The organism is Paenalcaligenes suwonensis (assembly GCF_011290505.1).
In the GTDB taxonomy this organism is placed as follows: Bacteria; Pseudomonadota; Gammaproteobacteria; order Burkholderiales; family Burkholderiaceae_B; genus Paenalcaligenes; species Paenalcaligenes suwonensis.
Window position 1 is genome coordinate 1 of sequence record NZ_JAANPV010000008.1, and the last position, 57,671, is coordinate 57,671.

Annotated in this window: 49 protein-coding genes and 1 pseudogene (1 of these 50 running past the window's edge); 18 read left to right on the top strand and 32 right to left on the bottom strand. The window is 50.5% G+C overall.

Going from position 1 to position 57,671, the window contains the following annotated elements:
* The 5 genes and pseudogenes from GY634_RS12535 to GY634_RS12555 all read right to left on the bottom strand — a co-directional run.
* Window positions 1–2,280: pseudogene (locus GY634_RS12535) on the bottom strand (hypothetical protein); the annotation flags it as partial.
* A 311-nt stretch (window positions 2,281–2,591) separates the two neighbouring features.
* Window positions 2,592–4,688, bottom strand: coding sequence for a TonB-dependent receptor (locus GY634_RS12540; RefSeq protein ID WP_166409011.1), 2,097 nt, complete (start codon window positions 4,686–4,688; stop codon window positions 2,592–2,594).
* A gap of 29 nt (window positions 4,689–4,717) precedes the next feature.
* Window positions 4,718–6,511 carry an ABC transporter ATP-binding protein gene (locus tag GY634_RS12545; protein ID WP_166409013.1) on the bottom strand — a complete coding sequence of 598 codons (1,794 nt, stop codon included), beginning with the start codon at window positions 6,509–6,511 and terminating at the stop codon, window positions 4,718–4,720.
* The gene (locus GY634_RS12550; protein WP_166409015.1) at window positions 6,508–8,277 is read right to left on the bottom strand and encodes an ABC transporter ATP-binding protein; all 1,770 of its coding nucleotides are present in this window, start codon (window positions 8,275–8,277) and stop codon (window positions 6,508–6,510) included. Before GY634_RS12550 ends, GY634_RS12545 begins: the two co-directional genes overlap by 4 nt.
* 9 nt (window positions 8,278–8,286) lie before the next feature.
* Window positions 8,287–9,558, bottom strand: coding sequence for an MFS transporter (locus GY634_RS12555; protein ID WP_166409017.1), 1,272 nt, complete (start codon window positions 9,556–9,558; stop codon window positions 8,287–8,289).
* A 196-nt stretch (window positions 9,559–9,754) separates the two neighbouring features.
* Between GY634_RS12555 and GY634_RS12560 the strand changes: the two genes are divergently transcribed.
* Window positions 9,755–10,750 (top strand): helix-turn-helix transcriptional regulator, encoded by a 996-nt coding sequence (locus tag GY634_RS12560; protein ID WP_166409019.1) that lies wholly within the window; start codon window positions 9,755–9,757, stop codon window positions 10,748–10,750.
* A gap of 40 nt (window positions 10,751–10,790) precedes the next feature.
* Here GY634_RS12560 and GY634_RS12565 read toward each other — a convergent pair whose 3' ends face one another.
* Complete coding sequence (locus tag GY634_RS12565) at window positions 10,791–11,711, bottom strand: bestrophin family protein (RefSeq protein ID WP_166409021.1); 921 nt, start codon at window positions 11,709–11,711, stop codon at window positions 10,791–10,793.
* A gap of 178 nt (window positions 11,712–11,889) precedes the next feature.
* On the opposite strand from GY634_RS12565, the gene GY634_RS12570 reads away from it, so the two are divergent.
* Entirely contained in the window at window positions 11,890–12,924 is a 1,035-nt protein-coding gene (locus tag GY634_RS12570) for a GlxA family transcriptional regulator (RefSeq protein WP_166409023.1), read from the top strand.
* 47 nt (window positions 12,925–12,971) lie between these two features.
* Here the strand turns inward: GY634_RS12570 and GY634_RS12575 are convergent, their stop codons facing one another.
* The 9 genes from GY634_RS12575 to GY634_RS12615 all read right to left on the bottom strand — a co-directional run bounded on the left by GY634_RS12575 (window position 12,972) and on the right by GY634_RS12615 (window position 22,579).
* Entirely contained in the window at window positions 12,972–13,322 is a 351-nt protein-coding gene (locus tag GY634_RS12575; protein WP_166409024.1) for a cupin domain-containing protein, read from the bottom strand.
* Between the two features lie 39 nt (window positions 13,323–13,361).
* Window positions 13,362–14,702, bottom strand: coding sequence for an MFS transporter (locus tag GY634_RS12580; RefSeq protein WP_166409025.1), 1,341 nt, complete (start codon window positions 14,700–14,702; stop codon window positions 13,362–13,364).
* A gap of 143 nt (window positions 14,703–14,845) precedes the next feature.
* Entirely contained in the window at window positions 14,846–16,177 is a 1,332-nt protein-coding gene (locus GY634_RS12585) for an NAD(P)/FAD-dependent oxidoreductase (protein WP_166409027.1), read from the bottom strand.
* Between the two features lie 125 nt (window positions 16,178–16,302).
* A complete protein-coding gene (locus GY634_RS12590) occupies window positions 16,303–17,694 on the bottom strand; it encodes an FAD-binding oxidoreductase (RefSeq protein ID WP_166409029.1) in 1,392 nt (463 codons plus the stop codon).
* A 1-nt stretch (window position 17,695) separates the two neighbouring features.
* On the bottom strand, window positions 17,696–18,658 hold the full coding sequence (locus GY634_RS12595) for an NAD(P)-dependent oxidoreductase (protein WP_166409031.1): 963 nt from the start codon (window positions 18,656–18,658) through the stop codon (window positions 17,696–17,698).
* Window positions 18,659–18,668: 10 nt separating this feature from the next.
* Window positions 18,669–20,069, bottom strand: a complete 1,401-nt coding sequence (locus tag GY634_RS12600; RefSeq protein ID WP_166409033.1) for an NAD(P)/FAD-dependent oxidoreductase — start codon at window positions 20,067–20,069, stop codon at window positions 18,669–18,671.
* A 182-nt stretch (window positions 20,070–20,251) separates the two neighbouring features.
* Window positions 20,252–20,575 (bottom strand): TfoX/Sxy family protein, encoded by a 324-nt coding sequence (locus tag GY634_RS12605; protein ID WP_166409035.1) that lies wholly within the window; start codon window positions 20,573–20,575, stop codon window positions 20,252–20,254.
* 44 nt (window positions 20,576–20,619) lie between these two features.
* Complete coding sequence (locus GY634_RS12610) at window positions 20,620–21,135, bottom strand: class IV adenylate cyclase (RefSeq protein ID WP_166409037.1); 516 nt, start codon at window positions 21,133–21,135, stop codon at window positions 20,620–20,622.
* 160 nt (window positions 21,136–21,295) lie between these two features.
* Window positions 21,296–22,579, bottom strand: coding sequence for a C4-dicarboxylate transporter DctA (locus GY634_RS12615; RefSeq protein ID WP_207625607.1), 1,284 nt, complete (start codon window positions 22,577–22,579; stop codon window positions 21,296–21,298).
* A 198-nt stretch (window positions 22,580–22,777) separates the two neighbouring features.
* Between GY634_RS12615 and GY634_RS12620 the strand changes: the two genes are divergently transcribed.
* Entirely contained in the window at window positions 22,778–23,458 is a 681-nt protein-coding gene (locus tag GY634_RS12620; RefSeq protein ID WP_166409039.1) for a GntR family transcriptional regulator, read from the top strand.
* A gap of 83 nt (window positions 23,459–23,541) precedes the next feature.
* Here GY634_RS12620 and GY634_RS12625 read toward each other — a convergent pair whose 3' ends face one another.
* The 3 genes from GY634_RS12625 to GY634_RS12635 form a co-directional block, all read right to left on the bottom strand.
* Window positions 23,542–23,823, bottom strand: coding sequence for a peptidylprolyl isomerase (locus GY634_RS12625; RefSeq protein WP_166409041.1), 282 nt, complete (start codon window positions 23,821–23,823; stop codon window positions 23,542–23,544).
* Window positions 23,824–23,914: 91 nt separating this feature from the next.
* On the bottom strand, window positions 23,915–24,379 hold the full coding sequence (locus GY634_RS12630) for a YaiI/YqxD family protein (RefSeq protein ID WP_166409043.1): 465 nt from the start codon (window positions 24,377–24,379) through the stop codon (window positions 23,915–23,917).
* A 76-nt stretch (window positions 24,380–24,455) separates the two neighbouring features.
* The gene (locus GY634_RS12635) at window positions 24,456–25,148 is read right to left on the bottom strand and encodes a DJ-1/PfpI family protein (RefSeq protein WP_341352829.1); all 693 of its coding nucleotides are present in this window, start codon (window positions 25,146–25,148) and stop codon (window positions 24,456–24,458) included.
* Between the two features lie 50 nt (window positions 25,149–25,198).
* On the opposite strand from GY634_RS12635, the gene GY634_RS12640 reads away from it, so the two are divergent.
* Window positions 25,199–25,756, top strand: coding sequence for a TetR/AcrR family transcriptional regulator (locus tag GY634_RS12640; protein WP_166409045.1), 558 nt, complete (start codon window positions 25,199–25,201; stop codon window positions 25,754–25,756).
* Here GY634_RS12640 and GY634_RS12645 read toward each other — a convergent pair.
* Together GY634_RS12645 and GY634_RS12650 are read right to left on the bottom strand one after the other, a co-directional pair.
* Window positions 25,743–26,399, bottom strand: coding sequence for a LysE family translocator (locus tag GY634_RS12645; RefSeq protein ID WP_166409047.1), 657 nt, complete (start codon window positions 26,397–26,399; stop codon window positions 25,743–25,745). The genes GY634_RS12640 and GY634_RS12645 overlap by 14 nt on opposite strands.
* Window positions 26,400–26,477: 78 nt before the next feature.
* Entirely contained in the window at window positions 26,478–27,329 is an 852-nt protein-coding gene (locus GY634_RS12650) for an AraC family transcriptional regulator (protein WP_166409049.1), read from the bottom strand.
* A gap of 105 nt (window positions 27,330–27,434) precedes the next feature.
* On the opposite strand from GY634_RS12650, the gene GY634_RS12655 reads away from it, so the two are divergent.
* On the top strand, window positions 27,435–28,088 hold the full coding sequence (locus tag GY634_RS12655) for a response regulator transcription factor (RefSeq protein ID WP_166409051.1): 654 nt from the start codon (window positions 27,435–27,437) through the stop codon (window positions 28,086–28,088).
* A gap of 20 nt (window positions 28,089–28,108) precedes the next feature.
* On the opposite strand, the gene GY634_RS12660 is transcribed toward GY634_RS12655, so the two are convergent.
* A complete protein-coding gene (locus tag GY634_RS12660) occupies window positions 28,109–28,843 on the bottom strand; it encodes a fimbrial biogenesis chaperone (RefSeq protein ID WP_166409053.1) in 735 nt (244 codons plus the stop codon).
* 334 nt (window positions 28,844–29,177) lie between these two features.
* On the opposite strand from GY634_RS12660, the gene GY634_RS12665 reads away from it, so the two are divergent.
* The 4 genes from GY634_RS12665 to GY634_RS12680 all read left to right on the top strand — a co-directional run bounded on the left by GY634_RS12665 (window position 29,178) and on the right by GY634_RS12680 (window position 34,214).
* Window positions 29,178–29,789 (top strand): fimbrial protein, encoded by a 612-nt coding sequence (locus GY634_RS12665; RefSeq protein ID WP_166409055.1) that lies wholly within the window; start codon window positions 29,178–29,180, stop codon window positions 29,787–29,789.
* Between the two features lie 69 nt (window positions 29,790–29,858).
* The gene (locus GY634_RS12670) at window positions 29,859–30,584 is read left to right on the top strand and encodes a fimbrial biogenesis chaperone (protein WP_166409057.1); all 726 of its coding nucleotides are present in this window, start codon (window positions 29,859–29,861) and stop codon (window positions 30,582–30,584) included.
* 36 nt (window positions 30,585–30,620) lie between these two features.
* Complete coding sequence (locus GY634_RS12675) at window positions 30,621–33,140, top strand: fimbria/pilus outer membrane usher protein (RefSeq protein WP_166409059.1); 2,520 nt, start codon at window positions 30,621–30,623, stop codon at window positions 33,138–33,140.
* A gap of 30 nt (window positions 33,141–33,170) precedes the next feature.
* Window positions 33,171–34,214, top strand: coding sequence for a fimbrial protein (locus tag GY634_RS12680; protein ID WP_166409061.1), 1,044 nt, complete (start codon window positions 33,171–33,173; stop codon window positions 34,212–34,214).
* Here the strand turns inward: GY634_RS12680 and GY634_RS12685 are convergent.
* Window positions 34,189–36,336, bottom strand: coding sequence for a PAS domain-containing sensor histidine kinase (locus GY634_RS12685; RefSeq protein WP_166409062.1), 2,148 nt, complete (start codon window positions 36,334–36,336; stop codon window positions 34,189–34,191). The genes GY634_RS12680 and GY634_RS12685 overlap by 26 nt on opposite strands.
* 434 nt (window positions 36,337–36,770) lie before the next feature.
* Here GY634_RS12685 and GY634_RS12690 point away from each other — a divergent pair, with 434 nt between their 5' ends.
* On the top strand, window positions 36,771–37,229 hold the full coding sequence (locus tag GY634_RS12690) for a hypothetical protein (protein ID WP_166409064.1): 459 nt from the start codon (window positions 36,771–36,773) through the stop codon (window positions 37,227–37,229).
* A gap of 64 nt (window positions 37,230–37,293) precedes the next feature.
* Here GY634_RS12690 and purF read toward each other — a convergent pair whose 3' ends face one another.
* The 7 genes from purF to aceE form a co-directional block, all read right to left on the bottom strand.
* Entirely contained in the window at window positions 37,294–38,787 is a 1,494-nt protein-coding gene (gene purF / locus GY634_RS12695) for an amidophosphoribosyltransferase (protein ID WP_166409066.1), read from the bottom strand.
* Between the two features lie 21 nt (window positions 38,788–38,808).
* Window positions 38,809–39,297 (bottom strand): CvpA family protein, encoded by a 489-nt coding sequence (locus GY634_RS12700; protein WP_166409068.1) that lies wholly within the window; start codon window positions 39,295–39,297, stop codon window positions 38,809–38,811.
* Complete coding sequence (locus tag GY634_RS12705; protein WP_166409070.1) at window positions 39,294–40,094, bottom strand: SPOR domain-containing protein; 801 nt, start codon at window positions 40,092–40,094, stop codon at window positions 39,294–39,296. Before GY634_RS12705 ends, GY634_RS12700 begins: the two co-directional genes overlap by 4 nt.
* Before the next feature lie 42 nt (window positions 40,095–40,136).
* Window positions 40,137–41,525: a bifunctional tetrahydrofolate synthase/dihydrofolate synthase gene (gene folC, locus GY634_RS12710; RefSeq protein WP_166409071.1), complete on the bottom strand. Its 1,389-nt coding sequence runs from the start codon at window positions 41,523–41,525 to the stop codon at window positions 40,137–40,139.
* A gap of 77 nt (window positions 41,526–41,602) precedes the next feature.
* Window positions 41,603–43,354 carry a dihydrolipoyl dehydrogenase gene (lpdA, locus tag GY634_RS12715; protein WP_166409073.1) on the bottom strand — a complete coding sequence of 584 codons (1,752 nt, stop codon included), beginning with the start codon at window positions 43,352–43,354 and terminating at the stop codon, window positions 41,603–41,605.
* Between the two features lie 10 nt (window positions 43,355–43,364).
* Entirely contained in the window at window positions 43,365–45,059 is a 1,695-nt protein-coding gene (gene aceF / locus GY634_RS12720) for a dihydrolipoyllysine-residue acetyltransferase (protein ID WP_166409075.1), read from the bottom strand.
* 11 nt (window positions 45,060–45,070) lie between these two features.
* Window positions 45,071–47,779 carry a pyruvate dehydrogenase (acetyl-transferring), homodimeric type gene (gene aceE / locus GY634_RS12725; protein ID WP_166409077.1) on the bottom strand — a complete coding sequence of 903 codons (2,709 nt, stop codon included), beginning with the start codon at window positions 47,777–47,779 and terminating at the stop codon, window positions 45,071–45,073.
* A gap of 258 nt (window positions 47,780–48,037) precedes the next feature.
* On the opposite strand from aceE, the gene GY634_RS12730 reads away from it, so the two are divergent.
* Genes GY634_RS12730 through GY634_RS12750 form a run of 5 tightly spaced genes read left to right on the top strand, consistent with a single transcriptional unit; the run spans window position 48,038 to window position 54,005 of the window.
* Window positions 48,038–49,795 (top strand): PAS domain-containing sensor histidine kinase, encoded by a 1,758-nt coding sequence (locus tag GY634_RS12730; RefSeq protein ID WP_166409079.1) that lies wholly within the window; start codon window positions 48,038–48,040, stop codon window positions 49,793–49,795.
* Entirely contained in the window at window positions 49,792–50,415 is a 624-nt protein-coding gene (locus tag GY634_RS12735; RefSeq protein ID WP_166409080.1) for a response regulator transcription factor, read from the top strand. Before GY634_RS12730 ends, GY634_RS12735 begins: the two co-directional genes overlap by 4 nt.
* Window position 50,416: 1 nt before the next feature.
* A complete protein-coding gene (folD, locus tag GY634_RS12740) occupies window positions 50,417–51,286 on the top strand; it encodes a bifunctional methylenetetrahydrofolate dehydrogenase/methenyltetrahydrofolate cyclohydrolase FolD (protein WP_166409081.1) in 870 nt (289 codons plus the stop codon).
* The gene (locus tag GY634_RS12745; RefSeq protein WP_166409082.1) at window positions 51,287–53,350 is read left to right on the top strand and encodes a M3 family metallopeptidase; all 2,064 of its coding nucleotides are present in this window, start codon (window positions 51,287–51,289) and stop codon (window positions 53,348–53,350) included.
* Between the two features lie 46 nt (window positions 53,351–53,396).
* On the top strand, window positions 53,397–54,005 hold the full coding sequence (locus GY634_RS12750; protein ID WP_166409083.1) for an SCO family protein: 609 nt from the start codon (window positions 53,397–53,399) through the stop codon (window positions 54,003–54,005).
* Between the two features lies 1 nt (window position 54,006).
* Here the strand turns inward: GY634_RS12750 and GY634_RS12755 are convergent, their stop codons facing one another.
* A complete protein-coding gene (locus tag GY634_RS12755) occupies window positions 54,007–55,392 on the bottom strand; it encodes a dihydrolipoyl dehydrogenase (protein ID WP_166409084.1) in 1,386 nt (461 codons plus the stop codon).
* A 59-nt stretch (window positions 55,393–55,451) separates the two neighbouring features.
* Window positions 55,452–55,652: a heavy-metal-associated domain-containing protein gene (locus GY634_RS12760; RefSeq protein ID WP_166409085.1), complete on the bottom strand. Its 201-nt coding sequence runs from the start codon at window positions 55,650–55,652 to the stop codon at window positions 55,452–55,454.
* Window positions 55,653–55,848: 196 nt separating this feature from the next.
* On the opposite strand from GY634_RS12760, the gene cueR reads away from it, so the two are divergent.
* The 3 genes from cueR to GY634_RS12775 all read left to right on the top strand — a co-directional run bounded on the left by cueR (window position 55,849) and on the right by GY634_RS12775 (window position 57,024).
* Window positions 55,849–56,259, top strand: a complete 411-nt coding sequence (gene cueR, locus GY634_RS12765) for a Cu(I)-responsive transcriptional regulator (RefSeq protein WP_166409086.1) — start codon at window positions 55,849–55,851, stop codon at window positions 56,257–56,259.
* A gap of 87 nt (window positions 56,260–56,346) precedes the next feature.
* The gene (locus GY634_RS12770; RefSeq protein ID WP_166409087.1) at window positions 56,347–56,649 is read left to right on the top strand and encodes a type II toxin-antitoxin system HigB family toxin; all 303 of its coding nucleotides are present in this window, start codon (window positions 56,347–56,349) and stop codon (window positions 56,647–56,649) included.
* A 3-nt stretch (window positions 56,650–56,652) separates the two neighbouring features.
* The gene (locus GY634_RS12775; protein ID WP_166409089.1) at window positions 56,653–57,024 is read left to right on the top strand and encodes a helix-turn-helix domain-containing protein; all 372 of its coding nucleotides are present in this window, start codon (window positions 56,653–56,655) and stop codon (window positions 57,022–57,024) included.
* A gap of 79 nt (window positions 57,025–57,103) precedes the next feature.
* Here the strand turns inward: GY634_RS12775 and GY634_RS12780 are convergent, their stop codons facing one another.
* Window positions 57,104–57,671 carry the 3' portion of a nitroreductase family protein gene (locus GY634_RS12780; protein ID WP_278249039.1) on the bottom strand. It continues 2 nt past the right edge of the window, so the window shows 568 of its 570 coding nt (coding positions 3–570); only part of the start codon is in view: it crosses the right edge, with 1 base visible at window position 57,671; the stop codon is at window positions 57,104–57,106.

Consider the following 57,671-nt stretch of genomic DNA (forward strand, 5'->3'; position numbering starts at 1 on the left):
CGTCCCCCCCACACCTATGGCTGCCAAGGTAATCCCAGCACTCAGGCTATTACCGCCCGATCCACCGCCTCCACCGATAGACTGCGCCAGCACCCCTACAGCGCCTTTGCCCGTTGTACGAATTTTCCCGGCAGTCTCTACGTTAACCGTACCACCATTACCCGCCGCACCGCCCGAACCGCCTAAGCTTTTGGTCAACACGTCCAGACCTACCGAGGATGCTGAACCACCTTCACCACCACCGCCACCAATACTTTGTACAACAATAGCGTTAGCATCTGCCCCAGATGTTTGCACTACACTGCTATTACCCAACTTCACATTGACGTTGCCGCCATTGCCAGCAGTAGCCCCTTTGCCACCTATGGCCACATTGGCCACAATACCTATGGCTAAAGTCTTAGATGCACTCCCGCCGCCTCCGCCAATACTCTGTACGTGAATGCCATAGCCTTGCTCACCTTGTGTGGTAATACTTCCGTGGTTTTCCACCTTCACCGTGCCGCCATTACCACTGGAGTGGCCATCCCCTCCCACCGAGACCAAGCCCGCTGAAGCGCCACCATTACCGCCGCCACCACCAACGGACTGTGCCAGTATCCCTTTGGCGGCTTTACCCGTAACAACGACTTCACCATGGTTAAACACATTGACGGCTGCCGCATGCGAATTAGGGCTATTAGAACGACCATCCCCTCCCAACACCGCCGACGCTGTCTTGTTGTAAGTACCGCCATCGCCCCCTATGCTTTCAGCAAATAGCCCATGAGCCCCTGCCCCTGCGGTCTTGATACGGCCAGCAGCTGTCTGTCGTAGCTCTACATTGCTACTACGACTGTTTGCTCCACCCTGGCCTCCTACTGCATAAATCCCTGCACCTTTACCCCCATCGCCGGCTGCTCCCCCTAAACTGGCGGCATATAAAGCGTAAGCATCTTGCCCGGTAGTCCAAATCTGCGCAGAGCTCTGTAACGTGACCGCCCCAGCCGTCCCGCCACTACTACCATCGCCACCCGGCGAATAAAACACACCACCACTACCGCCGTTGCTGCCACCGCCGCCTCGGCTAACTGCCTGTACACCAATGGCTTCATTGCCTTTAGTGCGCACTTGTACGTTTGACCCTAGTGTGACCGCCACGCTGCCACCACTGCCACCAGAACCTGCCTTACCGCCCTTAGCCAGTGCAGAGCCCCCACCCCAGAATCCATTACCACCATTGCTTTCAGCCACAACGCCACTCGCGTTATTGCCGTTGGTCTCTATGCTTAGGTCATTTAAGGTAGCGACTACCTTACCGGCACCACCACCAGACCCACCATCGGCACCATTAAACCAACTGTTACCCGTGATACGGCCTCCCTCACCACCTTTACTTAGCAAATGCAGGCCATGGGCTCCGTTAACATGGGTTTCAATGAACGATTGCTGTCCAGTACTGCGTTTTCGGGTGGTGACTTGTATGTCGCCGCCACGTCCACCGGTTCCACCATGATTACCCACCTTTTGGATCACACCGCCATCCACACTTCCACCGCCACCACCTTCTGAGCCTAAGAACACGCCCTTACCGTTACCAATAATCTCGCCACGTAAATCAAGGGCCACAGTGCCACCGCTTCCGCCATCACTACCCGACCAGCGTATAGCAACCGCTTGATAACCACTGTTACCCTCGCCACCCTTGCTTTGAACGTGTATACCCGCTGCTGCGCTACTTGTGGTCACGATACGGCTATCATTCACCGTAATAGAGACTGGCCCCGCCGAGCCGCCCCCCGTACCACCACGCATACGTGAACCCGCGTTACCCGCATTAGCCTGAACAGCTATGCCGTGCGCGGCACCCCGTGAGTAGTAGTTGGTAATGTCACCTGCAATCGTTAACGCGATGTCACCCGTATTGCCCCCCATAGCGCCCGTCGTATCCGCCACGACTCCGTTATGCCCAGCGCCTCCGTTGCCCGCATTTGAGGCTATGTACAGTGCCCCCGAAGCACCGCCTGGGGTGCTTAGCTTTTTACCCGCCCCCAACGTATAACGAATAGCGTCACTCGCGCCCCCACGCGTTGAATCCCTAAACAGACTCGCGTTACGCCCGTTTTTACCTTGCTTAATAATGACCACGGGTTCAGTCAGCGTTTGCGCGTAGGTGTGAACCGGTAATGCCCACAACGCCATCACCAGCGTACGCAGTAAAAAGGGAATAGCAGGGAAACGTTGATGGTCCAATGACACATCCTCATGGCAGGTTGAGAGCGTTTTTTTCGTTGATAGCATTATGGGTTCCTCGTCCTCGGTGGCGTAAGTGAATACCAAACCCAACCGTGGCGTTCGCTTTGCAGCGCGCCCCTCTCTCTACGGCTGAGTTCTTACTATTCAGGTTTAAACGGGATTCTATGAGAAGAAGAGGTCGCTGAATATCACTGAAACTAGGTAGCCCTATCCCAGTTCCCTCGCGTCACCATCAACCATCACAATACTGGTGCTTTTTTCCTAATGAGTAGCGTTGTTGGAGAATAAAAAAATGGCCCATAAAAATGAGCCATTTAAGGGTATGTACAACACTGCACCACTTATGGTTGTGCTTCCTAATACATCCACGTTGCTGTTAAACCAAACACTCGCCCAGGGGCAACTTGTGCAAAGTTGCCTAATGCGCCGTATGAAAAACCGTAGGTACGGTATTTTCTATCGGTTAAGTTATGAATATAAGCAGCCAACTCAACGTTATCGCTGACATTCCATGCTACTGACGCATCAAGCAAGGTATAGCCTTCTTGTTTCAACGTATTGGCACTATCAAAATACAACGAACCTGTACGACGCACCGCGACTTGAGGACGTAAATTCGTATTGCCTACGCGCACATTGCCTTTAGCCGCTAGCGTTAACCCATGGCTAGGCGTAAAGGGCACACGGTTATTTTCACAACCAGTGCAGGTATTCGCCACGTATTTCACAAACTTAGCCTCATTAATAAAGCCTGAAGCCGCTAGCGTTAAGGATTGAGACACATCCCACTCGACATTAAACTCCACCCCCGTAGAACGCGTTTTGCCAACGTTCTTCAGTGTTTGGTAGCCCATTTGGCTATCACCATACAACTGCGTATCTTTGCTATTCACGCGATAAGCCGCCACGCTAAACCGCAGATCATCCGTTGAGTAACGTGCGCCAATCTCATAGCTAGTAGAACGCTCTCTGCCAAAGCCTTCCGCATCAGCCATACTAGTAGGAGCCAAGTTGTACCCAGCTGGTTTATAGCCTTGCGCCACATTGACATAGCCACGCCATGCGTCAGAAAACTGATAACCCGCCGCCACATGTGTTAACCACGTATTCTGATGCGTAGAACGATCGCCTTGCACCGCTACCCCACCCATGTGGCCACCAAAATTCGTTTTGGCTGAATCACGTGATAAGCGTAAGCCCCCCGTCAGGTCCAATTTGGGCGTCACGTGCCATGTCATGTTGCCGTAGGCAGCTAAGGACTCTGTTTCGTTTTTGGAATTGCTTTCCAAATACGGCATGTAGTTAGGCACCACCATATCAATCTTGTATTGACGTGCTTGCTTCACTTTTTGACGGTATAAACCAAACACCCCATCCCAACTACGGCTCTGGATTCCACCAGCTTGCTGTGGTCGCGTAGAAAGACGCAATTCCTGCACATCTTGACGCCACTGCTCTGGCTGCCAGGAATACTGCATGGCGAATGGATACTCACGCTCTATCCGTAGATGCTGCGTATTCACAATAGCGTTTAGTTGCCAGTCGTCCCACTGGTATTGCCCTGAGCCAGTAAGAGAGTTCACACAACGGCGCTGATAAACGTCTCGGTAGGCTTCTGGTAAATCTGCCCATGCATAGGCGGTTCTATCATCAATATTATCGTAGGGGGTATACACATCGTGCGCCCCTTTGGCGCAATCTCTACCACCCGATATGCCCATTTCCCATGGGCTACCTACGGGTGCCAACCTCAGTTTAAAGGTGCCCGCTTCGGCTTGGGTACGTGCCAACTTACTACCCAGCACATCGCTTTCTAACCAATACGGCATTTGTGTTTTCAGCAATGACACCGAACCATACAGCAGGTCTTCCACTAAAGGGCCAGATACACTGCCTTGCACCTGATAACCATGACGATTAGACAACCCCGTTTTCAGTTGTGCCTGAAAGTCGTTATCCGGTTGGCGCGTCACGATGTTCAACACCCCACCTTGAGCGCTTTTACCGTACAAAGTGCCTTGCGGGCCTTTTAGCAGTTCTACACGCTCTACGTCTACCAACGACTGCAACGCTGCTACCGGTAACTGCGGTACGCCATCCACATATACGGTTAATGCCGGATTATAAAAATCTTGTGCTGAGGTTACACCACGAATGGTCACTTGCGGAAAGAGTGGCGAACCACTGTAAGACATCTGCAAATCGGGGAAGACTCTGCCCAAATCTACCGTATCGTTCACTTGCGCGTCGTCTAACGCATAGCGCTCTACGACGCTGGCGGCTCCATTCAATTTTTCTAATTTCTCGCCTTGTTTTGAGGCCGAAATCACAATGGCAGAAAGCGACTGAACCTCTGTGTCAGTGTGGTCGTTTTCAGCCGCATAGGCCACGTGTGCCGACAGCAATGCCACGCTTAGGCAGCCCAACTTAAAAGATGGAATCTTAGGACTCATGATGAATTAATACCCTGTTTACTGAATAATTATCGTGCTGTGGTCTGCCCACCATGCCAATGCTTCACGCTTTCTGAGGCCTGCCACATACAGGCATACTCCCCTTGTTGGCTCAACAACTCGGTATGCGTGCCCTGTTCCGTCACGCGCCCCTCACGAATAACCAGAATCTGATCAGCCCCTACTATGGTGGAAAGCCTATGCGCGATCACAATCACGGTGCGCTCTTTCACCAACGCATCGATGGCTCGTTGCACCGCCACTTCGCTCTCGGTATCAAGCGCTGCCGTAGGTTCATCCAAAATCACAATAGGGGCATTTTTAAGCATGGCGCGTGCAATGCTGATACGCTGGCGTTCGCCACCCGATAGGCGGCTACCTATATCGCCCACACGAGTGCTATAACCTTGCGGTAACCGGCTAATGAAGTCGTGACAATGCGCGGCGCGTGCTGCTTGTTCTACCTCGGCATCGGAGGCTTCGGGTTTGGCCATACGTATATTTGCCAGTACTGTATCGTCAAACAGATACACATCCTGAAAGACAACTGAGATCAACGCATTTAATGTCTCGGGTGCTATAGAACGTAGGTCTACGCCACCTATAGCCACCTGCCCCACTTGTGGGTCCGCATGACGCATGAGCAAACGCGTCAAGGTGCTTTTACCGCCACCAGATGGGCCAACCAACGCCGTTAAGCTACGTGCCCCAAAACTTGCTGAGACCCCTTTTACAGCGGGCGTAGTGCTACCAGCGTACCCAAATCCCACATCCGTAAACTGCACGTCGTAGAGATGAGGCTCTGCCAGTGGCTGTTGCTGTGCCAACGGTTGTGTTTGCATCAGCGCTGTAATTTTATTCAGCGATGCCTCCACCATATCCAGCATTTTGGTGCTTAAGATAAATACACCCAAGGGCTCGCCAAAACGCACCACCAACACCATTAATGCAGCAAAGGTAGCACTGTCTACTTGGCCTTGCGTCACCAACCATGCGCCGATGAATACCACCATTACAATGGCAATTTCCATAATGGCGGACAACATCAAATTGGGTTTCGCCCCTTTTTTCTGGCCTATGGTTTGAACGGCCTCTACGTAAGTAAAACTGTCATGCAACTGTTGGTGCTTTTCACCTGTGCAACATGCTGCACGCAGCACGGCTAAGCCTTGGGTGTATTCCAAAATATCGGCACTCACACGCTCATTCGCTTCGGCCAATAGTCGCATCCCCCTGCCATAAGCGGGACGTCGCCAACGATATAAGGGAATCAACAACGGGAATACACAGAGCAACACTACCCCTATCTGCCACTGCACGCCCAACACCACCACCGCTACCACCAGAGGCGTGATCAAGGCATTCGCCATGATGTTGGCAACCGTCAGCAAATAACTCAGGTTTTCATCCACCCCGCCTAATAAGGTGGCATTAATCTCGCCCGCCCGTTTATCTTGCAGCTTTTCTAGGGGAATACGACGTAATTGCTCACCTAAGGCGGTTCGCAATTCATGCGTGTTTTGCACCATGTCACCACGGTAATCGAACCCCATTGCCCACCACCGTAGTGCCATGCTGAGCACCATCAACAGCGTTAACGCCGCCAACCATGGCCACGCTGATACCCAGCTTGGACTAGGTAGCAACGCTTGGAAAAGCGGCAATACACACGCCAGCGCCACACCCTGCACGGCAGCCGATGCTGCCAGCCCCCATAAACTGGCACGCAAACGCGGCGCTCTACTGCGGGCGCTACGCATGAGTTGTTGCCACGTTTCGCGTAAGGACGTCACTGCTGCAGTACGTGATGTAGAGTGACTCATCGCGCACCTCCGGTAAATGCCCAGTGTTGCGCTTGCTCGTAGTGCCGCCACAAGTTAGCGTACGCACCCTGCTTTGCTAGCAATGACTCATGCGACCCACGCTCTAGTAAACGTCCTTGCTCAAACACCAGTATCTGGTCGGCATGACGAATGGTATTTAAGCGATGCGCCACCATGACTACCGTTTTTCCACGCATCAGGTTAGCTAACGCAGCAATCAAGGCGGCCTCATTTTCAGGATCTGCAAACGCCGTCGCTTCGTCTAGCACCAAAATGGGGCGGTTCTGCAAAATAGCGCGCGCAATGGTAATGCGCTGACGCTGGCCACCAGATAAGAAGGTGCCGCGCTCGCCAGTGGGTGTGTCATACCCTTGCGCTAAACTCATAATAAATTCATGCGCCTGAGCCGCTTTAGCCGCTGCAACAATGTCGTCCATGCTAGCCTCGGGCATACCTAAGGCTATGTTCTCGGCAATGCTACCCGCAAACAAAAACGTGTCTTGGAACACAAAGGCCACCTGCTGCATTAAGGTCTGTGGCGACATATCCCGCACATCCACGCTGCCAATCTGAATGCTGCCCGCTGTCACATCCCAAAAGCGTAGTATCAAGCGGGCTACAGTTGTTTTCCCCGCGCCACTAGCCCCAACTAATGCGGTCACACTACCTTGTGGTGCCTCAAAGCTCACCTGATCTAGCACCATAGCCTCGCCTTCCACGTAGCTAAAGCTCACGTTCTCAAAGCGTAGACTGGTTTCAGCAGGGACAGCACTGTCAGCATCACTCACAACGGGCAGCGCAGGTTCAGCCAATACGTCTTGGATACGCTGAATACTGATCTGCGTTTTCGCCACCAAATGCTTCAGTGACATCAGTGGCAACAGGGATTCCGCCATGCCAGTACCAATAAGCAGGACAGCAATCCATGTAGCCGCATCCAGCTGCTCTTTGCTGACTAACCATGCCCCTAACCACAACAACACGGCTAGTGTAGGAAGCGGACTAAGAATAATCTGCGATAGTCTAGAAGCGGTACCTGCACTTTTGTACCAGCGTGTGACCACATCGCGGTACGCCTCTAACGCTCGCTGATACCGCCCAAAGGTGGCTGTTCCACTATCAAAGGTACGTACCACAGGCATTGCCTGCACATACTCCACAACAGCAGCACCCACACTTTCTGTTGCCTCGTTATAGCGGCGCATCATCTCGTCACCACCACGCCACGCTAAGGCCACTACTGCCACCCCTATAAGCAACACCGCCGTTGCAGCCAACGCTAATGGCCAATCCAGCACAAACAACAACACAAACGTCAGCACGGGGGAAATATAGGCTCGCGCATACAAAGGCGACGAATCAGCCACAAAGACATGCAATGCCTTCACATCCTCCATCATGACTTTAGATAACGCCCCTGCCCCCATTTTCTGCACATACCCTAGCGATACCTCTGCCAAATGCGTCGCCAATTGGGTACGTAGCACTGTTTCTAGCCTAAATGCCGCAAAGTGCGATTGATTAAACGCGGCCAGTCGTAACACCAATGCCACTACAGTGAGCAATAACGCCATCGCTAGTGGCCACCACGGGTACTGCGCGGTGTCTAGCAATAACGTCTGCATCGCCCATGCCAACGCTACCGCCACCCCCAGTGCTGCGGCGGCACTGGCCCCTGCCAACAGCATAGAAAACCGTATCTGACCACGAACGGGCTGCATAATGGCCCACGCGTTAGCCGCGCTGCGATGAGATTCGTTAGACATATCGCCCCCTTAGCCCTGAACCACATCGACGGCTACGTGACTGTTTGCTTTTTGATCTTGCTGACGCACCATCACCGTACCAATCAAGGTCAACACAGCCGCTAACCCGAAGCATGTGGCATAGCCAAAATGCTGGGATAGCCAGCCTGCCAGAACCCCCGCCACACCCGCCAATAACGCATCACCGCTTTGGAACATAGTGAAATCCACCCCAGCCTGTAAGGGCGAGGCCAGACTCATCAAGGTGGAATACAGCGCCACCCACAACACGCCCATCACTGCAAACATCACCACCACCAGCCACGTCACTACCGATAGCGATGCCGTCGGCGCTGCAATTGCTAACAATGCCAACACGCATGCTTTCACCCCTACGGCTATCCATACGGCACGCCAACCTGGCACAAAACGCACAAAAAAGCCCCCTGCTACTGCACCACCCAACCCGGCACCAATATAGAGCGAACCAAACAACCACCCCACTTGGTCTAGGCTCATGCCTTTGTCCAACAAGAAAGGCCCAAACATCCCTAAGCTCAACCGTATACCCACACTAGATACCAGCAACATTAACAAGCCCAAGCGCACTTCCGGCCTACGTAGTGCGTACCACAAACTAGGCTGATGGTTGGTCTCTACATGCGACTGTCTAGCTGGTTCTTTGGTCATCACCATAGGTGTAGTCAGCAGCAAAATCACTAGGCCAGTTGCTATCAAGGCAACCTCCCAACCCCACCAACGCACCAACAGTAGAAACCCACCAGACCCCAACATCGCACCTAGGTAAGCACCACCCACTTGTATGCTATTACCCCACCCTCTGCGTCCTTCAGACAGTTGGTCCACCACAAAGCCATCGCAGGCGATATCTGCGGTTGCGGCCACTAAGGCAGCAAGCAATAAAGCCCCCAGAATCCACCCTATATGCGACACCAACGACAGTTGCTCAAACCAGCACACCACGCCTATCACAAACAAAATCAAGGCCATCAGCCATTGCCCTAGCAGCACAATTTTTCTAGAGCGTCGCTCTGCTACACCTTGTGGTAAACGCCAGCGTTCTATGTACGGTGCCCATAAAAACCGTATCCCCCAGGGCAACCACAACAAAGCCGTCAACCCGGCAATTTCTAGCGATGCACCCTCGTTACGCAACAGCGTAGGCAACGCTTGCGTAATCAAGACCGTAATAATGGATTGGGTCACATAAATGCCTGCCACAGCCAGTAATAACTGGCGCAAACCTAAGCGAGCTGCACTATTAGGCAAAGCGGTAGACATCAGAACTAAACCTTTGAGTAGAAAACGTCACTGTGATCGCACACGCTACGCATACACAACACAGAAAAAATGATGATAACAATTGACAATCATTATCAATATCATTTAGCAATATAATAAGAGTGTAAGCATGAGCGATAGCGGCGTGAAAGGCTCATGTTTTACGGACAAAACATGTCAAATACGGAATATTTGTATGAATGGGCTATCTTCTGAGCTACCACCTGCCATCGTTTCTCACAATCCGGCCAAAATGGTTGAAAACAAACTGGATGGCATCCCTGATACATGGCGTCAAACCATGCTGCTTGAGCGCCCTAACGACGGCATCAACATATGCAGCATGTACGGCAGCCCCGACCGCAACTGGGCCTTCCAATCCGAAACGGATGCTGCACTATCCATGAGTTTTTTAGTGAATGGGCGTATAGAAGCGGCCATTGAAGATGGCGTCGATGTGCGCCTAGAAAACGATCAAGTGATGCTGATGGCCTCTAACCAACCCATTAGCGGCTGGGATGTGTTCTTGGCAAATGACGACTTCAAGCTCGTCAACATACACATTTCGGCCCAAGCATTGATGGGCCTTACTGGCATCAGCATGAGCGATTTACTACAGCAAATGCGCGCGGCAAAGCTTGATATGCCGCATATGGATGTTTGCATGAGCACGTTGCCACTGAACAGCAGCCTACGCCGTATTGCCGCTGAAATTGTGCACGCCCAGCACCGTTATGCTGGCTCGCCACTCAGCAAGCTTTTTCTCTGTGCCAAAGCGGCCGAAGCATTAACCACCATAGTCAGCCATGGCATCAACCAACATGGCAATATAGGCAGCGTACGAGCACTACCCACCGACAGACCTAAGGTGGTACGTGCCAAAGCATTATTAGAAAACACCTATACCGAGAACTGGAATGTAGCGGCTTTAGCGCAAGCCGTGGGCTTAAATGAAAAACGCCTACAGGCGGGGTTTCAAACCTTATTTGGCTGTTCGGTGCACGAGTGTTTAACCCGTATACGGTTAGATGTAGCGCTCGCCATGCTCGCACATGGTTTCTCGGTTACTCATACCGCCCAAAGCGTGGGTTTTTCTACGAGTAGCCACTTCAGTAAAACCTTTAGCCAGCACATAGGTGTGCCACCTAAACGCTGGGCCAAAGAGTGGCACTTGTCAAAAAATGCGCACTAACGCTGGCCGTGTAGACCAGCCCCAGCACTGAACACCCTCGTCACATCAACACGCCATCTAAGGGCTTAATAGCCACTGGTACGTCCTCATCGCCCAGTAACTCGGCCACACTGATTTCTATGGTGCGGCACAAGGCATCTAGCGGCAGGTTATTCGGCAACATGCCAAAAGGCTCTTCTATCTGTTCGCCCAGCGCATCCAGCCCAAAAAAGGTGTAAGACAACACCCCTACCATAATGGGAGTTAACCACCCCAAACTGCCTACTAAGCAAAATGGTAGTAGAAAACAATAGATGTACACGGTGCGATGCAACAGCAAAATATACGCAAAAGGCATGGGCGTGCTGGTAATACGTTCGCAACCACCCAAAATGTACGACAACCTATTAAGTTGCTTATCTATATCCGCAAACAAAATGTTGTCCAGTTGCCCATTGCGCCGTAACTGGGCATAGGCCTGATTTATGTCGCCTAACAGCAAATTGGGCGCGTTAGACGAAGCCAAGTAACGCTTGGCCTGATCTTCCCCTAACCAGCGCACCAAATCTGCCGAGGCACTACTGCCGCGTAATTTATGACGCAAAGCATGCGAAAAAGCGATCAACTTGTGCGCTAATTGACGTTGCTGTTCAGCCGGTACGTTTTCCGTAAAGCTGAGTGTTTGTCGAGTCAGGTTTCGGACCACGATCAGTAGCTCGCCCCACAAGGTACGCGCTTCCCACCAACGCTCATACGCCACGCTATTTCTAAAGCCCAGAAAAATAGCTAGCGTTAAGCCCACTAACATCAAGGGCACCGCCCCCAACCCCGCAGCGTCCATGGTGTAGCGATACTCCACAAACACCACCATTGTCGCCAATAACATCATGGCAACCACGCGTCTCCATACAATGGAAACAATAGAGCCTTTTAACGTAAACAACATCAACCAAGGCGAACGGGAGGCCGGGCGAACAATCATAATCAGCACATACGCTATAGAGTCAAAACAAGAGCTTTATCTTAGTCCAACCGCAGCAACATCGCCATGCCAACAGTTCGTGTTTTCAGTCAAGCGGTATACTGTACGTCACTAAAAAAGATACTACCTACTACGCCTAACCATCCTAGTGAGGTAGACAACTGAGACATCATGACCCATGCAAGACCTTGCTTCCTCCCTCGGGGATTTTATCGCTATTGAGGATCTGGAAAACGTCCAGCCTGATATGCGTGTTGGCTTTATCTTGATGAACAAATTCACCTTGGCACCCGTGGCTGGGCTGGTGGAATCCTTACGTTTTGCGGCCGATAAGGAATATCGCAGCCAACAAATTTATTGCCAATGGGACTGGATGACCTTTGATAACCAACCCGTCACCGCCAGTTGCGGGCTGCTCATACACCCTACCGCCCCCTTTGACCCCTTTAATAACTACGACTATGTGGTATTGGCCGGTGGGTTGCTGTCTGAAACCCGTACACCTTCTGATGCGTTAGTTCACACGCTGCAGCAGATTAACGATGCCAAAATCTCTATTATTGCGTTGTGCTCAGCCTCTTTTGTACTCGGTAAAGCGGGTATTCTGGATCAGCGTAAATGCTCCATACACTACGCCATCATTGATGAGTTCAAGCAGAAGTTCCCCCATGCCAAAGCACTGATTGATGACAACTTTATCGAAGATGGGGGGATTTATACCTGTCCCGGTGGTACTGCCATCGGCCTTGCTACCGCGCTCATACGTAAAAACTGCAGCAACGTGCGGGCACAAAAAAGCCTAGATTACCTCTTACTACCAAACAAACCAGCCGTCAGCGGGCCTACCGACTCCATTTTGTTTAAAAACCCCAATATTTATGAAAACGAGATAGTCAAAAAAGCCATTACCTACATGCGTGAGAACTTAAGCAGTCAAATCACCATGACAGACGTGGCCAAGCATGCAGATACCAACACACGCCAGTTGCATCGCGCTTTTGCGGTAAACACTAACGAGTCGCCTGCCAGTTACTGGAGACGCTTGCGCTTAGAGCACGCGCGTTTTTTACTCACCAACACTAGTGACTACGTGACCAACATTGCGATGGAGTGCGGCTTTTCCGATGCCTCACACTTTATTTCGTGGTTTAAAAAGCTGTACGGTGAAACGCCGTACTCTTACCGAAAACGCCGCCACGAAATAGATAAATAACTGCCTCTATAGCAAAGAGCGCCTAAGCGCTCTTTGCTTACGCTTCTTCAAAACAAGCAATAGCTTTTCTTGAAGTTTTCTTTAATATCCCACACGCCTTTGCAGTTGGCTGGAAACAGTACTGCATCCCCCGCATGCAACTCTACAGGCTCTAGCCCTTCAGGTTCAAACACGCACCAGCCCTGTACGATATGGCTGAACTCACGATGCGGTAAAAAGCGTTCAAATCGGCCCGGTGTGCTTTCCCATACGCCCACCATGGCACCACTTTCAATCACATCATGTGCTTGGGCGGAGCTTTGCATTGCAATCACTTCCCCTAACGGAAATTTCGCTGGTGCAGCAGCCCCCATTTTGGTGGCTTCTACCGCTCGAATGACGACTAACTGATTACTCATTTTTTTCCTTTATGAAATACACCTGCACACGGCCTGTTTCTATTGAGAAAAGCTCAAACTCGCCGCATCAGAAAGCGATAAGGAGTCCACGTCTGGTGCTAACGCCCAAGCAGACCACATTCCCACAAGCGATAAGCCTGCTGCCATAAACATCGTCGCCTCAATCCCCCAGTTCGCTAACGACAGCGGTACCAAGTACGTCCCAATCGCTGCACCAATTCGCGATACCGATGTACCTAAACCTACTGCTGTGGCCCGAATCTCGGTAGGAAATAACTCATTCGGGTACAGGTACTGCATCACCTGCGTCCCACCTACAAAAATGGCATAACCCGAGAACAAAAGCAGAATCACATTAGGTGAAGCTTCGGGATACATGCCCAATAGGAACAGCATCAGGCCCGACCACAAAAAGCTATGAAACAGCATTTTTTTCCTGCCCATCACATTAATCAGAAGCGTGGCTAAAATGCAGCCTACGGTGAAAAGCACAGTGATTAATGCGGCACCAATCGTGGACATTTCTTCGCTAATTTTCAATGCCAGCAGCACCTGTGGTGCGAACGCATAAATCGCAAAAACAGGAATAATGGCGCACGTCCAAAATACGCACACAAAAAGCATACGTTTCCCATAACCTGAATGGAATAAGCTAGAGATCTTGATTTTCTTACCGCTAGGACACGCTTGCTCCTGTAGATCTTCTGCGCCATATTCTGGGCCATAAACCTTCTTAATCACGGCATCAGCTTCTTGGATACGGCCTTTACTCAACAACCAACGGGGGGATTCTGGTGTGCCATATCTGGCTAATAAAAAGACAATGCCTGGCACTACTGCGCTCGCTAAAACCCAACGCCATGCATCAGCACCACCGTAACGCATCGCTATTTCCCCGACGATATACGCCGCTGCAGCCCCCATAAACCAAATCACAATCATGACGGAGATCATGGTTCCTCGGTATTTTCTAGGTAAAAACTCCGTCAAGAATGCTGTCGCAATAGGGTAATCGGCTCCTACGGCAATACCCAGCAAGAGACGCCACACGAACAGCATCCATGCCGACTCCACCCAAAATTGGGCAACAGAAAAACCAATAATGGCTATGAGGTCAAGCAGGTACAACACCTTCCTACCCAACTTATCCGTAATCACACCACCTAAAAAGCCACCAATGAAAATACCAATCAATGCCGAGGCCGCAATAAGCCCCTGCCAAAATAAAGTCAGCTCCAAGTCATGTGTGATCTGCATCATCACAACGCCTATCACACTCAGCACATAGCCATCCAAAAATGGCCCCCCTGAAGAATAAAACGTCAGTTTCTTGTGAAAACTATTCAGAGGGATATCCTCTATAGGTGTTTTTTGTCTCATAAACCGCCTCCATCCACATTTAATTTATGTATTTATCAATGGGAGTTATTTTTCAAAGAAATCACTGCTACACATGCTTTATTTTTGGCAATAAAACTCCTATTCCCTTTGAAAAAGGGAATGTCATCAGTCAGTAAATGGACTTAAGCCTCTATACCCGCTCTGTGCTGCGAGTACATCAAATTGATGTTCACGCCTAGCGTTAAAAAGGGGTCGGGTGGTGTTTTGCTGGGGCCTGGCGACGCCAATAGAAAATCAATCATGTCGTTACGTTCGCCAGCCAGCCAGTCGGCCAGCAACGTGCCTGTGATGGTGCCCTTCGTGGTACCCAAACCGTTGCAGCACAACGCACCATACACATTTTTCCCTAGCTGACCAAATACCCCCTCACCATTACGAGACATACACAATGCACCGCCCCACGTGTACTCGAACTCCGTGTTGCTTAGCATAGGGAAACGGTTTTCAAAGGACTGGCGGTGACGCTGCCGGATTTTAGGTAGCAAATCCGGTTTACTACGGCCATCACTGTTGTAGCTAAAGCTATTGCGCACTAATAAGCGGTTATCGGGGGTGCGTCGTAGTGTGGTGCCAAAAGTATCGGCGGGAATAATGCCCCATCGTCGTTTACCACCTAAGCGCTCGCCCTCTTCTTCGGTCAATACGCGTGTCATGCTGGAGTAGGTAAAGATGGGCAGCAACCTACCGGTATAGAAACCAAATTTCGCTGCAAAGGCATTATTGGTCAGCACCAGTTTTTTAGCCTCGATAATGCCCCCTTTAGCCGTGTGTAATACCACCTTATGGGGATGCGTCTCGTTATCGAATGCAGTAATCACCGTCTGCTCGTACAGCGTGACATTGCTGGGAAGATTTTCGGCTAGCCCCTTCACCAAGGCAGAAGGCTGCACCAAGATGGTTCCGGGGGTAAACAACGCACGTTTATAAAAAGACGTCCCTATGTGATCAGGCAGCTCTTTTTCTTCAATGATTTGGTAATCAGTACCTAAACGATCTAAGCCTTTTTGATAGGCCACCAACACATCTAGTCCACGCTTTTCTACCGCCGACTGATACTTACCGATGGGGTCCATCTGGCAATCAATACCGAATTCTGTCACCAAGCTCTTCAAGATTTCTTGCGCTGCTCGGTTTAACTTCAGGTACATGCCCGCCGTGTTCAAATCCCCTATGTAGTCTGGGGCACCAATATCATGCGGCAAATCGATCAAAAAACCCGAGTTTCTGCCTGATGCCCCAAAACCCACTTCTTGTGCTTCTACCAGTACTACGCTGTCATCTGGGAAATTTTTCGCTAATTGCCTAGCGGCTGAAAGCCCTGCAAACCCCGCTCCTACTACCACCCAATCCGCCTCAACCTTAGCGGTTAGCATGGGCTTTACGGTGCGTTTCTGGCTTAGGTGATACCAGGCGCAACCATTGTCATCTGCGGGTGTTGATGTAACGTTAATCATGTTGTCTCCCCACTATTGTTATAGCTATTCTTACCGTCATCCACGATTGCCCATATAAGAAAACGGACGATTTTCAGAAGAAAATGCCACCTTCCGCATAGCGAACCCACTACCGTGGTGATGGGCTATGCCATATCGAAAATTTTCCCTGGATTCAGAATATGATTGGGGTCAAAAAGTTGTTTTATCCCCCGCATGTACTCCACCTCGGTGTGGCTGCGACTGTAAGCTAGATACGGTTTTTTTGTGAGCCCTACCCCGTGCTCTGCCGAAATAGACCCTCCGTACTTCGCCACTAACTCGAAAATCTTAGGATTTATGACCCTGCAAAGCTCGTAGAACTCTGGGATAGGCATATCCTGTGGTTTCACCACGTTCAAATGCAGATTCCCGTCCCCAATGTGGCCAAACCAGCAGGTTTCAAACGCTGCATAGTGTTGGGCAAAAAACTGCTCTATATCGTTGATAAAGGCCGGCACATGACCAATCAACACTGAGATATCGTTCTTGTTGGTGGTGTAGCCAGATAACGATTCAGTAATGTCTTCTCGAAGACGCCACAGGTTTTTCATTTGTTCTAACGATTGGCTTAACACCCCATCCAACACCCAACCTTTTTCCATGCAGGCCTCAAACACTTCCATGGCTTGGTTCAAGGTTTGCTCGTTTGGACTTTCAAACTCCAACAACACATAAAACGGCGCTGGGGTTGCAAATGGTGCGCTGACATGACCGCAATCCACGACTTTTTGCATAGCATTTGCATCGAAAAACTCAAACGCCGTCAAATCTATCTGTGCCCTAAACTCACGCATCACCGGCATAACTGCCTCGAAGTTAGGTACCCCTAACACTAGAACCTGTAGATTCTGCGGTTGCCGCTCTAGTTTCATATGGGCTTCAGTAATGATGCCCAGCGTGCCCTCTGAACCAATAAACAAGTGTTGTAGTGCATAGCCGGTGGCATTTTTCATCATGCCATGATTCACGGCCAGTATCTCTCCACTACCGGTAACCACGGTTAGCCCCAATACCCAATTACGGGTCATCCCATAGCGTATAACCTTAATGCCACCCGCATTGGTAGCTATGTTGCCCCCTATTTGACTAGAACCAGACGAGCCAAAATCCACGGGGTAAAACAGCCCCTTTTCCTCTGCAATGGTTTGCAGTTGTTCCGTGATCATGCCAGCCTCTACACGAAGGATTCGATCCTCTGGCAAATAGTCCACCACGCGGTTCATTTTCTCTAGGCTAAGTACTATTTCCCCATTCATGGCAACAGCACCACCCGACAACCCTGTGCGCCCCCCAGAGGGCACAATGGCAATACGCAAGTGGTTGGCCAACTGCACTATTTTTTGTACCTCTTCTGTACTGTCGGGAAACACAACCGCAATGGGGTTAGGTGTGAACACTCTGGTTTGGTCCTTACCAAACACCTGCTTCGCATCGTCATCTACCTTGACTCTATGCTCGCCCACGATGGCGACTAACTGTTCTATTACACTTGGCATGTTAGCTTTCCATTTGCACGTTATTTTCACTGCCCACAAACTCAACAATGTTGGCGATGGCCCTATCCATGAGGGTTTGCATGGCATTCTCACTGCTCCATGCCACATGCGGTGTCAGCATAAAATTAGGATGGTGGATCAACTGGAAAATAGGATCATCCAATTGGATAGGCTCGTTTTCCACAACATCTAGGGCCACTCCTCCTAAGCGCTGCTCTAGCAACGCGCTAATCATCGCCGGCTCATTAATGACGCCTCCACGCCCCGTATTTACCAACAACGCATCTTTCTTCATCATCGCCAGTTCCGGCGTATCGATCAGGTGATAGGTTTCTGACGTAAGGGGACAGCAAATCGCTACCACATCGCTGGTTTTCAAAAGCTGCGTTAAAGGAATGTAATCAGCCCCTTGGTAGGTGCCTTGTCTATCGTGCAAAAAGGCATGCATGCCCACGCCACGCGCAATATGTTTTAACCTATGCGCGATAGGCCCATTGCCAATAATCCCTAGCTGCAATCCGCGCACATCCCTAACCCTATAGTTCAGGTACAAGTTCTGTAATGCAGCCTTGCCGTCATGGATATCACGCATCAGTTGGTGATAATTTCCTGTGCGACGCAGTAACGCAAAAATCATAGACAAGGTGTGCTCGGCTACTGTGTTTTCAGCATAACCAGGCACATTAGCAACCCGTATCCCGCGCTCTTGGCAATACGCCATATCCACAATATCCACCCCTGTTAACGCCATGGAAATCATCTGCAAATGTGGCAGTTGTGCTAACTGTTCTTGGCGTAAGGGCAAACTGCATGTCACCGCGATCGTGGCGTCTTGCAAGCGTTCTACCACTTGATCCGGTGCTGTGTACGCATGGTTAGTCCACGTATGAGTAAAGGCGGGTCTATTAATGGTGACTGCAGGCCCTATACCTTCATAGTCTAGAAAAACAATGTGATGTGTCATGAGCAACCTATTATTCTTTGATGTCATTAAGTTGCGGCACATAACCAGCGGGGGCTAACGCAGCTAACTTTTGCGTGAGCCAACCCGCTTTTTTGTTCATGTCCTCGTAGTGCTCTTTTTTCACCAAAGCGTTACGCACTACGTGAGCACCTATATAGCTAAAGGGCTCGGGTGGAAACAGCTTGATCTCTTGATCAACCAATCCACAATTTGCCCATTCGTCGTTAGCCTCTTCCACCAACGACTTAATAATGCGGCTAGCAAAGACCGTCGTGCCCACACCATTTCCTGAAAACCCAATACCAAAAAAGATATTTTTATGCCCGCCTAAGTGACCAAAGTTAGGCAGCCCTTTCAGGGTTCTATCAATGGGGCCTGTCCAATTACTCACGACCGGCACATCGTGTAACTGCGGGTAGAAACTACGCATTTCCTGCTCTACCTTATCCGCAGCAGGGCTTGGTTTGTCGTAAATGGTTTCTATGTCGCCAGCAAAACCAAACTGTCCTAAAGGCTTGCCAAACACGATGCGTCCTTTGGGTGTATTGCGCCAATAGTTCAATAAGGTACGGGAATCCGTAATCGCCACACCGCTATCTAAACCTATGGCTTTTAAACGCTCTGGAGCCGGTGCAGTGGCCACCATATCGCTGGACATCAAGGTGATCATGCGCCGCAACTCTGGAAATTGCGCGCCCCACGCATTCATTGCCACCACCACTTTCTTCGCGCTAATACGACCATCTGGGGTATGAACCACAGGGCGCTCTGAACGTTCTAGTTTTTTTAGTGGCGTATGCTCATACACCTGCACGCCCAACGTGATCGCCACTCTGCGTAGGCCACGCGCTAACTTTGCTGGTTGTACCGTTGCTGCATTGGGATCAAAAATCCCCCCTAATACCCTAGGCGAACCAGTACGTTGCCTGACTTCGTCTGGCGACACTAACTGAAAAGGATTCAACCCATGTTTTTCTAGCGCTACCGTTAATAGCTCCCATGATTCCATCTGCGTTTGATTGCTTGCCGTCCACAACCAGCCGTCTTTTCTAAACTCGGCATCAATGCCATGCTCTTCGCAAAAACTGCCAATTTCATCAATGGCGGACTCGGCGGCTTCGCACACGCGTCTGGCCTCTTGCTCGCCACAGATCTGCATCAACGACAAGTACTTTGCCCACCAGTTCGTGGCGATGCCTCCATTACGGCCGCTCGCACCAGAACCACAGCGATCACGCTCAATTAGCACGATGTTCATATCAGGGTTTGCTTGCTTCAGGCGTATGGCAGACCATAAACCAAAGAAGCCTCCCCCAATAATGCACACATCTGCCTCGATGGAACCCGACAAGCTTGGTGCTAACGCACTTTCTTGATCCAGAGCCTCCGCATACCAGAACCCTCTATACATAAACGTTATCCTTTTTCTGCGTTATGAATTGGCTCTAGTATTTCGCGACGCACTCCTTTGCCGATAGCATGAAAATGACAGAATTTAGGATGTCTTTACGTCTACGTGTAAACCCTCCTATAGGCTGTACCCAGTTGGGTTACGTGAAAGGCATCGTGTATCCGCAAGCACAGGCTCGCACACTACTTTTTACGTGGTTTAACCTCGGGCAAATCGCCATATGTCGCCAAAACCAGCTCTGCTAACCAGTCGCGGTCTTCCCACCGGTCTGCGCTGATCAACAAATGCGCTTTGGCATCTGGGTACGGAAAGCCTTCTGCTACGCTTGGTGCTACCGCACGCCCTGCTGGCGTTATTTTTAAATACAGTTGATCGTCACACACAAAGCCTACCGGCTTACCAGCGATATACACGCAGTATTCGCCAAACATGCGTCGTGTGCTTAGTTGCTGTACGCCCGAAAGCTGATCCACCAAGAAGTTAATAATTTCTGCCGACGTCGCCATACCCTCTTCCCCTATTGCTGATGCGTGCTACAGCACGCCCTAGCCTAACTTTTTTGCCGCAGCAAATCTACGTAAGCGGTTTCAATCAACTGCTCTGCCACCACGCCTAATTGCCGCATCAGAGCATGTGCCTCGGCAATGCCTACTGCTTCGTCTTCGTGCTCGTCTAACACCACTTCCAGCTCTAAAAATTCGCCTAGGTCGTTAACACGGTCAAGATGTATACGTGTACGCCCCGCCATCACCAAGGTACGCTGTTTGATGACCCGCCCCACTATGCCGTGAGCAGCGGCTAATACTTCACGCAATTGCTGGGGTTGCTCGGTTTGGCTAATCACATAAAACGAGGTTTTAGGCCCAGCTTGATTGGCACGACTATAGAAAATCAGTTCGCCGCACTGCGTATCAAACGCACGCAGTTTTAATCTGCCGTTGTCGCACTGAAAAAATGTATCGTCTTGTTGTATCTCTACCGGCTCTGCTGTGGCGATGGCCAAGGCCTTGGGTAATACCGTCGCTATGCTGTCTATGTGTGCTTTGATTTCTATGTTTCGTGCCATGAATACCCCTGTTGAGCCGCGTCACTATGAGGGCACTATTGTCGCGCAGTACGGCGGCGCGCGCCAGAAAACACGTTGAAGCTATACCGGCATAGGCCTACAAAAAAGCCCCAAACAACCATGCTTGGGGCTTTTTTGTACTGCTATAGCGACTACAGCGTTAGTCGTCTGTGGCTTTGCTCAAGTCTACAATCAGCTCACCATTTAACACCGCGTGAGCGCGTTCTTTGTCTACATCCCCTTCCCACGCACCAATTACTACCGTACCCACGCAGTTACCGATCATGTTGGTGAGCGCTCTAGCCATGCCCATGAACCAGTCTACCGATAACACCAGCACCAATCCAATAGCAGGAATTGCCGGTACGGCACTTAAGGTGGCCGCCAAAATCACAATAGCCGAACCAGGCACACCGTGCGCCCCTTTAGAGGTCAGCATGGAAATCAGCAAGATGGTCATTAAGTCTACAAAACTTAGGGGCGTGTTGGTGGCCTGCGCAATAAACACCGCTGCCAACGTTAAGTAGATAGAAAAGCCATCTAAGTTAAATGAATACCCCGTAGGAATCACTAGGCCCACAGTGGTATTTTTCACCCCCAAACGTTCTAGCTTACGCATTACCTGAGGTAGCACAGCATCCGACGACGCCGTACCCAAAACCACCAATAGTTCTTCACGCAAGTAGCGAATGAACTTAAAGATATTAAAACCTGCCAATCGCAAAATAGCGCCTAACACTACCACCACAAAGATAAAGCAAGTGACGTAGAACAAGGCTACCAACATACCCAGCTTACCCAATGTGCCTATGCCGTATTTGCCGACGGTGAACGCTACGGCCCCCAACACCCCCACAGGCGCTAACCGTACGATGAAGCCAATCAGCTTAAAGAACACATGCGATAGCAAGTCTATAAGCTGTGCTATGGGTCTGCCTTTTTCACCCAACATGGCTACGGCCAAGCCAAACAAAATAGCGATCAACAGCACCTGCAAAATATCGCCACTGGCAAAGGCATCCACAAAGGTGGTAGGAATGATGTTCATCAAGAACCCAGTGGTGTCCGTTGCCCCCGCCACGCGCGATGTGTACGCATCCATTGCACTGGCATCTAAGGTACTAGGGTCCACATTCATGCCGCCGCCTGGCGCAAAGAAGTACGCCAAACTAATACCCAACACCAACGCAAAGGTCGTGACCACCTCGAAGTACACCAAGGCTTTTACCCCAACGCGCCCTACTTTTTTAATGTCACTAGTACCGCAAATACCGTGTACCACCACACAAAACACCAGCGGCGCAATGATCATCTTAATCAGCTTAATAAAGCCATCACCAAAAGGCTTTAAGGCTACCGCTGTATCGGGCCACGCTACGCCCGCAATCACCCCTAGTATCAAGGCGATGATCACTTGCCCAAACAAACTTTTAACGAAACGCATAGTCACCTCTTCCGCTTTATTTTTATTTAAAATCACAACTGAAATTTCAGTTACAAAGCAAAAATTGTCCTACTAAAATCTTAGTTAATATTAGATATAGCATTTCTAATATAGAGTATTTGCTAGCCCCCACACACAGGGCACTTACCCTTATCCACCAAGGTAGAACATAGCTACTTACACAGTGAGACTGATTTAGTGACCATCAACAAGACAAATCGCAGCACTGCCTTGTTAAGCGAACAAGCTTTTTATGCCTTGCGCGACGCCTTAATTTCCGGCGAGATACGGTCTGGGCAAATGGTGTCTATTTCCGAGCTATGCGAAAAGCTAGACTTCGCTACCGCCCCCATACGCGATGCCATCAAAAAAGCGGCTGCTGTAGGCTTAGTTACCGTATACCCACAACGCGGCATTGTGGTGCTGGAGCTTAGCCCGCAAGAACTCTACGCCAACTTTCATTTTCGTTATTTAGTTGATGTAGAAGGTGCCAGACTCAACGCCCAGCAACCAAATCAAGCGGCGCTTGCTGCCTTAAAACAAGACCATGTGGCGCTACTAGAAAAACTGCAAAACACACCCCTGACGCGGCAATTGCAGCTAGAAGCTATGGAGCTGGACTGGCGTTTGCACCACTATTTGGCTAACACTTTTCACAACCCCATCGTGATCAAAAACTATGCAGAAAACTGTGATCGCATCCATGTGCTGCAAAAGTACCGCCCACCGCTTAGCGCGCGTATTAGCTTAGCCATGACCGAGCATATTGCGATCATAGATGCCATCGCAGCGGGTGATGAAAACACCGCCGCCAAAATGGTGCAGCAGCATTTTTCTCAAACCTTAGCATGGTGGGGAGTCATGCCAGAAGACCTCTGATGCTACGCACTCACGCCCACAAAAAAAGCCAGCATAACCATGCTGGCTTTTCTCAGACTACTACTTCAATGAAGCAGTAAATCTTAATCGTTACGCTCGGTCACTAGAACCAAGTGGTAGCCGAATTGTGTTTGCACTGGGCCTTGAACAACGCCAACGGGGGCGCTGAAAACCACTGCGTCAAACTCAGGAACCATTTGGCCACGGCCGAAACTACCCAATGCACCACCTTGACGGGATGAAGGGCAGCTAGAGTTAGCTTGAGCCAACTGCGCGAAATCTGCGCCGTTTTCAATTTCAGTTTTCAGTTCTTGCGCTCTTTCTGCGCTGCTAACCAAGATGTGGCTTGCGGATGCTTGTGCCATAGTATGCTCCTAAACAATCGACCTGAAAGGTTAACGCAAATTGGCAAAAAATGCAGTCATAGTCACACGGTATTTCATGAAATACCCTGCCTTAGCGTGCCAAGGGAGCTCTGGCTAGCTTCATCATTAAGCTATCCAATGCATTAGCAAAGTCACGGCGGTCAGACTGGCTAAACGCTGCTGGCCCACCCACTTCCACACCAGCGTTACGCAGTTCTTCCAGCATATCGCGCATGGACAGGCGTTCACGTATGTTGTCAGGTGTGAAACGTTCGCCGCGAGTGCTAAGCACGTGCACCTTATTTTCTACCAACTGGGCCGCCAATGGAATGTCGCCCGTAATCACTACATCGCCTTCGCTTGCGTGCTGCACAATATAGTCATCAGCCACATCAAAGCCTTTGGGCACTTGCACGGCCTTAATCAAATGAAAGGACGGTGTGCGTAGCATCTGATTGGCTACCAGTGTTAAAGGCTTTTGCCAGCGCTGTGATGCCCTAAACAAAATCTCTTTGACCACCACGGGACACGCGTCGGCATCTACCCAAATCTGCATGCTGTTTTTTATCTCTGTTGACTATACCGGACTAGGCAATGGGCCACCCATGCAGCCCAAAGCAGTGATTTTACGTCTATAGCACGCTTTGTCCTACCCCAGCATTGAACGTGGCCTCTTTCATGGTTTGAGTGATTAACGACTCATAGAGAGCGTGCTGCCCCGCGGGTAATACTGGCCGTAGTGTTTCATGGCGTTTTTGCACACCAAACATAGACTCTATCAACCACCCCACTAAATACACAGCAGCCAAACACCCACCCGCCGTTGCCACCTTAGCTTGGCACACCAAGGGCTTATCTATCACCTCTACGCCCGTCGCCAGCAACGCCATCTGAGCCTCTGGATGCGTAGTGGCTTGCAAAGGCGACAGTAGCCCCAAACGTTGCAACACAAAAGCTCCTGCACAGATAGAGCCTATGTATTGCCTACTGCTATCTAGCTGAAACGACGTCAAAAACTCTGGATTCGCTAAAGCCGCCGGTATGCCCTGCTTACCACTAGCAAACAATACCGCGTCAGCATGATTAGCTTGCGACACATGCCCATGCACGGGAATGGACAAACCGTGCGCCGAGGTCACCGTCGGGGTGGTCGCTAGAATACGTACATGCCAGTCCTGCTTATTGCGGCCTAAAATATCCCACATCAGAAATAGATCTATATCGGTGAACTGGTCAAAGCTAACCAGAGCAATGTTTTTCAAAGCGAACTCCCACGCTACGTCACAGCCGCAAAATGCGGCGATAATACGAGCTAAGATTCGCAATTTATCAAACCACCTATCACCATACACAGCCTGTATGGTCGCTTGTCGTCATGGGCACACTTACACATCAACATTGGATCGCTGCTGGTTTTGCAGCGCTAGAACAGCAAGGCCACTCTGGTATTTCTGCTGAAAACCTTGCGCGTCGCCTCAACGTAACTCGGGGCTCGTTCTACCACCACTTTCGCCATAAAGAAGAGTACGTGAATGCCCTGCTCACGCAGTGGGAAGCGGACTACACCCAAGCCATGTTGGCCTATGCAGCCCGTGGCAGCAGTGCAGCCTATACGTTGTTGCGATACTTGGATAAAGCATCTGAAAAACTCCCCCACGTAGAGGTGGCTATTCGTGCCTGGTCGTTAGTAGACCCAATAGTGGCTAGCTTTCAGCAACGCGTGGACCAAACCAGACTGGACTTTGCCCTACACACCAGCCGCCGCTGGGCTCCTACACCTGCTGTGGCCAATGTAGTCGCTCAGGCAACACATCTGTGCCTGATAGGCGGACAACAAACCGGCTTACGACAAGACGCCTCTTTTACCGGCTTCATCAAACAAGCCCTCACGCTTGCCGAGCACACACTACGCCCCGCATTTATGAAGCGTTAAGGCATTGCAACAGCAGCGTCATCAGTACGCCCATCGCCAACACAATCAACAACACGCCCGATAAACGCTCTAACCACGGCTGTATACGAGAAAAACGCTGCAATACCACGCGATTACCTATCAGTACGGCCACCACCACATCCCACAGAGCCACCACGCTAAACATCCATAGGCCATAGAACACTTGCCAACCCAGACTGATGGCATAAGGCCCCGTTAACATTGTGACCAAGCTTGCGTAAAACAACGCATTTTTAGGGTTCAAAATACCCGATAAAAACCCCATTCCCAACGCACGCCACCATGCAACAACAGCGCGACGTGAAGACGGTTTTTCTTTGCCTACAGGCACATGCAGCACACCGTCACCGGCATAACAAATAAACAAAGCCCCTAGGTAAAACAAGTACACACAGCCTGCCAGTTGCAGCACCACAAACCACAAGCTATCTGGCGTTAAGGCCTCTACGCCAGTAAAGGCACACACAATGAATACACCATTCGCCAGTGCAATTCCTACACTGGTGCCGCTGGCTATTTTCCAGCCTGATGCCAACGACGTTCTGGCAACCAGAAAGAAATCAGGCCCAGGGGAAAGCAGTGCAAGAAAATGCACCGCGGCAATCACTAAAAACTGCTGCATGAACAGACCACCTATCACGAATTGGATGTGTAGTCTGCCCAAAGCAGGTGCGGTTGTATTGAAGAAAAGTGCGCAGCCTTAGCCTTTAAAACTGCCTGGCGTCACACCGGTATAGGCTTTAAATACACGTTGAAAATGCGCTTGGTCAGCAAAGCCCAAGTGGTGTGCTACGGCCGCAATGCTTTTCCCCTTATGCATAAGGGTTCGTGCCACGTTAATACGCAAATTAAGCTGCCACGCATGCGGCGTCATGCCCGTTACAGCCCTAAACGCTCGAATCAATTGATAACGGCTCATGCCAGCGCGTGCCGCCAGTTCGGGTAATGACACCGTAACTTCTGGTGCATTACGCATAGTCTCAAGCACAGGTGCTAGGCTGTGCTCCAACTGCGTGCTGCTGACCACAGGTTCTACATAACTGCTTTGCTTAAGATCGTAATCCCCAACGAACTCAATCAGTGCTGCTTCTTTTTCGTCTACAGCCGCATGGGAGAACAGCACATCACTTAAGGCACAAAACTGCGTATACAAAGCTGGATCATCCACCACCCGCACCGGCTCAGTATGCTTACTACTTACCGTTGCGTACTCTTGCCTCACACTGGCTAGCCATGCGCTATCCAGATGCATCATTTGATAGCTCCACGCGCTATCAATAGCTGGATTACACGCATGCACACGCTCTGCGGGTACAAACACCAGCGATCCAGGATGCAAGGCCACGGGCGTTCCTCCTGCTCCGGTAAAAATGCTACTACCGCCATCTACCGCCCCTATGGAAAATGTAGGATGCGCGTGCGGCTTATAGCAGACCCTACTGTGGCAGGCACGACGAATTTCCACATGGGGTAATGCGGCGTCATGCCAAAAACGTTGCCGCAAATTCTTGCTATCGTTTCGCTCTGCGACCCTCGCAATTGCGCCTTGCATTTTTTGTTACTCTCCACTTGTGCCACGCCTAGGATAAGGCATCGTTTCTACCGACATGACCGTGCTTCACGCTGGCAATTTGTACCTCTCACACGGAATTAAAGCATGCTACCGCGCATTGTAATTGTTGATGATCACCCATTAATGTGTATGGCTGTGCGCCTTGTTTTAGAACGCGATGGCTATGAGGTCGTGGCTGAATGCCATACCGGTGCAGATTGCGTACAAACCGTGCGCAGCCTAGAGCCCGACTTAGTGATTCTAGACCTGAATATTCCTAAACTGGATGGTTTTTCAGTCATTGAAAGATTGCGCAGCTCGGCGATCAAAACCCATATTTTAATCCTGACCTCTAGCGATTCTAGCCATTATGCGTTTAGGTGTTTGCAAGCCGGCGCTTCGGGCTTTGTTTGCAAAGACGATAAATTAGAAGAGCTGTCTCGTGCGGTAAAGGCCGTGCTTGCTGGCTATTCTTATTTTCACAAACGCGTGACCGATTTACTGATAGAAAACGCTATTGCCAGCACGAAAAAGCCCCCTTCTGCGTTTAATTCGGAACTCTCGCTCTTAACCGATAGAGAACTCACTGTGTTTGGGCTGCTCGTCAAAGGCATGAGTAATCAAGAAATTGGCCAGACGCTGATGCTCAGCCACAAAACGGTCAGCACCTACAAAATACGGCTGATGAATAAGCTCAACGCCCCCAATATGGTAGAGCTAGCAAAGATTGCCCAGCGTCATGATATTGCTACTGCGTAAGCCGGTAGCAACCAAACGCGTTATTCCTCTACCTGTGTACCCACGGTAGCAGTGGCATGGCTTAACCTTGCTTCGTAGGGACGCATACCGCCCCTATCGGTCACATAGTCATAGTACACCGATGCCATTGCCTCGGTGCAGGTAGAGACCAACTCGGCGGTAGAAAAAGGGGCCACCATCACGTGGCTAATAATCTCACCACACCGTTGGTTGTTCGCCGTTCTAAGCTCAATGTCGCTAAGCGTGATGAAGTACGGCGAATCGTTCTGAATTGTGGGCGCTGCACTCGCCTTACCCTGCCAACGTAAGCCTGCAATGGCCTGCTCTACCGTAGATGCCAAGGTAGGCCTAAAGAACAATTTAAAGTGATGCACTAACGCCAACTGCACCGTATTAGGTTCTTTAGGGGCCTGAGACACATCTAACGCGCTTAACAACACATAGCTTTCGCGGTCGCTCGCAAAACCACTGCCTTCATAAAACACTTCAACATCACCGCGCCCATTTGCCGGTAACACCTGCATAGGCGTATTTAAGGCCATAGGTAGTTCCTGCTGGCGACCATCGCCCCACGACAACGAGGTTTGCAACAGCGTCGGATACGCACTGTTATTGGTCACAACGATAGACAAGCGCTGCGCGCCTTCCGCAAAGATAAATCGGTTCGTGCCATCAAAATCTAACGTGGCGTGTGCCAATGAAAAAAAGTGGGCGAACCAAATCACTAGAGCCCCCCCTACCTGCCGCTTACGCATAAGCCCTACACCTTTCTCTACATGCTGTGCTAACTACTTAAAGAATGGTGGCTAGCGTTACCTACGCCACCTATCGTCTAACCAAGTTATCTTAGCGAGCCATCAGCAACGCATGAATCAGACATATCTGCTCAGCCCTCAGACTTATCCTAAATATGACCACCCACACTATCCGAATCGAGAATCAGAAAGGTCTTCTGCGTTAAACAGGTTTGTCTCATTACGGTTACTTGTCATAAGAAATATCGTAGAAGTACGCGATCACTATCGTAGTAGCGTGGTCGCTATGTATTCGAACCTAACCCTATTTTGACATTAATAAGTGAGACTTTTCATGAAAATACGTACTACCGTTGTGGCGGCTGCTTTTGCCTTGGCTTCTCCTGCTCTGTTTGCTGCCTCAGGTGATGTCTTGGGCGGTGGTCAGATTAACTTCACTGGCACTGTAGAGACCGACTCTTGCTTTGTCGAAAGCTCGGTGAGCGGCGTTAAAAACATCGACGTTGCCATGGGTATAGCACACGTTTCGCAAATCCAAAAATCCAGTTTTGATAAACCCATTCTGGCTCCCAGCAACGCCGAAGGTGATGCCACCTTCAACATTACGTGCTCGGCAGAGGGTGCTGTAGAAGTGCGACTAAATGCCGATGCGTCTATGGCCTCGCCCGATGCACAGCTATTGAAACTAAACAATGGTGCACAAGGTGACAAGTTAGCATCGGGTTTTGGTATTGCTATTTACAAAGATCGCAACGAACTGGGCAAAACCAATGCCCTGAAAGTGACTAATGGTGTGTTGTTCTCTAAAACCTTCACTGAAGACGAAAAAGACAAACCTATACAAGTGTCTTTCGCCGCGGGTTACGTTAAATCTACAGACCTAGGTGCTACGGTTAAAGGTGGTACAGCTAACGGTACGCTGCCATTCACCATCGTCACGCCATAACCCCCTTCTGATTTCACTAGGCTCGCAACGAGCCTAGCTGCACTTGCTTGTTCCACTTAGGCCCTATTCATGCTCCGACTTATCTCACTGATTTGCGCTCTAGTTTTAACGCTAGCGGCGCAGCCCTCCGTTGCCAGTATTGCGTTAAACACCACTAGGGTCATTCTTGCTAATGGCAAAAATGAAGCATCATTTGGCGTGCGTAATATGGGCGGAGAGATTCTTATCCAATCGTGGCTGGATGCCGATAACAGCACCGACAGCAATGCAAGAGCATTACAGCACTTTGCACTGACTCCGCAACTGGTACGGGTACGCGCTGATAGTGAACAGGTCGTTCGTATTTTGTATGAAGGCGTAGGTGCGCCATCGGACAGAGAAAGCATGCTCTGGCTAAATGTACAAGAGATCCCCCAACGCGTAGCCTCAGAACAATCCACGCTGCAGCTGGCGATTTTGCAACGCATTAAGGTGTTCTACCGTCCACCAGGTTTACCTGGCAGCCTAGAGCAAGCCGTGCAAAATCTGGAGTGGAGCTACAGCCCTGCAACCATTCGTATTGCTAACTCTAGCCCCTATCACGTCACCCTTGCTCACGTTACAACTAACGGCCAACAACTTGCGCAGTCGCTGGTGATTCCACCCGGCGAAACCTATAGTTTGGCGGCCTCAGCAAACCAAAATGTAGGCCCCCAAAGTCAGCTTAGCTACTCCTATATTACCGACTTCGGTGCGTATATACGGCAACGTGTACAGCTAAACGGGGCGCAGCCCTCTAAGCCTCTCTCTGACTAAGCAGCATACTACGCCCCCTGAGCCGATGATTGCCCTATGATTCGCATTCACTTATGCCTGCACAAGCGCTCCCTAGTCTGCTGTCTGGCCTTAGCCTTACAGAGCACCACTGCGCTGAGCGCCCTCTCTGACAGCGCTGACAACCCTGTGTTGCTCGCTAGCATGTTTGACCCCGCGTTAATCCGAGGCGATGGCAATGTAGAGTTGGGAAATCTGCTGTCTACCAGTGGTAGCGCCATGCTGCCAGGTGTGTACCTGTTTGATGTGCAAATCAATGGCGACTACATAGGTAAACGCGACATACAGTTGTTTGCTCAGGATAGCTCTGCGCAAGTTGTACCCTGCATTACTCTGGCATTGCTTACAGAGCTAGAGCTCACACCCGCAGCCTTAGACGCCCTGTCTACTAGGGCCGGCACCTGCGTAGACCTTACAGAACTAGACCCAGACGCACAGGCCACCTACGACTCTGGCCGCATGCTCTTAAGCCTTGCCATTCCGCAAGCCTACATTAAAGTAGGCAAACGCGGCTATGTAGACCCCAGCTTATGGGATTACGGTGTTAATGCAGGCTTTGTGAATTACCAAGCCAGTATGCGCTCTACCACCCATTCAGGCAGTACCTCAAAGAACTATTATGTGGGGCTTAGCAACGGTGTGAACCTGGCAGGCTGGCGCTTACGTAACGAGTCTAACTTTACCCGTTCTGATTCCAGCCCATCCCAGTTTAAAAGCAACCGTACGTATATACAGCACGATATCACGGCACTAGACGGGCAGTTTTCGGCGGGAGAGCTCTACACCAACGCTGAAATTTTCAATAGCGTACGGTTTAGAGGTATGCAAATTGCCTCAGACGAATCCATGCTGGCCGACAGCGAGCGAGGCTACACCCCCGTCATCCGGGGTGTAGCAGAAAGCAATGCCACCGTAGAGGTGCGACAAAATGGCTATTTGTTAACCAGTGTGCCAGTAGCACCCGGCCCCTTTGCGATTTCAGATTTAAGCCCTAACGGTTCTAACGGCGACCTTGAGGTCACCATTATTGAAGCCGATGGGCGCGAGCGTTCTTTCACCCAAGCTTATTCTGTGCTGCCGTTAATGCTAAAGCGTGGTTCGCTGCGCTATAGCCTAGAGCTGGGCCAATACAAGTCCACCAATAGCAACCAACCCACTCCTAACTTTGGTTCCGCCACAGCCATCTATGGGCTTACCGACACACTGACCGTAGCAGGCGGCGTACAAGCCTCTTCGAACTTTCATGCTATCAACGTAGGGGTGGGGGCTAACACCCCCATCGGCGCTGTTTCGCTTGATCTGACCAACTCGCGCAGCACGGTTGCTGGTGACACCACACGCGGGCAAAGTATACGCGCCCTGTACACCAAGACACTGAACAAAACTAGCACCACCTTTACGCTGGCCGCTTACCGCTACTCCACGCAAGGCTATAGGACCTTTGATAATCACGTTTACGAGACACGACAAGCCCGTGACAGTTACTCGCAATCCAGAGCTAACCATTTGCCGCGCTCGCGTATGGACGTCTCCATCACCCAGCAGTTAGGTCGCACAGGGCAATATGGTAGTTTTTACCTGAATGCCACCTATGAAAACTACTGGAACCAACAGCGCGCGAACAGCATTAGTGCTGGCTATGGTAATTCGTGGGGCCGCCTGTCTTACAGCCTAAGCTATAGCCGCTCTACAACCCGCAGCCCAAACGACAGGTCCCGCAACAGCAATCAAATTATGCTGACGCTATCCATCCCGCTTGGTACCGAGTACAACTCCCCAAGCCTATACACCACCAGCACGCGTTCTAAAGATGGCACCAGCACAGCGGCTAACGTAGCCGGTTATATACCCGGTATGCAATACAGCAACTACAGCCTGCAAGCCGCACGTGATCAACAGGGCAAAAACTCAGCTGCACTATCGTTACACAGCAATCTCCCCATTATGAGCGTAGGAGGAAACTACAGCACAGGCAGCCAGTACCATGCCTACGGTGTGAATGCCTCGGGTGCTGTGGTGCTGCATGCGGGTGGTGTAAACCTAACCCGTTCGGTAGGCGATGGGTTTGTGCTGGTAGAAATGGATGGCGTGAAAGAGGCCGGTTTGGGTAACAACCCACCACGGTCTGGCTACAACTCGTATGCAGTCTACCCCTACACCCAACCCTATAAGGTCAACCTTATACGTCTGGACCCCGCTACCTTAGGCGCTGATACAGAAATCGAATCGTTAACCCAAGCTGTAGTGCCTAGGCGCGGCGCCATCGTACACACCTCGTTTAAGGGGTACACCGGACGACGTGTACAAATGACCTTTAACCACCCTAGCGGCATGCTACCGATGGGGGCAGCGGTTACCGACGACAGCGATAGACAGGTTGGCCTGGTCGACAACAATGGCCAAGCCTTGTTATTGCTTAGCCAAGACAGTGGAAAGCTCAACGTACATTGGCAAAACGGGCAATGTGAGGTGACCTACCAACTGCCCGCACGCGACCCCAACAAGTACTACGATCGCGGCAGCTACAACTGCTTGTAATCAGGCCACTATCCTCCTGAGCAGACACCTATGAAACACATAATCAGAATCCTATTCTTCACATTGATGCTAGTAGCCGCCGGCAAAAGTATGGCACTAAGCTGCATCAGCACTGATGGTTCGCTTGCCCAGCAAGTCAATATCACCGAACGAGTAGCCATCCCTCCGCTGGCTCCGGTAGGTACTGTAGTTTGGCGCTCTAAAACCTTCGATCTAGAGATTAAATGCTGGCACGAAAACCCCGCTACCTCGCACGATGATTACGTTTTTATGTTTATGGGTTCGGCCCATCTGGGCGGAGGCTTACCAGGCGGTATTTTTGATATAGGTGACAAACTAGAACCCGGTTTACGTTTTGAGGGCGTGGATTACTATTGCTCTAAAGAACCTGCCCAAGGAGGATGTGGCGTAAATATCTGGATGACTCTAGCAAAATGCACCTCTGTACCGTCGTGTCTAGCCTCAGCCAAAACAAAAAAACTTACTTTCTCTACCTTTTTAGCAGTCAAAAAACAAGGAACCCCCAACCAAGAGGGCGCAGTAACAAGACCAGTCCCCCTGTACCCTCTCGTCCAATTTCGCGGCTTCGCAACTGGTAGCAGTACTACCTCCGCGGGCAACTACACCATCTATGCCAACAATTTAGATAACCTGCAATACGTGGGCTGTAGCTCCAGCATACAAATAGAACCACGTACCATAGACTTTCAACGAATACCTACATCCATAGCACACGCTGGTGACACTATTGCTGACAAGCCTTTCACAATTACCGCCACGAAATCGTGTTCTACCCCTTATGGCCTGACTGGCAGCTTTCAACCCATCAGTGGCACACTTAGCGCCGACAACAAAACCTTAATACCCGCTACCAATAACTCCGTAGGCATACAAATTCTGACTAGCGACACGAAAGTACCGTTACCGTTTAAACAAGAATTTGCCATTACCCCCACGAACAATACCGATCTTACCTACAACAAAAATCTACTGGCCCGCCTGTTATGGATGAAAGACACCGCCAAGGTGGGCGAATTCAACGCGGCTGCTAGGTTGGATGTGTACTATAAATAGCGAATAATTGTCGGTAACGCAGGCTGACCTCGCTTAGTAAGTGGCGCAACTTTTGCACTGACTCACGCCCCCTACGGCTTGCTAGGCTGTTTTGCTGGAATGCACCCTGTACACTTAAACAGGCTTGTACCAGTTCAGTGTGTGCCAACATACGCGCCACCCCTAACGTTTGATGGGCTAGTTCGGCAATGCTGGCAACATCGTAGCTTTCATCGAAGGCGGCTAAGTGATCTCTTGCTAGCTCTAGCGATTTCAGAATTTCTCTTGCGAACAACCACGCTTTTTCCCGGTCGTCACCCGTAAGTGCTAATAAAGTGTCGAACTCTCGATTACCCGTATTCACCGCTGGGCTAACGACGCTATTGGTCACACCATCTGACGCTGTAGGCAGCGTAAATGTTGACGGCTGTTGAGCTAAAAACGCAAGTTTCTCTTTAAGCATACTCAGCGCTAGAGGCTTTACAGCACAATCATTCATACCGGCCAGTAACCCCTGTTGTATGGGCTCACTCTGCGCATCGGCAGTTAGCCCCAAAATCAAACAAGGTGTGCGGTTTTGTAGCGCCTCTTCGCGGCGTATGGCAGCAGTCAACTCTATGCCACTCATGCCCGGCATTCTGTAGTCTGTAATCACCACATCAAACGGTGTACTACGCCACAACACTAACGCCTGTTGCGCTGTAGCGGCGGCTGTAGTCTGATGACCTAACAACGCAAGTTGCTGACACAACAGTTGACGATGCAAAGCGTAGTCCTCTACGACTAACACCCGTAAAGCGTTGGTGGGTGGTAAGCTCTCTGCACCATGACTGCCCATTGTGAATGGCGATGTCCCATCGTGTTGCGGTGCTAATGCTGCTGTTAAGCTGATCTCTATTGTTGTGCCTACATTCAGCTCGCTGTGCATCTGCAAGGTGCCCCCCATTAACTCACACAACGAGCGCGTAATCACTAGCCCTAAACCCGAGCCTGATGCGGCGTTCCCTCCCTGTGCAAAGGGCAAAAATACCTCTTGCTGTTTATTGACTGGTACACCAATTCCCGTATCACTCACAGCAAGTTGAATGCATAGGTTAGCGCCTACGTAACGGCCCATCGCACTGATTTTCACATGCCCTACTTGCGTAAACTTGATGGCATTACTGACCAAATTAAAAAGCATCTGCCTAACGCGTGCTGTGTCTATCAGCACATCCTGCTGCGCTGCATCGTTACTTTCTAGCACGACGACTAAACCTTTTTCGTGAGCCAAGCCCTCAAATGACGCTGCCACAGACGCTATTAATGCCTTGAAATTCATACGTTCTGGTATGAACTCTAGCTTCCCAGATTCTATTTTGGAAAAATCCAGAACATCGCCTATTACGTCTAACACACTGGTAGCAGAGCTATACGCAATCTGTATGCCTCTTTTATCAAACACACCCTGCTCTGCTTGATGCTGTACTAACTCTAAGGTGCCTATCACAGCACTGAGTGGCGTGCGTATTTCATGGCTCATGGTGGCAAGAAAACGGCTTTTTTCTCGGTTAGCGTGCTCTGCAATCTGACGCGCTGCGTCTAGCTCGGACACCACACGTTCTAGCTCTACAATTAAGCGCTGCTGTTCGGTAACGTCTAACCAACCGCAAATTACCCCTTGCATCTCGCCTGCGGCATTGTGAAAAGGCTGGACCCAATGGTCTATCCAGCGTTCTTCACCATTCATAATGGTGGCACGTAGCATGCGCAGTGTTTGATTTGTCGCCATCGCCTGCATATAGGCGTCGTGCATCGCCGTAGCCGCACCAAATTTGGGTGGGCCTTGCAAGACCGTTTTCCCGTAAAGGTCTTCCGCCTTGGCTCCTACCGCCTCATGGTAACTACGCGTACCACTAATAAACTTTCCCAAGCTATCGCGCACGTAAATAGGTTGGGGAGTGGCTTCGCTTAACGCATCAAAAAACTTTAATTGATCATGTAAGGCTTTTTCAGCACAAAGGCTTTTACGCATTTTCTGATGTACATGTAATAGCCCCCCTAGCAACATAACTGCTACGACTACCAAGGCCACACTGGGCAGCACGAGATCACACGCTGGCTCTATGCCATTGACTACTGTCTCTGCTATAGAATCTGTCACATCCATCAACGCCCAAAGCTCGCACTATAGACGGCGTAATACCCCTTTTATAGGGTGCTGAGTGCCCCTACTAGTTTGCATTCGCCCTTCCCTGAAATCTCAATATATCTGACCCTTATCCAAAATCCGATCAGATACATCCCGTGGCGATAGCGAATGAACCGACCCAATACCTAAGAACAATCTGATGAACTAATGGCGCACCCCCAAAAAAGTGGCTCGCAGCATCGTTATGCTGCTTTAAACGCTGTTCTGCATCACTCTCTCATTGCTTGGTAGTTATTCTCACGGCCACAGCCGTGCCGCCTGCGACAAGTCTTTACTGTCCCAACAGAATGATAAGAATCATCTTAGACAAATACAGAAATCTCTCATATAAGTCTTACAGAGTGATTGCTACTCTTGACTCTATAACTCATAGACGGAGTACAACTATGCCCCACACACAAACCACTATTCATAATATTGACGGCTTTTTTTATTCCCCCTCTCAAGTCATTAAAAATAAACGTTTATCAGAGCGGAACAAAAAGATCGGGTTTCTAACTAGTGGAGCATTGTTGGATAGCCGGGTCTGTAAGGTACTAAACGAGATTATCCAAGTGCCTAAACCCAGTACAGAAATTCCTGCTGAAATATCGCTAAGCATGGAAAAGAATTTTTGGCCTCCCTTACGCGCATGGCGCGAATACCTGTATCTCAGCAGCGAATACATGGCGAAAGAAATGGATATGGATCTTGAAAACTATTTAGACATCGAGAACCAACCCTTTAAAAACAACGACGACATGCTTCAAAGGCTTGCCACGAAATTTGGAATACACAGGAATTTATTGATTCAGTCCGTAGAAAAATACAATCAAAGCTGTGTGCTCTTAAAAGGCGTGAACTAAAAAAAGAGCCATAACTCTAAAGGGGGTTATGGCTCTTTTTCTATAGCAGCATACTAACTAGACATTAATCATCTGCTGGCATCGCGCTTTTACGTTTTTTGGCCTCTTCTTTCTCTTGGCACAAACGCAGCAAGTAAGCTTCATCTATATCACCGGTGACATATTCACCATGGAAGCACGAACCCTCGAACGCTTTGATTTCAGGGTTCAAATCGCGTAATGCTTGTTCTAGGTCTTCCAAGTCTTGGAACACCAAACCATCTACGCCAATTTCCTGCGCAATCTCTTCTACGTCGCGGTTATGCGCAATCAGTTCGCCGTAAGTTGGCATGCTCACACCGTACACGTTGGGGTAACGTACGGGTGGTGCAGCCGAAGCTAAGTACACTTTGTTAGCACCTGCTGATCTAGCCATTTCCACGATTTCTTTACTGGTAGTACCACGCACAATCGAGTCATCCACCAGCAAGACGTTTTTGCCTTTGAACTCCATAGGAATGGCGCTCAATTTCTGACGGACGGACTTTTTACGTACTGCCTGACCCGGCATAATGAAGGTACGGCCAATATAGCGGTTTTTGATCAGACCTTCGCGGTAAGGCAGATTCAGTCTATCGGCCAACTGCATTGCCGACGGACGGGATGAATCTGGAATAGGCATTACCACGTCAATTTCACTTAGGCGCAAGGTCTTCGCGACTTTATCACCCAAATACTCACCCATATTCAAACGCGCATCGTAAACCGAAATGCCGTCAACGGTAGAGTCTGGCCTAGCAAAATACACAAACTCGAACAAGCATGGCATCAGTTGGGCAGATGGCATGCACTGACGGCTATGCAGTTGACCCTTCACGTCAATCCAAATGGCTTCACCTGGTGCTACATCACGCACTAGATCAAAACCACAACCTGTTAGCGCAACAGATTCAGAGGCAAACATCCACTCTGTACCGTGCTTGGTTTCGCGCTTACCCATACACAGAGGGCGAATACCATTAGGGTCACGAAATGCCACCATACCCAAGCTAGCAACTTGAGCGATCACAGAGTATGAACCACGAGCACGCTTGTAAACAGCGCTTACGGCATCAAAGATTACCGTTTCGTCATCATTACCTTTGTCTGTTGCTTGTTGCAGTTCGTGCGCAAACACGTTCAACAGCACTTCAGAATCCGAGCGCGTATTCATGTGACGACGATCGATGCTGAACAGCTCTTCGCGAAGCTCGCGCCAGTTAGACAAATTACCGTTATGTACAAAACCAATACCAAACGGTGCATTCACATAAAAAGGCTGCGCTTCTTCGATATTGTCGCTATCGCCTTCGCAGGGATAACGCACATGACCCAAGCCACAATTACCTGGCAGCGCGCGCATATTGCGCGTGCGAAATACGTCTCTTACTAGTCCCTTGCCTCGGTGCGTGTGAAAAAAGTTATCGTTAAAAGTAGTGATGCCGGCAGCATCCTGACCACGGTGCTGCAAAAGCAGCAAGCTGTCGTAGATCAATTGGTTTACGGGACTGTACGCATAAGCCCCAACGATTCCACACATAATAATGTTCCAGTGCTAGGTTTAGTAAGGTAACCAAGAAGCCAAAGAAGGCGGCAACAACTGCTTTAACTGTAGAACAGCATTCACACAGGCTTTAGACAGTCGAGCCTCTTGCCACCAGGGCTCTTTAGGCAACTCGGTATAGCCGGCCAAAATGACCAGCAACAATGCAAATACTACGCCCCTTAAGAGGCCAAAGAGCGCACCAAATGCATGATCAGCTGACCCTAGGCCGCTGCGATCTATTAAGGTCGCCAGCAACATATTCAACATGCCTAGGGTCAATAAAGCGGCAATAAAAAGCACCGCGTAAGACACAGCGGTGCGCAATAAATCGTTATTCAGATAGTCGGTGAGCAAGACGGAGAGCGAAGGTCCCCACCATATAGCCACCAGAAATGCGGCGATGTAAGCAATCAGGGAGAGCAGCTCTTTAAGCAGTCCCCTGATTAATCCTAGGATACTGGACAGTCCTAGTAGTGCTAACAGTAGATAATCAAAGCTTGTCACTTGGTAGAAATAAAACTATTCGCATACCCTAACGAGCGTAAGCGCGTTTGGGCTGCCTGCGCAGCTTCTCGTGTAGGGAAAGGCCCTACGCGCAGCCTATACGCAGTTTTGCCGCCAGACGTGGTGCTTTCCACATAAGCATTGGTCACACCGGAGTTCACCAATTGTCTGCGACGAGTCTGTGCATCATTTTCCGCCGAGTAGGCTGCAATCTGCAAGATAAAATTACCTTGTTGTGCATTATTTCTACTTGCCGACGACGCTGAGTTGTTACTAGGTGGCGTACGCCCTTCCATCAATGCCAAGGCAACTGAACCATCATCTGTACGCTGATTGTTCTCGCGGCGTGGTGGTGGCGTAGCAGGTTGTGGAGTAGGACGTGCAGCCGGCTCAGCAGGTTTAGGCTGCTCAGTTGGAGTCGCTGGCTGTACTGGCGGTTTAGGCTGCTCAGTAGGCGTTGCAGCACCGGGGGTCACGGGCGTAGGCTGCTGTACGGCCGCAACCACAGTCCCTTCTTCACCGCTAAGTTCACCCGCGTCTTGTTCTACCACACCACCTTGTGTGGGCTCAGCTTCTATCACAGGCGGCACAATAGCTGGAATCACCGCCATAACGGGCTCTGGCATGTTCTCGCTGTCATTGCTGGTGAGAAACGGAACAATCACCACCGCTGCCAATACAAGAACCAGCGCCCCTACCAAACGGCGTCGTGCTCGTGTACGCATCTCGCGCAATTGCGCATCACTAGACTGACGTCGTGATGCACCACCTGTTTCTTTGTTTGAGAACAACCCCATGTATCTGAAACCCACTAAGTAAAAACCACTTGCACCACACAGTTAGCGCGGATCTCTACCTAAATGCTTGAGAACCGGCCCAACTGTGGCGAACGAACCAAATACAAGAATTCTATCATTCGGTTGAGCATCTGTTAGTGCTTGCTCATAGGCTTGCACCGGATTTTCACACTCTATAACAGTTGTTTCAAAATAATTTACACGTTTGCCTGCCGCTGGGCGTACACCGGGCTTACGATCAGCATCGGACTCAGCCGATGGTAGTGTATTACCCTGCACTGCCCCCATTTTTTTCACGCCATTTAATAAGGCCGCCAACTCACGGCTGCTTAAACCACGTGGGCCAGGCAAGCCTGCCACATACCAACTGTCTATACGATCTATCAATAAACGCAAAACGCCAGCGGCATCTTTATCGTTTAGCATACCCAGCACCGCGAACGTACGGCCCGTGCACGGCATTTGATCTAAGTTCTGTGCCAACGCACCTGCTGCATGCGGATTATGAGCCACGTCTAGAATAACAGCTGGCTCACCCGGCAATATTTGCAAACGCCCCGGTATAGAGGCGCGATTCAAGCCGCTACGTACTGCTTGCGCAGAGATCACCAGTTTTAAACGTAGCGCTTCCAGCGCTGCCAATGCGGCTGACGCATTAAGTAGCTGATTCACGCCACGCAACGAGGGATACGCCAAACCGGCACGGCGCTGCTCGCGGCCACCGTACGCCCACTGCTGGCTATCGCCAGAGTAGTTGAAATCTTTACCGAACAACCACAGGTCTGCCCCAATTTCGTTGGCATAACGCGCAACCGATTCAGGCGGCATAGGATCAGCACAAATGGCTGGTCGGCCAGGTCTAAAGACGTGCGCTTTTTCCCAGCCCACAGCGTCGCGGGAATCGCCCAAGTACGCAATGTGATCAATGTCTACGCTAGTCAAGATAGCGCAATCGGCATCCACCATATTGACGGCATCTAAGCGGCCACCTAAACCCACTTCTAGAATCGCCACATCGACTTTCTCTTGCTCAAACATCAGCAAGGCAGCCAAGGTAGCAAACTCGAAATAGCTTAGGGATACGTCACCGCGAGCCTGTTCTATACGGAAGAACTGCTGGGTAATTTGAGCATCTGTCGCCAACTCGCCATTCAATTGGATACGTTCGTTGTAGTGCACCAGATGAGGCGACGTATACAAGCCAGTTTTATAACCAGCCGCACGCAAAATGGCATCCAAAATAGTACAGGTAGAACCCTTACCATTGGTACCCGCCACCGTGATGGTGACAAAAGGCGTTTGTAGTGCAAGATTTTTTGCGACTTGTTTGATGCGATCTAACCCTAGATCAATTTCGGTAGGGTGTAGGGTTTCCAGATATGTCAGCCATTGCTCCAGCGAACTGGTGGCTGTCAAAGAATGATTCAACATGGTCAAAGCACACAAAAAAACAGCAGGTGCTAATGATAGCACCTGCTATTCGTAACGTCAGGTTAATGACGAAAAAACTACTTGCGACGTACAGGTGGCAAATCGGTGCACGCACCCAATGATGCCTCGGCAGCCATACCCACAGACTCACCCAATGTGGGGTGTGGGTGGATGGTTTTGCCAATATCAACGGCATCCGCACCCATTTCTACGGCCAGCGCCACTTCACTGATCAGATCGCCCGCGCCTGTGCCCACGATAGTGCCGCCCAGAATACGCTTGCTTTCTGCATCAAAAATCAGCTTAGTGAAGCCTTCGTCACGTGCATTCGCGATCGCACGGCCAGAAGCCTGCCAAGGGAAATGGCCTTTTTCAATGGCAATGCCCTCTTTCTTGGCTTCTTCTTCCGTCATGCCTACCCATGCTACTTCTGGGTCGGTATAAGCGACTGAAGGAATCACACGCGCGTCAAAGAACGTTTTCTCGCCAGCAATTACTTCGGCTGCCACATGCGCTTCATGTACGGCTTTGTGTGCCAACATAGGCTGACCCACAATGTCGCCAATCGCGTAGATGTGCGGCACGTTAGTACGCTGCTGCGTATCAACGTTGATGAAGCCACGCTCGGTTACGGCAATACCTGCTTTATCGGCACCAATTTTGTTGCCGTTAGGAGTACGACCTACCGCTTGCAATACCAAGTCGTAGCGCTGTGCTTCAGCCGGGGCTTTATCGCCTTCGAACTTCACCCAAATACCGTCTTCACGTGCTTCGGCAGACACGGTTTTGGTGTTCAGCATAATGTGATCGAAGCGGTGTTCGTTCATTTTCTGCCAAACTTTTACCGCCTCGCGATCTGCGCCTTGCATCAGGCCGGATTGCATTTCTACTACGTCTAGGCGTGCGCCCAACGCGGAGTACACCGTACCCATTTCCAGACCAATAATGCCGCCACCAACGATCAGCATTTTCTTAGGCAGGAATGGCAGTTCCAACGCACCAGTGGAATCCACAATACGTGGGTCTTCTGGCAAGAATGGCAACTTCACAGACTGGCTACCAGCGGCGATGATTGCAGAAGCAAATTTCAACACTTGCTCTTTACCATCCGCTGCACGTACGGCAATGTGGTGTGGGTCTACAAACTCACCCACGCCGTTTACTACCGTGACTTTACGGGCTTTGGCCATACCAGCCAAACCACCAGTCAACTTGCCTATAACCGAGGTCTTGTAGTCGCGCAGCGCATCTAGCTCGATTTTGGCTTCGCCAAAGCGAATACCATGATCAGCCAGCGCTTTAGCCGCTTCAAACACACCCACGCTGTGCAGCAATGCTTTAGAAGGAATACACCCTACGTTCAAGCAAACGCCACCCAAGGTGCTGTAACGCTCAACCAACGCAACTTTTAAGCCAAGGTCAGCCGCACGGAATGCAGCCGAGTAACCGCCAGGGCCTGCGCCCAACACCACCACATCGTACTCGCCATCAGCCGCACCGCTATGCTGTGCTGCTTGGGGAGCCTGAACAGGTGCTGGAGCGGCTTTAGGGGCTTCAGCAGCCGGTGCGGCGGCAGGCGCTGCCTCTGCAGCAGCGGCCTCGATGCGCACAATCGCCGAACCTTCTTTAACTTTGTCACCCAGTTTGACTAACACTTCTTTGACTACCCCTGCTTGTGCAGCAGGGATTTCCATAGAGGCTTTGTCGGACTCAACCGTAATCAGGCTTTGCTCAAGCTCGATGCTATCGCCGGGATTGACCAAGATCTCAATCACGGTCACATCGCCTGAATCGCCTATATCCGGTACTTTTAAATCAATCGTACTCATCTGTGACTCCTTACAGCAGGATGCGACGGTAATCCGCTAACAATGTAGCGATGTACGCGTTAAAGCGCGCAGCAGAAGCACCATCAATCACACGGTGATCGTAAGACAAAGACATTGGCAACATCAGGCGTGGCTCGAACTCTTTGCCATTCCAGATTGGCTGCACGCTAGAGCGAGACAGACCCATAATGGCCACTTCAGGCGCATTGATGATAGGGGTAAAGTCTGTACCACCAATACCGCCCAAGGACGAAATGGTGAAACACCCACCTTGCATCTGTACTGCACCCAGTTTGCCTTCACGCGCCAAACCAGCCAACTCACCTGTTTCTTTAGCGATTTCCAGTACGCCTTTTTTGTCAGCGTCACGGATCACTGGTACCACCAAGCCATTAGGCGTATCGGCCGCAAAGCCAATGTGGAAGTATTTTTTCAGAATCAGGTTATCGCCATCCAACGAAGCGTTGAACTCTGGGAATTTCTTCAGCGCTGCCACAACCGCTTTGATGAAGAACGCCAGCATGGTCACACGTGTACCTGCTTTTTTACCTTCTTCGTTCAGCTGTTTGCGGAACTCTTCTAGGCTGGTGATATCGGCTTGCTCGTTATTCGTCACATGGGGAATCATCACCCAGTTACGGTGCAAGTTAGCGCCCGAAATTTTCTTGATGCGTGACAACGGAGCAGCTTCCACTTCGCCAAAGCGACTGAAATCCACTTTTGGCCATGGCAACAAGTCCAGACCACCGCCAGACAAGGATGCACCCGCAGCCGGCGCTGCTGCACCACCTGCCAATGCGCCTTTTACGAACTGGCGTACGTCATCAGCCGTAATACGGCCTTTAGCACCAGAGCCATTCACCAGTGTCAGGTTAACGCCCAGTTCACGTGCAAACTTACGTACCGAAGGTGACGCATGTGGCAGGTTTCGCAGTGGTACAGCCGCTTCTGCAAACGCTGCAGTAGGCGACTCACGCACAGGCGACTGCGATGCTGCCACACCCGAAGCAGAACTAACCACTTCAGTAGTAGAGGCTTTAGGTGCTTCAACCGCGGCGGCCGGTGCTGGCGCTGCGGCAGGAGCTGGTGCCGCTGCTGGGGCAGCCGAACTTACTTGCAGCTCAAGTATGTCGGAGCCTTCGCTAACTTTGTCACCTACTTTGATTTTCAATGCCGTAATGACACCCGCATGGCTGGAAGGCACTTCCATCGATGCTTTTTCGGTTTCCAGTGTAATCAGGCTTTGATCGGCTTCAACGGTATCGCCTACCTTAACCAACACTTCAATTACGTCTACATCACGTGCATCGCCGATATCGGGCACACGTACCGTCACGATAGATGTGGTGGCTTCTGCGGCGGCTGGAGCGGCCGCAGCCGCAGCAGGTGCCGCCGCTGGGGCTGCTGCTGCCGGAGCAGCGGCAGGCGCTGCCGCCGCTTCTTCTTTAGGTGCAGCGGCGCCAGCTTGTGCGTCCAATTCCAAAATAATGGAACCGTGCTTCACTTTATCGCCGATTTTTACTTTCAATGACTTCACCACACCAGAGTGTGAGGAAGGGATTTCCATCGAGGCTTTGTCAGACTCAACCGTAATCAGGCTTTGCTCAAGCTCCACTGTGTCGCCAACAGCAACCAGCAGCTCAATGACATCCACTTCACCGTCATCACCAATATCAGGAACAGTGACTTCAATCAAATTGCTCATTTATCTACTCCTTAGGCGTGATGCGGATTAGCTTTCTCGGGGTTGATGCCGTACTTTTTGATTGCTTCAAGCACTTTCTCGCGTGGCAGTTTGCCTTCATCGGCCAATGCACGCAGCGCGCTCAATACAACAAAGTGACGATCAACCTCAAAGTGCTCACGCAGTTTGTAGCGATAATCAGAACGACCGTAGCCGTCTGTACCCAGTACACGGTACGTACGACCGGCAGGTACAAAGGCACGAATTTGGTCAGCAAACGCTTTGATGTAATCGGTAGAGGCTACGATTGGACCATCAGTTTCTGCCAACTTCTGTGTTACGTATGGTACCGGTGCATTCTTGTCGGCTGGGTTCAGCAAGCTGTGACGCTCGCAATCCAAACCTTCACGACGCAACTCGGTAAAGCTGGTGACGCTCCATACATCGGAACCAATACCCCAGTCTTTTTCCAGCAGTTCTTGTGCAGCGATCACTTCACGCAGAATCGTACCGGAACCCATCAGTTGAACTTTCAGCTTACCTGCGTCAACGGATTTGAACTTGTACATACCACGCAAAATACCAGCTTCGTCGCCCTCTTTCAGGCCTGGCTGCGCGTAGTTTTCGTTCATCAGCGTAATGTAGTAGTACACGTCTTCTTGCTCTTGAACCATACGACGCAAACCGTCACGCATGATTACAGCCACTTCGTGAGCAAATGCAGGGTCATAAGACACGCAGTTAGGAATCACAGAAGCTTGAATATGGCTTTGACCATCTTCGTGCTGCAAGCCTTCACCGTTCAGTGTGGTGCGACCAGCGGTACCGCCCAAGATGAAACCACGTGCTTGCATATCGCCTGCTGCCCATGCCAAGTCACCAAAACGTTGGAAACCGAACATGGAGTAGTAGATGAAGAACGGGATCATGATCTTGTTGTTGCTGGAGTACGAAGTAGCCGCAGCCACCCAGGAGCTAAATGCGCCCAGTTCGTTAATCCCTTCTTGCAACAACTGACCTTTTTTGTCTTCGCGGTAGTACATCACCTGATCTTTATCGACCGGTGTGTATTTTTGGCCTACTGCAGAGTAAATACCGATTTGACGGAACAAACCTTCCATACCAAAGGTACGGGATTCGTCAGCCAAGATAGGCACTACACGTGGGCCCAATTCTTTATCACGCAGCAACTGGTTCAGTACACGTACAAAAGCTTGTGTAGTAGAGATCTCACGGCCTTCGGCAGTAGGCTCTAGTACGGCTTTAAATACCCCCAGCTCAGGTGCTTTCAACTGTTCACTAGATTTGGCACGACGTTTAGGCAAGTAACCACCCAACGCTTTACGACGCGCTTGCAAGTACTGCATTTCTGGAGAATCGTCTGCAGGTTTGAAGTACGGCAAGTCTTCCAGTTTGTCGTCAGAAATTGGAATATTGAATCTATCGCGGAATTCGCGGATGGAATCGATGTCCAAGCTCTTTTGCTGGTGAGTCGGGTTTTTAGCCTGACCAATATGACCCATGCCGTAACCTTTAATGGTTTTCGCCAAGATCACAGTAGGCTGACCTTCGTGTTTCACCGCGGCATCAAATGCAGCGTAAACTTTGTTTGGATCGTGACCACCACGGTTCAAGCGCCAGATATCTTGGTCGCTCATGCGGCTCACCATTTCTAGCAAGCGAGGGTCTTTACCGAAGAAGTTCTCACGCACGTATGCGCCATCGTTAGCTTTGTACGCTTGGTACTCGCCGTCGATAGTGTCTTCCATAACTTGACGCAATACGCCTTCTTTGTCACGGGCCAACAATGGATCCCAGTAGCCGCCCCAAATCAGTTTGATAACGTTCCAACCGGCACCACGGAATGTACCTTCCAATTCTTGGATGATTTTGCCGTTACCGCGCACTGGACCATCCAGACGCTGCAAGTTGCAGTTCACAACGAAAATCAGGTTATCTAGACCTTCACGTGCTGCTACACCAATAGCACCCAAGGATTCTGGCTCGTCCATCTCGCCATCACCCAAGAACACCCATACTTTACGGCCACTAGTATCTTGAATGCCGCGCGCATGCAGGTATTTCAGGAAACGTGCCTGATAAATACCCATCAGCGGGCCAAGACCCATGGACACCGTTGGGAACTGCCAGAACTCTGGCATCAATTTAGGGTGAGGATAGGATGACAAGCCTTTGCCATCTACTTCTTGACGGAAGTTATCCATCTGCTCTTCTGTCAAAGAGCCTTCCAAGAACGCACGAGCGTACATACCAGGAGAGGTATGGCCTTGGAAGTACACCAAGTCACCGCCGTGGTTTTCGTTTTCTGCGTGCCAGAAATGGTTCTGACCACATTCAATCATGGTCGCCAAGGATGCAAACGATGCAATGTGACCACCCAAGCTGCCGCCATCAGCGGGAGTTTCTTGGTTGGCTTTTACCACCATTGCCATCGCGTTCCAGCGAATGTAAGAGCGAATACGTTCCTCAATAGCCAAATCACCAGGGTTATTTGGCTCCAACCCTACAGGGATGGTATTCAAGTAAGCAGTGTGTGGGGAGTAAGGGATGTTAGAACCTGAGCGTCGCGCCAGATCAGTTAAACGTTCTAACAAGTAGTGGGCACGTTGCGGGCCCTCACGATCAAGCACTGCCTCTAAAGCTTCTAGCCATTCTTGTGTTTCAAGAGCTGCATCGGGATTGGCGCTGGCTGGATTACTGGTTTGGTCAAGAGAGGACATAAAGCGTCTCCAGTTTTATTGATAGAAGTCCGTGCTGTGATGCTCATCTGCGTTGTAATGTTTGCTTTTCAGACCATAACAGATTGACCGGACCCGTACAGTATTTAGGCAGATCATGCCTATTTATCAAGTCTATTCTAGGAAAGAAAAAAGGTAATCTCAAGCAAAATTTCATTTTATGGTAATAGTTTTTATAATGTGAAAAATATCAACGAGCGTTAAGGTTTACAATGCTCCCAGCTTTTTACGATTACTGTTATGGCAAACTCCGTAAAAAAATCACTTATACCTAATACGTTTTACGATCAGGCACGTCAAAATAGACGCGGCCTTTACTGGCTTACGCCCGTAATTGTGCTGATACTGTACCTATGTGTGATGGGCGTATTCATCTGGTTGCAACGCCTGCAGCACGATAGTGTCATGGTAGTCCCCATAGACCAAGAAACGCGTCAGCAACGCCTCACCATGGTGATTGCGGCTCTGTCGCTGGTGATCGTATTTAGTTTGCTAGCGCTTTGGCGCTACACACGTTTTCGTACACGCGCCGAAGCCGCGCTGATTGCCGAAACCGGCTTTAGGCGAGCCATGGAGAATTCCATGTCTACCGGTATGCGTGTATTTGATATGAGCGGCCGCATTGCTTATGTGAACCCTGCGTTTTGCCGGATGATAGGCTGGAACGAGGCCGACCTCATAGGCCGCACCGCCCCCTTCCCTTATTGGGTACCGGGGCGACACTCACATCATCAAGAGGTGTTAGACCTTATATTGTCGGGGCGCACCCCTAATAGTGGTCTAGAAGTAGAAGCGCAACGCCGTGATGGTTCACGCTTTACTGCCCGCATGTATGTATCCCCCTTACGTGACCCTAACGGTGAGCAAATAGGCTGGATGACGTCCATGACCGATATCACCGAACCTAAACGCATTCGTGAAGCCATGACAGCGGCCCACGAACGCTTTATGACGGTATTAGAAGGTTTGGACGATGCTATTTCGGTTACGGCAGATACGCCTGAGGGGCTGGAACTGCTGTTTGCAAACCGTACCTACAGACGCTTCTTTGGCGCACAAGGCCACGGTCACGAAGAACTGTTGGGCGGCAGATTAGGACGCTTTACGGATGAAACCGTAGAAACCTATTCTTCCCAAGCTCAACGTTGGTTTGAAGTACACCACCGTATGCTGGCATGGACCGATGGCAGACGTGTACGTTTGCAAGTGGCACGCGACATTACCGAACGCCGCAAACACGAAGAAGCCTCGCGTGTGCAGCAAGATAAAATCCAACTGACTAGCCGTTTAACCACCATGGGTGAAATGGCATCGTCCTTAGCGCACGAACTGAACCAGCCATTAACGGCTATTAATAACTACAGCATGGGTGCCGTAGCGATGCTGCGCAGCGGCAAGGCTAAGCCTGAGCAATTATTAGAAGCACTAGAAAAAGCAGCAGCACAAGCTGAACGTGCGGGCAAAATCATTAGCCGTATACGTGAGTTTGTAAAACGCAGCGAACCGCGTCGCCAAGCGGTACCAATTACGCAAATAATTGATAATGCTGTAAGCTTTGCAGACATAGATGCGCGCAAACGTCGTATAGAAATAGCCGTTGAGCTCCCAGAACACCTACCTATGGTGCTAGCTGACCCCATTCTTATTGAGCAGGTTCTGCTTAATTTGCTAAAAAATGGCGTGGAAGCGATGGAAGGAAGCGATTATCATATCCTTCATGTGAACATTTCACTTTATGATCAAATGTTAGAAGTCGCCGTCATCGACAGGGGTTATGGACTCAAAAACCCCGAGCGCCTTTTCGAGCCTTTCTACAGCACCAAATCAGAGGGGCTGGGGATGGGCTTAAACATCTGTAGAACCATTATAGAATCACACCATGGTCGTTTGTGGGCAATGGAGAATCCAGAGGGTGGAACGATATTCCGATTCTCTTTGCCCTGTGCGCAAGCCGAAATGCAACCAACCACTGATAGTCCCAAGGAGATACAAGCATGAGTAGTACCCCGATTCCCTGCACGATTTTTATTGTGGATGATGATGAAGCCGTTCGTGACTCCTTGCGATGGCTGCTTGAGGCTAATGGTTACCGAGTGCAGTGCTTTGCGTCTGCGGAAGAATTTCTTAGCTCCTACGACACCACACAACTCAGTGTATTAATTGCCGACGTGCGTATGCCCGGCATGAGCGGTCTTGAGCTGCAAGAAGCCCTAATCGCTCGTAACTCCCCTATTCCTATTGTGTTCATCACCGGTCACGGCGATGTACCAATGGCTGTTAGCACCATGAAAAAAGGTGCCGTAGACTTCCTAGAAAAACCATTTAATGAAGCGGATCTACGTGCTGTGGTTGTACGCATGATGGAACAAGCAAGCTTAATGGCCGATCAGGCTCACTCTAAGCGCGCACACGCTGAAGTGCTGTCACGCTTAACCGCACGTGAGCAACAAGTGCTAGAACGCATTGTGGCTGGCCGCTTGAACAAACAAATCGCCGGTGACTTAAACATCAGTATCAAAACTGTAGAAGCACACCGGGCCAATATTATGGAAAAACTTGAAGTTACCACTGTGGCCGATCTGATGAAGATTGCCTTGGTACAAAGCGGAGAAAACTAGCATGAGCAGTACACCAGCCAGGATCATTTCGGGCACAGCCTTAGCACAAAGCGTTCGCGAGCAAGTCGCTGAAGACGTCAAAGCGCTACAAGCTAAAGGCATACATCCTGGCCTGACCGTCGTATTGATTGGTGAAGACCCAGCTTCTCAGGTCTATGTACGTAACAAAGCACTAGCGTGCGAAAAAGCGGGTATTAATTCGGATGTCATTCGTTTACCCGCCAGCACCACGCAAGATGAATTGCTGGCATTGATTGAAAAACTCAATCAAGACGACGGCGTAGACGGCATCTTGGTGCAATTACCACTGCCTTCCCATTTGGATGAGCATCTGGTTATTGAAAGCATTTCACCTGCTAAAGACGTAGACGGTTTCCACATTAGTAACGCTGGCCTGCTCATGACTGGCCAACCGCTGTTTCGTCCATGCACCCCTTACGGTGTGATGAAAATGCTGGAGTCCGAGCAGGTAGCCCTACGTGGCGCTGAAGCCGTTATTGTGGGCGCAAGCAACATCGTGGGCAAACCTATGGCCATGATGTTGTTAGCGGCTGGTGCTACTGTCACCCTCTGTAATTCCAAGACACGCGACTTGGCGGCACACACTCGCCGAGCCGACGTACTTGTAGTTGCGGTAGGTAGACCCAATATGATTAAGGGTGACATGATCAAACCTGGCGCCGTAGTCATCGACGTGGGCATTAACCGCCTAGACGACGGCAAGCTGGCTGGTGATGTAGAGTTCGCCAGTGCCAGCCAAGTTGCTTCGGCTATCACTCCCGTTCCTGGTGGTGTAGGCCCTATGACCATTGCGATGTTGCTGGTCAATACGTTGGAAGCTGCTGAGCGCCGCGCAAACAAAGAGAGTTAAATGACGAATCCCCTGCTTGGGCCAGTTAACCAACTGGTTGACTACTCGGCCATTCTGCCCGAACACGTTGCACCCGCTATTGATCAACTGCTGGATAGCGCCAAAAGCGCTGTACAAGCGGTAGAGCACGTTAGCGACACCTCGTGGGATAACGTGGTTACCCCTTTAGAAAACGCAGTAGAGCCGTTGTGGCGCGCTTGGACTATCGTAGGACACCTAAATTCTGTAGTGAACACACCAGAGCTGCGTGAGGCCTACAACCAGTGCTTGCCCAAAGTAACGGAGTTTTCTACGTGGTTGGGTCTGAACGAGCAACTGTTCAACCAGTACAAAAAACTGGCTGACAGCGCTGAATTCGCATCACTGAACCCTGCCCGCCAACGTGTCATTGAATTGGCATTACGCAATTTCCGCCTAAGCGGCGTGGAACTGCAAGGCGAGCAGCGCGAACGTTATGCTGAAATTTCAGAGCAACAAGCCGCTGCATCACAGCGCTTCTCTGAACACGTGATGGATAGCATTGACCACTGGAGCTTGCTGGTTGAAAACGAAAGCGAACTGGAAGGCATCCCTGCGGATTTACTAGCAGCCGCCAAAGATGCAGCCACCCAGGCAGGCAAAACAGGTTGGTTATTAAACCTTAAAATGCCCTGCTATCTGCCCGTGATGCAGTACGCCAAAAGCTCAGAGTTACGTGCGACGATGTACAAAGGCTATGCCACCATCGCCTCCGAGCAAAGCAGCAAGCCCGAGTGGGACAACTCTGAAACCATCGAACAACTACTACGCTTGCGCGCTGAAGAAGCACGCCTGCTAGGCTACGACAGTTTCGCGCACATGCGCTTAGAAACACGCATGGCCGACACCCCAGAACAAGTGCTAGAGTTTCTACGCACCTTGGCAGGCAAGTCTATTGCCTTTGCACGTACCGACCTAGAGCAGTTGCAAGAATTCGCACGCAACACGCTACAGATGGAAACGCTACAACCTTGGGATATGGCCTATGCCGCCGAGCGTTTACGTGAAAACCGCTACGCTTACTCGGAAGACGAAGTACGTCAGTACTTTACCGAACCCCAAGTCATGCAAGGGTTGTTTGACGTGGTGCACACACTGTACGGTGTACAGTTCGTACCCACCCAAGAACCTGGCTGGCACCCCGATGTACAAGCCTATGCCGTACAAGATAAAGCCGCTAACACGCTGGGTTACTTGTACGTAGACCTGTATGCTCGCGCCGGTAAACAAGGTGGTGCGTGGGTCAATGGCGAGCGCGACCGCAAACTGCTGGGCACTTCCACACAAGTGCCGGTGGTGTACTTAGTCTGCAACTTTGCGCAGCCACAAGAAGGCCGCCCATCGCTGCTCACACACGATGAAGTCATCACCCTCTTCCACGAAAGCGGTCATGCACTACACGCCCTGCTGTCTCGTGTAGACGAGCCTGCGGTATCCGCGTTTTCAGCAGTAGAATGGGATGCCATCGAATTGCCTTCGCAGTTCATGGAAAACTTCTGCTGGGAGTGGCCAGTCGTACAGAAACTGTCACGCCACGTGACTACGGGCGAATCACTGCCTCGCGCACTCTACGACAAACTGCTGGCTGCCAAGAATTTCCAAAGCGGTATGCAAATGGTGCGACAAATAGAGTTCTCACTGTTTGACATGCTGATTCACCAGCAAGAGCAAGGCCTGTCTATTAAAGACGTTCTGGGCACGCTGGATCAGGTGCGTAAAGAAGTGGCGGTAATCTTCCCACCTGAGTGGCACCGTTTCCCACATGCGTTCTCTCACTTGTTTGCAGGTGGTTACGGTGCGGGCTACTACAGCTACAAATGGGCTGAAGTATTGTCCTCAGACGCCTACAGCGCCTTTGAAGAAACTGCGCTACAAGATGGGGATAGCCGCAACACGCTAAACCCTGAAACAGGCCGTAAGTTCTTGGACGAAATTTTGGCTGTAGGTGGCGAACGCCCTGCTGCTGATTCATTCAAAGCCTTCCGTGGCCGCGATCCGTCTATAGACGCTTTACTGCGCCACAGTGGTATGTTGGCACAATCCTAAACCCTTTATCCCCCACCTTTTGGTGGGGGTGTTTGTTTATAGGCTTATGACAAAGTTCACTCTTCGCTCGCTGGGCAAGCGCGTAGCCGCCAGTATAGTGTTAGGTAGTAGCGTACTTTTTGCAGGCCCGTTGTTGGCTGCAGAATCACAAATACACCCCGTAACTGGCTTTCTGCCTGACCTAAAGTTTGATCTGCAATCCGTAGACAACCAGCACGTCACCCAAGATGACCTTAAAGGGAAGATCGTGTTGATGTTCTTTGGCTATGCTAATTGCCCTGACATCTGTCCTACCACCATGGCGCAACTGTCTGCCGTGGTAGAAAACTTGGGGGATGCGGGTGACAACGTACAGGTGGTGTTTGTGAGTGTAGACCCACACCGCGACACCCCTGAAATACTGAAAGCCTATGTAGATGCGTTTGATACTAACGCTATAGGCTTAACGGGCAACGAGAAAACCATTGCAGATCTGGCACGCCGTTACCGCGTGGCCTTCCAAATTGAAAAACCCACCAATGCCGACTCGGACCACTACGAAGTCGCCCATAGCCGTGGCGTGTATATTTTTGATGAACGCGGCAAAGCGCGCGTGCTAGCGTCCGACTCCGAATCGGTGGAAGACCTAACCGAAGCCGTACGCAAGCTGTTGTAATCTACGAGGAATGCGTATTGCGCAATGCCGTACGCAACCCTTCTTCCACCACCGGGTGGTAAAAAGGCATACCCAACATTTCTTTAATGGTGAGCTGCTGCTGTGCAGACCATGCCAGCAAATGTGCCAGATGCTCTGCCGATGGCCCCACCATTTCCGCCCCCAAAAACACATCGCTATGACGGTCTGCATACACGCGTAGCATGCCTTTGTTTTCTAGCATCACGCGTGATCGGCCTTGGTTCGTAAAACTGACTTCACCAATGCGAACATCGGCAGGCAAGTCAGCAAAGGCCACCCCCACCGCCATCACCTGCGGATTGCTAAACACTACCTTCATGGGGCTGCGCCTAGTTGGCGCCTGAGGTGCCGTTGGCCAATTCACGGCGTTATCGGCAGCAATACGACCATCATCTGCTGCTTCGTGCAACATGGGGTGTAGCCCGTTCACGTCGCCGGCTAAGAACACTGGTTTATTTTCCACCTGCAAGGTGTGCTTATTAAAGCGAAGCTTGCCCTTGTCATCGACGTTAATCCCTGCCGCGGCAAGGTTAAGCTTTTCTATATTGGGTTGCCTACCTGCGGCGTTTAACACGCATTCAACCGTCAACAGGCTTTCTACGCCCTGCTGATCTTGCAAGCTAAGCTGCACATCATTGCCCTGGCGTTCTGCACGTAGAATTTGCGTATCAAAGCGTATGTCCATTTCTTCAGAAAACACGCTACGCGCATTTTCAGCCACTTTAGGGTCTTGTATACCGGCAATACGCTGGCTGCGATTGATGATCGTGACCTTTACCCCCAAGCGATGTAATGCCTGCCCTATTTCCATCCCAATCACACCGGTCCCTAAGATGGCGATGCTTTTGGGCAGATCATCCCAGTAGAAAATCTCGTCAGTGGTCAGTAGCTTATCGCCCAGCGCTTTTAAGGCAGTTGGTGTGCGTGGGCTCGTACCACTAGCAATCACAAAAGCCTTAGCCTGTACTTGCGTATGATCACCCACCACTAGCGTGTTTTCACCCGTGAAGCGTGCCGTGCCCCACAGCTTTGTGTCGGCCGCAAAACCCTCTACATCACTGACCACAAAGGACACGAAACGGTCGCGCTCGCGTTTGACCCTATCCATCACGGCAACGCCATCCACTTCCACCGTTGTGGTATCGACGTTAATGCCAAACTTAGGAGCTTCATTGATGGCATGGCGATGATCAGCAGCGGAAATAAGCAACTTGGAAGGCATACAACCTACCCGTGCGCACGTTGTACCGTAATGCGAGTCCTCAATAAGCACAGCCGTTTTGCCCCGCCGTATTACTTGACGGTATGCCGTCATGCCTGCGGTTCCTGCACCGATGATTGCCACATCAACATTCAGTATTTTCATGCTTTTCCTCTGCTGTTATATCGCCATCCTAGGGTACTGCCACCATCCAATGCTCGTGCTTAGGCAGCCACGGGGGTGTAGCCCTCTTCTTTTACCACGGCGGCTACTGCTGCGTTATCCGCATCCACCTCAACACTTAGGCGATGTGTAGCCGTATCAGCCACCACCACCGCTGCAGGCCATTCTTTTTGGATAGCGGTAGTAATGGTTTTCACACAGTGACCACAAGTCATGTCTGCAACGGTAAATTCATGTTTCATGCCAAACTCCTTAGTAGCTAAATAAAAGCGGTTATACACTGTGTAGAGTACTGTAAAACGCACAACGCTACCGTCTGAACACGTGCTTTGATGACATTTCGCAGCACTATCGCTTTACGGTTTGACCTTAACATCGTGGTAAGGTTCATACTCGTACGTAGAGTCCAGCTTTGTCGTTTACCTAGGAGGTGCACACATGACTCAAGCCGTCACCATTGGTGTAGCCGCCGAACGCAGCCAATTAAGCAGCAAAATGATTCGCTACTACGAAAGCGAGGGCTTGCTGCAACCCACAGCTCGTTCAGAGGCTGGTTACCGACTGTACACAGAACGCGACTTACATGGCTTACGTTTTATACAACGTGCGCGCAGTTTGGGGTTTTCGTTGGCGCAAATCAAAGATTTGCTGACACTATGGCACAACCAAGATCGTAGCAGTGCCGAGGTCAAACTTTTGGCTCAACAGCATATTGATGAGCTAGAGCGCAAAGCCGCCGAGCTACAAGACATGGCCAATACATTGAAACACCTTACCCAATGCTGCCACGGCGATGAACGCCCCGAGTGCCCTATTTTGGATAATCTGGGTGCTGTTGCTGCGAATTAAGCGTAGTGCCTTGAGCTTACCCAGAGAAGCCTGCGCAGCAGTACGCAAGACTTGAAACAGTCCCAAAATGGGACTATCATATATTCCATGAGAGTTATAGCCGCCAGCACCCTTCGTCAGTTCTGGGAAAAATACCCAGACGCTGAGCAACCACTTAAAGCATGGTTCGATGAAGCCAGCAAGGCCGCGTGGCTGCAACCCTCAGATATAAAAGCACAGTACAGAAACGCTAGCGTTTTGAAAAATCGGCGTGTTGTATTCAACATTAAAGGCAATGACTACCGTCTAATCGTGGCCATTGCCTACAAGTTAAGCATCGTATACATAAAATTCATCGGCACACATGCTGAATACGACAAAATAGACGCTGAAACAGTAGAGATGGAGTAAATCATGCACATCCGCCCAATCCGCACCGAAGCTGACTATAAGGCCACCCTAAAAGAGATATCTCTCTTGATGGAAAGCGATCCTGACCTAGACACGCCAGATGGCGATCGACTGGATGTCCTCTCAACCCTCGTTCAAGTCTATGAGGCAAAACACTATCCTATAGACCTGCCTGACCCTATCGAAGCGATCAAGTTTCGTATGGAGCAAGCAGGCCTGACAGCAAAAGATCTTGAACCTATGATCGGGCAGCGCAACCGTGTATATGAGGTACTAAATCGTAAGCGCTCCTTAACGCTACCAATGATCCGTAGACTGCATAAAGATCTAGGCATACCTGCTGAAAACCTAATTCAGCCAATAATAACCGCCTAACTCTCACGCTGTTATTTATCCCTACAAAATGCAAATAGCCACCCAAAAGGGTGGCTATTGTACGTTGCAAGGGAAAAGCTTAATCGCCCTTCCACTCGCCTACGTAATCACTGAAGTTAGGACGCTCTTTTACAGCTACGGCATCAGGTAAAGAACCCACCACCACAAAGCCCATAAAAGTGTAGTCTAGCGAGTCAAAACCCAAGGCTTCAGGCACTTTATGTGTGTAGGTACCCAACCCTGTGCTCCAGTACGCACCCAAACCTAATGCGTGAGCCGCATTCAGCATATTCATCACAGCAGCACCCGTAGCCAGTAAACGCTCGTGTTCGGGAATACGCTCGTTGCTGTGATCCAAGTGGCACGCCACCGCAATCAACAAGGGCACATCTTTTAGCCACGTACGAATAGATGCCTCTTTGGTAGGCGCTACCGCCATCCCTTCTTCGGCCATTGCTTGTACCGCTAAATCACCCAGCTTTACGACTGCATCACCACGAATCAGCTTAAAGCGCCAAGGACGCAACTTACCGTGATCAGGCGCAACCATTGCTGTTTGCAAAATCTGTTCCAACTGCTCTGCGCTGGGACCGGGACCTTGCACCATTTTTACCGAATTACGGCTTAACAGTGTTGAGATGACAGAC

Bases quoted from the DNA above. Each gene is read 5' to 3' on its own strand.
- GY634_RS12605 (WP_166409035.1), bottom strand. From the start codon at position 20,575: ATGGCGACGTCGGCAGAAATTATTAACTTCTTGGTGGATCAGCTTTCG.
- GY634_RS12650 (WP_166409049.1), bottom strand. From the start codon at position 27,329: ATGCAAGGCGCAATTGCGAGGGTCGCAGAGCGAAACGATAGCAAGAAT.
- GY634_RS12540 (WP_166409011.1), bottom strand. From the start codon at position 4,688: ATGAGTCCTAAGATTCCATCTTTTAAGTTGGGCTGCCTAAGCGTGGCA.
- folD (WP_166409081.1), top strand. From the start codon at position 50,417: ATGAGCAGTACACCAGCCAGGATCATTTCGGGCACAGCCTTAGCACAA.
- GY634_RS12640 (WP_166409045.1), top strand. From the start codon at position 25,199: ATGGGCACACTTACACATCAACATTGGATCGCTGCTGGTTTTGCAGCG.
- GY634_RS12555 (WP_166409017.1), bottom strand. From the start codon at position 9,558: ATGTCTACCGCTTTGCCTAATAGTGCAGCTCGCTTAGGTTTGCGCCAG.
- GY634_RS12580 (WP_166409025.1), bottom strand. From the start codon at position 14,702: ATGAGACAAAAAACACCTATAGAGGATATCCCTCTGAATAGTTTTCAC.
- GY634_RS12545 (WP_166409013.1), bottom strand. From the start codon at position 6,511: ATGAGTCACTCTACATCACGTACTGCAGCAGTGACGTCCTTACGCGAA.
- GY634_RS12745 (WP_166409082.1), top strand. From the start codon at position 51,287: ATGACGAATCCCCTGCTTGGGCCAGTTAACCAACTGGTTGACTACTCG.
- GY634_RS12775 (WP_166409089.1), top strand. From the start codon at position 56,653: ATGCACATCCGCCCAATCCGCACCGAAGCTGACTATAAGGCCACCCTA.
- GY634_RS12550 (WP_166409015.1), bottom strand. From the start codon at position 8,277: ATGTCTAACGAATCTCATCGCAGCGCGGCTAACGCGTGGGCCATTATG.
- GY634_RS12705 (WP_166409070.1), bottom strand. From the start codon at position 40,094: ATGGGGTTGTTCTCAAACAAAGAAACAGGTGGTGCATCACGACGTCAG.
- GY634_RS12610 (WP_166409037.1), bottom strand. From the start codon at position 21,135: ATGGCACGAAACATAGAAATCAAAGCACACATAGACAGCATAGCGACG.
- GY634_RS12600 (WP_166409033.1), bottom strand. From the start codon at position 20,069: ATGTATAGAGGGTTCTGGTATGCGGAGGCTCTGGATCAAGAAAGTGCG.
- aceE (WP_166409077.1), bottom strand. From the start codon at position 47,779: ATGTCCTCTCTTGACCAAACCAGTAATCCAGCCAGCGCCAATCCCGAT.
- folC (WP_166409071.1), bottom strand. From the start codon at position 41,525: ATGTTGAATCATTCTTTGACAGCCACCAGTTCGCTGGAGCAATGGCTG.
- purF (WP_166409066.1), bottom strand. From the start codon at position 38,787: ATGTGTGGAATCGTTGGGGCTTATGCGTACAGTCCCGTAAACCAATTG.
- GY634_RS12760 (WP_166409085.1), bottom strand. From the start codon at position 55,652: ATGAAACATGAATTTACCGTTGCAGACATGACTTGTGGTCACTGTGTG.
- cueR (WP_166409086.1), top strand. From the start codon at position 55,849: ATGACTCAAGCCGTCACCATTGGTGTAGCCGCCGAACGCAGCCAATTA.
- GY634_RS12630 (WP_166409043.1), bottom strand. From the start codon at position 24,379: ATGCAGATTTGGGTAGATGCCGACGCGTGTCCCGTGGTGGTCAAAGAG.
- GY634_RS12735 (WP_166409080.1), top strand. From the start codon at position 49,792: ATGAGTAGTACCCCGATTCCCTGCACGATTTTTATTGTGGATGATGAT.
- GY634_RS12645 (WP_166409047.1), bottom strand. From the start codon at position 26,399: ATGCAGCAGTTTTTAGTGATTGCCGCGGTGCATTTTCTTGCACTGCTT.
- lpdA (WP_166409073.1), bottom strand. From the start codon at position 43,354: ATGAGTACGATTGATTTAAAAGTACCGGATATAGGCGATTCAGGCGAT.
- GY634_RS12690 (WP_166409064.1), top strand. From the start codon at position 36,771: ATGCCCCACACACAAACCACTATTCATAATATTGACGGCTTTTTTTAT.
- GY634_RS12770 (WP_166409087.1), top strand. From the start codon at position 56,347: ATGAGAGTTATAGCCGCCAGCACCCTTCGTCAGTTCTGGGAAAAATAC.
- GY634_RS12595 (WP_166409031.1), bottom strand. From the start codon at position 18,658: ATGACACATCACATTGTTTTTCTAGACTATGAAGGTATAGGGCCTGCA.
- GY634_RS12615 (WP_207625607.1), bottom strand. From the start codon at position 22,579: ATGCGTTTCGTTAAAAGTTTGTTTGGGCAAGTGATCATCGCCTTGATA.
- aceF (WP_166409075.1), bottom strand. From the start codon at position 45,059: ATGAGCAATTTGATTGAAGTCACTGTTCCTGATATTGGTGATGACGGT.
- GY634_RS12565 (WP_166409021.1), bottom strand. From the start codon at position 11,711: ATGATTGTTCGCCCGGCCTCCCGTTCGCCTTGGTTGATGTTGTTTACG.
- GY634_RS12625 (WP_166409041.1), bottom strand. From the start codon at position 23,823: ATGGCACAAGCATCCGCAAGCCACATCTTGGTTAGCAGCGCAGAAAGA.
- GY634_RS12590 (WP_166409029.1), bottom strand. From the start codon at position 17,694: ATGCCAAGTGTAATAGAACAGTTAGTCGCCATCGTGGGCGAGCATAGA.
- GY634_RS12675 (WP_166409059.1), top strand. From the start codon at position 30,621: ATGATTCGCATTCACTTATGCCTGCACAAGCGCTCCCTAGTCTGCTGT.
- GY634_RS12570 (WP_166409023.1), top strand. From the start codon at position 11,890: ATGCAAGACCTTGCTTCCTCCCTCGGGGATTTTATCGCTATTGAGGAT.
- GY634_RS12655 (WP_166409051.1), top strand. From the start codon at position 27,435: ATGCTACCGCGCATTGTAATTGTTGATGATCACCCATTAATGTGTATG.
- GY634_RS12730 (WP_166409079.1), top strand. From the start codon at position 48,038: ATGGCAAACTCCGTAAAAAAATCACTTATACCTAATACGTTTTACGAT.
- GY634_RS12665 (WP_166409055.1), top strand. From the start codon at position 29,178: ATGAAAATACGTACTACCGTTGTGGCGGCTGCTTTTGCCTTGGCTTCT.
- GY634_RS12575 (WP_166409024.1), bottom strand. From the start codon at position 13,322: ATGAGTAATCAGTTAGTCGTCATTCGAGCGGTAGAAGCCACCAAAATG.
- GY634_RS12670 (WP_166409057.1), top strand. From the start codon at position 29,859: ATGCTCCGACTTATCTCACTGATTTGCGCTCTAGTTTTAACGCTAGCG.
- GY634_RS12560 (WP_166409019.1), top strand. From the start codon at position 9,755: ATGAATGGGCTATCTTCTGAGCTACCACCTGCCATCGTTTCTCACAAT.
- GY634_RS12680 (WP_166409061.1), top strand. From the start codon at position 33,171: ATGAAACACATAATCAGAATCCTATTCTTCACATTGATGCTAGTAGCC.
- GY634_RS12585 (WP_166409027.1), bottom strand. From the start codon at position 16,177: ATGATTAACGTTACATCAACACCCGCAGATGACAATGGTTGCGCCTGG.
- GY634_RS12750 (WP_166409083.1), top strand. From the start codon at position 53,397: ATGACAAAGTTCACTCTTCGCTCGCTGGGCAAGCGCGTAGCCGCCAGT.
- GY634_RS12755 (WP_166409084.1), bottom strand. From the start codon at position 55,392: ATGAAAATACTGAATGTTGATGTGGCAATCATCGGTGCAGGAACCGCA.
- GY634_RS12660 (WP_166409053.1), bottom strand. From the start codon at position 28,843: ATGCGTAAGCGGCAGGTAGGGGGGGCTCTAGTGATTTGGTTCGCCCAC.